The organism is Streptomyces sp. NPDC042638 (assembly GCF_040647235.1).
GTDB lineage: Bacteria > Actinomycetota > Actinomycetes > Streptomycetales > Streptomycetaceae > Streptomyces > Streptomyces rameus.
The window spans coordinates 1-57,671 of sequence record NZ_JBEZBT010000003.1; the positions used below are offsets into that span (position 1 = coordinate 1).

General features: G+C 71.7%; 39 protein-coding genes and 1 pseudogene (1 of these 40 running past the window's edge). 19 read left to right on the forward strand and 21 right to left on the reverse strand.

Translation table 11 applies throughout. The features are described from left to right. Nucleotides 1–148: 148 nt before the first annotated feature. Nucleotides 149–1,966 (reverse strand): glutamine--fructose-6-phosphate transaminase (isomerizing), encoded by a 1,818-nt coding sequence (glmS, locus tag AB0B40_RS03215; protein WP_345047552.1) that lies wholly within the window; start codon nt 1,964–1,966, stop codon nt 149–151. Nucleotides 1,967–2,011: 45 nt separating this feature from the next. Then, on the reverse strand, nt 2,012–2,269 hold the full coding sequence (locus AB0B40_RS03220; protein ID WP_345047553.1) for a hypothetical protein: 258 nt from the start codon (nt 2,267–2,269) through the stop codon (nt 2,012–2,014). A 165-nt stretch (nt 2,270–2,434) separates the two neighbouring features. On the opposite strand from AB0B40_RS03220, the gene AB0B40_RS03225 reads away from it, so the two are divergent. Together AB0B40_RS03225 and AB0B40_RS03230 are read left to right on the forward strand one after the other, a co-directional pair. Continuing rightward, a complete protein-coding gene (locus AB0B40_RS03225) occupies nt 2,435–4,000 on the forward strand; it encodes a metallophosphoesterase family protein (protein ID WP_345047554.1) in 1,566 nt (521 codons plus the stop codon). 274 nt (nt 4,001–4,274) lie between these two features. After that, complete coding sequence (locus tag AB0B40_RS03230) at nt 4,275–5,876, forward strand: beta-N-acetylhexosaminidase (protein ID WP_362262471.1); 1,602 nt, start codon at nt 4,275–4,277, stop codon at nt 5,874–5,876. 61 nt (nt 5,877–5,937) lie between these two features. Here AB0B40_RS03230 and AB0B40_RS03235 read toward each other — a convergent pair whose 3' ends face one another. From AB0B40_RS03235 to AB0B40_RS03260, 6 genes are all read right to left on the reverse strand, one after another. Next, a complete protein-coding gene (locus AB0B40_RS03235) occupies nt 5,938–7,707 on the reverse strand; it encodes an IucA/IucC family siderophore biosynthesis protein (RefSeq protein ID WP_362262474.1) in 1,770 nt (589 codons plus the stop codon). Further along, complete coding sequence (locus AB0B40_RS03240) at nt 7,704–8,228, reverse strand: GNAT family N-acetyltransferase (protein WP_345047559.1); 525 nt, start codon at nt 8,226–8,228, stop codon at nt 7,704–7,706. The genes AB0B40_RS03235 and AB0B40_RS03240 overlap by 4 nt, the downstream gene beginning before the upstream one ends. Next, nucleotides 8,225–9,511 carry a lysine N(6)-hydroxylase/L-ornithine N(5)-oxygenase family protein gene (locus tag AB0B40_RS03245; RefSeq protein WP_362262478.1) on the reverse strand — a complete coding sequence of 429 codons (1,287 nt, stop codon included), beginning with the start codon at nt 9,509–9,511 and terminating at the stop codon, nt 8,225–8,227. Before AB0B40_RS03245 ends, AB0B40_RS03240 begins: the two co-directional genes overlap by 4 nt. After that, a complete protein-coding gene (gene desA / locus AB0B40_RS03250; RefSeq protein ID WP_345047562.1) occupies nt 9,495–10,937 on the reverse strand; it encodes a lysine decarboxylase DesA in 1,443 nt (480 codons plus the stop codon). The genes AB0B40_RS03245 and desA overlap by 17 nt, the downstream gene beginning before the upstream one ends. A 115-nt stretch (nt 10,938–11,052) precedes the next feature. Beyond that, nucleotides 11,053–11,910, reverse strand: a complete 858-nt coding sequence (locus AB0B40_RS03255) for a siderophore-interacting protein (RefSeq protein ID WP_362262481.1) — start codon at nt 11,908–11,910, stop codon at nt 11,053–11,055. Between the two features lie 41 nt (nt 11,911–11,951). Next, nucleotides 11,952–12,998 carry an ABC transporter substrate-binding protein gene (locus AB0B40_RS03260; RefSeq protein ID WP_362262484.1) on the reverse strand — a complete coding sequence of 349 codons (1,047 nt, stop codon included), beginning with the start codon at nt 12,996–12,998 and terminating at the stop codon, nt 11,952–11,954. 304 nt (nt 12,999–13,302) lie between these two features. Between AB0B40_RS03260 and AB0B40_RS03265 the strand changes: the two genes are divergently transcribed. The 3 genes from AB0B40_RS03265 (at nt 13,303) to AB0B40_RS03275 (ending at nt 24,292) form a co-directional block, all read left to right on the forward strand. Further along, nucleotides 13,303–17,010, forward strand: a complete 3,708-nt coding sequence (locus AB0B40_RS03265; RefSeq protein WP_362262775.1) for a LamG domain-containing protein — start codon at nt 13,303–13,305, stop codon at nt 17,008–17,010. Between the two features lie 157 nt (nt 17,011–17,167). Continuing rightward, nucleotides 17,168–23,764: an RHS repeat-associated core domain-containing protein gene (locus tag AB0B40_RS03270; protein WP_362262487.1), complete on the forward strand. Its 6,597-nt coding sequence runs from the start codon at nt 17,168–17,170 to the stop codon at nt 23,762–23,764. Between the two features lie 93 nt (nt 23,765–23,857). Then, nucleotides 23,858–24,292 (forward strand): hypothetical protein, encoded by a 435-nt coding sequence (locus AB0B40_RS03275; RefSeq protein ID WP_362262778.1) that lies wholly within the window; start codon nt 23,858–23,860, stop codon nt 24,290–24,292. A 95-nt stretch (nt 24,293–24,387) separates the two neighbouring features. Here AB0B40_RS03275 and AB0B40_RS03280 read toward each other — a convergent pair whose 3' ends face one another. The 4 genes from AB0B40_RS03280 to AB0B40_RS03295 are packed head-to-tail and all read right to left on the reverse strand — an operon-like array spanning nt 24,388 to nt 30,033. Next, nucleotides 24,388–25,548, reverse strand: a complete 1,161-nt coding sequence (locus tag AB0B40_RS03280; RefSeq protein WP_362262490.1) for an acyl-CoA dehydrogenase family protein — start codon at nt 25,546–25,548, stop codon at nt 24,388–24,390. Between the two features lie 5 nt (nt 25,549–25,553). Continuing rightward, nucleotides 25,554–26,495 carry a hydroxymethylglutaryl-CoA lyase gene (locus tag AB0B40_RS03285; protein ID WP_345047569.1) on the reverse strand — a complete coding sequence of 314 codons (942 nt, stop codon included), beginning with the start codon at nt 26,493–26,495 and terminating at the stop codon, nt 25,554–25,556. After that, entirely contained in the window at nt 26,492–28,405 is a 1,914-nt protein-coding gene (locus tag AB0B40_RS03290; protein ID WP_362262493.1) for an acetyl/propionyl/methylcrotonyl-CoA carboxylase subunit alpha, read from the reverse strand. The genes AB0B40_RS03285 and AB0B40_RS03290 overlap by 4 nt, the downstream gene beginning before the upstream one ends. Nucleotides 28,406–28,416: 11 nt before the next feature. Continuing rightward, on the reverse strand, nt 28,417–30,033 hold the full coding sequence (locus AB0B40_RS03295) for a carboxyl transferase domain-containing protein (RefSeq protein WP_345047571.1): 1,617 nt from the start codon (nt 30,031–30,033) through the stop codon (nt 28,417–28,419). Between the two features lie 97 nt (nt 30,034–30,130). On the opposite strand from AB0B40_RS03295, the gene AB0B40_RS03300 reads away from it, so the two are divergent. Next, complete coding sequence (locus AB0B40_RS03300) at nt 30,131–30,742, forward strand: TetR/AcrR family transcriptional regulator (protein WP_345047572.1); 612 nt, start codon at nt 30,131–30,133, stop codon at nt 30,740–30,742. 241 nt (nt 30,743–30,983) lie between these two features. On the opposite strand, the gene AB0B40_RS03305 is transcribed toward AB0B40_RS03300, so the two are convergent. Then, nucleotides 30,984–31,409, reverse strand: a complete 426-nt coding sequence (locus AB0B40_RS03305) for a DUF3592 domain-containing protein (protein WP_345047574.1) — start codon at nt 31,407–31,409, stop codon at nt 30,984–30,986. Between the two features lie 146 nt (nt 31,410–31,555). Between AB0B40_RS03305 and AB0B40_RS03310 the strand changes: the two genes are divergently transcribed. Both AB0B40_RS03310 and AB0B40_RS03315 read left to right on the forward strand, forming a co-directional pair. Next, a complete protein-coding gene (locus tag AB0B40_RS03310) occupies nt 31,556–32,713 on the forward strand; it encodes an acyl-CoA dehydrogenase family protein (protein WP_228622002.1) in 1,158 nt (385 codons plus the stop codon). 36 nt (nt 32,714–32,749) lie between these two features. Beyond that, a complete protein-coding gene (locus tag AB0B40_RS03315; RefSeq protein ID WP_345047575.1) occupies nt 32,750–33,631 on the forward strand; it encodes an acyl-CoA thioesterase II in 882 nt (293 codons plus the stop codon). A gap of 348 nt (nt 33,632–33,979) precedes the next feature. On the opposite strand, the gene AB0B40_RS03320 is transcribed toward AB0B40_RS03315, so the two are convergent. The 3 genes from AB0B40_RS03320 to AB0B40_RS03330 all read right to left on the reverse strand — a co-directional run bounded on the left by AB0B40_RS03320 (nt 33,980) and on the right by AB0B40_RS03330 (nt 36,784). Then, the gene (locus AB0B40_RS03320; RefSeq protein ID WP_362262498.1) at nt 33,980–34,321 is read right to left on the reverse strand and encodes a hypothetical protein; all 342 of its coding nucleotides are present in this window, start codon (nt 34,319–34,321) and stop codon (nt 33,980–33,982) included. Nucleotides 34,322–34,408: 87 nt separating this feature from the next. Beyond that, entirely contained in the window at nt 34,409–35,197 is a 789-nt protein-coding gene (locus AB0B40_RS03325; protein WP_362262501.1) for a phosphatase, read from the reverse strand. 78 nt (nt 35,198–35,275) lie between these two features. Further along, a complete protein-coding gene (locus tag AB0B40_RS03330) occupies nt 35,276–36,784 on the reverse strand; it encodes a PucR family transcriptional regulator ligand-binding domain-containing protein (protein WP_345047580.1) in 1,509 nt (502 codons plus the stop codon). A 206-nt stretch (nt 36,785–36,990) separates the two neighbouring features. On the opposite strand from AB0B40_RS03330, the gene AB0B40_RS03335 reads away from it, so the two are divergent. Genes AB0B40_RS03335 through AB0B40_RS03345 form a run of 3 tightly spaced genes read left to right on the forward strand, consistent with a single transcriptional unit; the run spans nt 36,991 to nt 41,188 of the window. Beyond that, nucleotides 36,991–38,451, forward strand: a complete 1,461-nt coding sequence (locus AB0B40_RS03335; protein ID WP_345047581.1) for a sodium:solute symporter — start codon at nt 36,991–36,993, stop codon at nt 38,449–38,451. A gap of 56 nt (nt 38,452–38,507) precedes the next feature. Next, nucleotides 38,508–39,476, forward strand: a complete 969-nt coding sequence (speB, locus tag AB0B40_RS03340; protein ID WP_345047583.1) for an agmatinase — start codon at nt 38,508–38,510, stop codon at nt 39,474–39,476. 23 nt (nt 39,477–39,499) lie between these two features. After that, the gene (locus AB0B40_RS03345) at nt 39,500–41,188 is read left to right on the forward strand and encodes a thiamine pyrophosphate-binding protein (RefSeq protein WP_362262506.1); all 1,689 of its coding nucleotides are present in this window, start codon (nt 39,500–39,502) and stop codon (nt 41,186–41,188) included. Between the two features lie 9 nt (nt 41,189–41,197). Here the strand turns inward: AB0B40_RS03345 and AB0B40_RS03350 are convergent, their stop codons facing one another. Further along, a complete protein-coding gene (locus tag AB0B40_RS03350) occupies nt 41,198–41,632 on the reverse strand; it encodes an ATP-binding protein (protein ID WP_362262509.1) in 435 nt (144 codons plus the stop codon). A 24-nt stretch (nt 41,633–41,656) separates the two neighbouring features. Here AB0B40_RS03350 and AB0B40_RS03355 point away from each other — a divergent pair. The 6 genes and pseudogenes from AB0B40_RS03355 to AB0B40_RS03380 form a co-directional block, all read left to right on the forward strand. After that, a pseudogene (locus AB0B40_RS03355) lies at nt 41,657–42,226 on the forward strand (UTRA domain-containing protein); the annotation flags it as partial. Nucleotides 42,227–42,343: 117 nt separating this feature from the next. After that, a complete protein-coding gene (locus AB0B40_RS03360) occupies nt 42,344–43,690 on the forward strand; it encodes a VanZ family protein (RefSeq protein ID WP_362262512.1) in 1,347 nt (448 codons plus the stop codon). A 199-nt stretch (nt 43,691–43,889) separates the two neighbouring features. After that, on the forward strand, nt 43,890–44,783 hold the full coding sequence (locus tag AB0B40_RS03365) for a serine hydrolase (RefSeq protein WP_345047719.1): 894 nt from the start codon (nt 43,890–43,892) through the stop codon (nt 44,781–44,783). Nucleotides 44,784–44,934: 151 nt separating this feature from the next. Continuing rightward, nucleotides 44,935–45,861, forward strand: coding sequence for a serine hydrolase (locus AB0B40_RS03370; protein WP_362262782.1), 927 nt, complete (start codon nt 44,935–44,937; stop codon nt 45,859–45,861). Nucleotides 45,862–46,099: 238 nt separating this feature from the next. Next, nucleotides 46,100–49,819, forward strand: coding sequence for an ABC transporter ATP-binding protein (locus AB0B40_RS03375; RefSeq protein WP_345047588.1), 3,720 nt, complete (start codon nt 46,100–46,102; stop codon nt 49,817–49,819). A 143-nt stretch (nt 49,820–49,962) separates the two neighbouring features. Continuing rightward, nucleotides 49,963–50,355 (forward strand): hypothetical protein, encoded by a 393-nt coding sequence (locus tag AB0B40_RS03380; RefSeq protein WP_345047590.1) that lies wholly within the window; start codon nt 49,963–49,965, stop codon nt 50,353–50,355. A 69-nt stretch (nt 50,356–50,424) separates the two neighbouring features. Here the strand turns inward: AB0B40_RS03380 and AB0B40_RS03385 are convergent, their stop codons facing one another. Beyond that, on the reverse strand, nt 50,425–52,275 hold the full coding sequence (locus AB0B40_RS03385) for a glycoside hydrolase family 3 protein (protein WP_362262516.1): 1,851 nt from the start codon (nt 52,273–52,275) through the stop codon (nt 50,425–50,427). Between the two features lie 184 nt (nt 52,276–52,459). Between AB0B40_RS03385 and AB0B40_RS03390 the strand changes: the two genes are divergently transcribed. Next, on the forward strand, nt 52,460–53,050 hold the full coding sequence (locus AB0B40_RS03390; RefSeq protein WP_345047594.1) for an alpha/beta hydrolase: 591 nt from the start codon (nt 52,460–52,462) through the stop codon (nt 53,048–53,050). Between the two features lie 84 nt (nt 53,051–53,134). Here AB0B40_RS03390 and AB0B40_RS03395 read toward each other — a convergent pair whose 3' ends face one another. From AB0B40_RS03395 to AB0B40_RS03405, 3 genes are all read right to left on the reverse strand, one after another. Further along, complete coding sequence (locus AB0B40_RS03395) at nt 53,135–54,400, reverse strand: MFS transporter (RefSeq protein ID WP_345047596.1); 1,266 nt, start codon at nt 54,398–54,400, stop codon at nt 53,135–53,137. Nucleotides 54,401–54,519: 119 nt separating this feature from the next. Continuing rightward, nucleotides 54,520–55,320 carry a sugar phosphate isomerase/epimerase family protein gene (locus AB0B40_RS03400; protein WP_345047597.1) on the reverse strand — a complete coding sequence of 267 codons (801 nt, stop codon included), beginning with the start codon at nt 55,318–55,320 and terminating at the stop codon, nt 54,520–54,522. A 370-nt stretch (nt 55,321–55,690) separates the two neighbouring features. Continuing rightward, on the reverse strand, nt 55,691–56,740 hold the full coding sequence (locus AB0B40_RS03405) for a LacI family DNA-binding transcriptional regulator (protein WP_345047599.1): 1,050 nt from the start codon (nt 56,738–56,740) through the stop codon (nt 55,691–55,693). Nucleotides 56,741–57,018: 278 nt separating this feature from the next. On the opposite strand from AB0B40_RS03405, the gene AB0B40_RS03410 reads away from it, so the two are divergent. Then, nucleotides 57,019–57,671 carry the 5' portion of a Gfo/Idh/MocA family oxidoreductase gene (locus AB0B40_RS03410; RefSeq protein WP_362262521.1) on the forward strand. 499 nt of this gene lie beyond the right edge of the window, so 653 of the gene's 1,152 nt are visible here — the first part of the coding sequence; it begins with the start codon at nt 57,019–57,021; its stop codon lies off the right edge, out of view.

Genomic DNA, 57,671 nt, shown 5'->3' on the forward strand with positions numbered 1-57,671 from the left:
CGGCGAGAGTGCGTGCATGGCGTCGCGAGGCAGACGGGAATTGTCAGACAGGCCCCAGCGGCATGGGAAGGACCCCCACGTGTCCGGTGGCACACGTGGGGGTCCGTTCCGTCGTCGCGCCTGTCCGGGCGCGTGGAGGCCGGGCGGGCTACTCCACCGTCACCGACTTCGCCAGGTTCCTCGGCTTGTCGATGTCACGGCCCAGGGCCTTCGCCGTGTGGTAGGCGAGGAGCTGGAGCGGGATGCCCATGAGGATCGGGTCCAGTTCGTCCTCGTTCTTCGGGACGATGATCGTCTGGTCCGCCTTCTCCTGGTCGCGGTGGGCGACGGCCAGGATCTTGCCCTCGCGGGCCTTGATCTCCTCCAGGGCGGCGCGGTTCTTCTCCAGCAGGTCATCATCGGGGACGATCGCGACCGTGGGCAGGGCCGGCTCGATGAGGGCCAGCGGGCCGTGCTTCAGCTCGGAGGCGGGGTAGGCCTCGGCGTGGATGTAGGAGACCTCCTTGAGCTTCAGGGAGGCCTCGCGGGCCACCGGGTAGCCCCGGACGCGGCCGATGAAGAGCATCGAGCGGGCGTCGGCGTAGGCCTTCGCCAGCTGCTCGATCTCCTCTTCCTGCTTGAGGATCTCGGTGATCTGGTCCGGCAGCTTGCGCAGCCCCTCGATGATCCGCTTGCCGTCGCGCACGGACAGGTCGCGGGTGCGGCCGAGGTGCAGGGCGAGCAGGGCGAAGGCGACCGTGGTGTTGGTGAAGCACTTGGTGGAGACCACGCAGACCTCCGGGCCCGCGTGCACGTAGATGCCGCCGTCCGCCTCACGGGCGATCGCCGAGCCGACCACGTTGACCACGCCGAGCACCCGGGCGCCCTTGCGCTTCAGCTCCTGCACGGCCGCGAGGACGTCGTAGGTCTCACCGGACTGGGAGACGGCGATGTACAGGGTGTCGGGGTCGACCACCGCGTTGCGGTAGCGGAACTCGGAGGCCGGCTCGGCGTCGGCGGGGATGCGGGCCAGCTCCTCGATCATCTGGGCGCCGATCATGCCCGCGTGGTACGAGGTGCCGCAGCCGAGGATCTTCACGCGGCGGATCTGCCGGGCCTCGCGGGCGTCCAGGTTGAGGCCGCCGAGGTGCACGGTGGAGAACCGGTCGTCGATGCGCCCGCGCAGCACGCGGTCCACGGCCTCGGCCTGCTCGTGGATCTCCTTGTGCATGTAGGTGTCGTGGCCGCCCATGTCGTAGGAGGCCGCCTCCCACTCCACGGTGGTCGGCTCGGCGGTGGTACGGGTGCCCTCGGTGGTGTACGTACGGAAGTCGTCGGCCTTGAGGGTGGCCATCTCGCCGTCGTCGAGGGTCACTATCTGCCGGGTGTGGGCGACCAGGGCGGCGATGTCGGATGCGACGAACATCTCCTTCTCGCCGATGCCGAGGACGACCGGGGAACCGTTGCGGGCCACCACGATGCGGTCGGAGAAGTCGGCGTGCATCACCGCGATGCCGTACGTGCCCTCGACCACGCGGAGGGTCTCGCGGACCTTGTCCTCCAGCTTCTCGGCGCCGGAGCGGGCGATGAGGTGGACGAGGACCTCGGTGTCGGTCTCGGAGAGGAACTCGACACCGTCCGCCTCCAGCTTGCGGCGCAGGTCGGCGGCGTTGTCGATGATGCCGTTGTGGACGACCGCGACCTTGCTGTCGGCCGACATGTGCGGGTGGGCGTTCATGTCGGAGGGGGCGCCGTGGGTGGCCCAGCGGGTGTGGGCGATGCCGGTGGTGCCCTTGAAGCGCGCCGGGACCTTGGCCTCCAGGTCGCGCACCCGGCCCTTGGCCTTGACCATCTTCAGGCCGGGCGTCTTCGGGGAGGTGACGACGATGCCCGCGGAGTCGTAGCCGCGGTACTCCAGCCGCTGCAGGCCCTCCAGGAGGAGAGGGGCGACGTCACGCTTCCCGATGTATCCGACGATTCCGCACATATATAGAGGTATCCCTTGGGTGTCGCTGGTCCGGTCCGACTGTTCTCAGCCGTAGACCATGCGGCGCAGCTGCCTGAGCGTCAGCTCCGGCGGCGCCACCGCCCGGTATTTCAGGTCCGCCTCGATCCGTTCGAAGATCTCCGCGTTCACCAGGCCCTGGGCCTGCAGTTCACGGTGGCGGCGACGGACGAACTCCTGGGTCGTCTCGTCGAAGTAGGCGAGCACGTCCTGGACCACCCGCAGCGCCTCGCCCCGGTTCAGGGCCGTGGACCGCGTCAGATGATCGAGAAGTTCGTCGTGCACCCGGTAGATCCTGGAGCACCGGCGGTCGTTTCGCAAGAATCGTGCCCGATTTCGGGCAGAGGGTTGTTGAAACTCTTATGGATCTTTGTTCGCAGACAGTCCATCCTGTGTCTTGCGTCTCGTTGCCCTGGCCCGCGAGTTTCAGACGCCATGGACATTCCTCGTATGGGCGTACCCGAGAAGCTGGCCGAGCGCATGAGCATGGCCGAGCGGCACGAGTACCTGCACACCAGATTCTCGCGGCGCACCATGATCAGGGGCGGTGCCGTCACCCTGGGCGCCGTCGCCGGCGGTGCGTTCGTCCCGGGCGGCACCGCCCAGGCCGCCGTGCCGGCACAGCGCACCCCCTCCGCCGCCGACCAGGTCGACGGCGCCCTCGTCGCGCCCTTCGGCCGCCACCTGGCCTGGGGCAACGACCCACGCACCGAGATCACCGTCTCCTGGCAGGTCCCGGTCGCCGTCAAGAAGCCGTTCATCCGCATCGGCGCCCACCCGTGGGACCTCTCGCGCAAGATCGAGGCCGAGGTCCGCACCCTCTACACCCCGGCCGGCGTCGGCGCCAGCGGCGACCACACCCAGTACTACCTGCACGCCAAGCTCACCCACCTGCGCCCCGGCAGGACCTACTACTACGGCGTCGGCCACCAGGGCTTCGACCCGGCCGAGCGGCACCTGGCGGGCACCCTGGGCACCTTCACCACCGCCCCGGCCCACAAGGCGCCGTTCACCTTCACCGCCTTCGGCGACGAGGGCGTCGGCTACCACGGCCTGGCCAACAACGCCCTGATCCTCGGCCAGAACCCGGCCTTCCACCTGCACGCCGGTGACATCGCCTACGGCGACCCGTCCGGCGCGGGCAAGACCACCGACACCGGGTTCGACTCGCGCACCTGGGACCAGTTCCTCTACCAGACCGAGTCGGTCGCCAAGCAGGTCCCGTGGATGCCGGCGTACGGCAACCACGACATGGAGGCCTGGTACTCGCCCAACGGCTACGGCGGCGAGGAAGCCCGCTGGACCCTCCCGGACAACGGCCCGGACAAGAAGAACCTGCCGGGCGTCTACTCCTTCGTCTACGGCAACACGGCGGTCATCTCGCTCGACGCCAACGACATCTCCTTCGAGATCCCCGCGAACCTGGGCATCTCCGGAGGAACGCAGACGAAGTGGCTGGAAACCCAGCTGAAGAAGTACCGGGCGGCGAAGGACGTCGACTTCATCGTCATCTTCTTCCACCACTGCGCCTACTGCACCTCCACCGCGCACGCCTCGGAAGGCGGCGTGCGCCAGGAGTGGGTCCCGCTGTTCGAGAAGTACACGGTGGACCTGGTCATCAACGGCCACAACCACCAGTACGAGCGCACCGACGTCATCAAGGGCGACAAGGTCACCAAGAAGCTGCCGATCGGCGGCACGGCCTACCCCGAGACCGAGGGCGTGGTCTACGTCACCGCGGGCGCCGCCGGCCGCAGCCTGTACGCCTTCTCCGCCCCGGACTCCTACGAGGGCCACGAGAACGAGACCGACTCCGTGGCCTCGTTCATCAACACCAAGGACGGCAAGGTCAACGAGACCGTCGCCTGGTCCCGGGTGCGCTACCTCAACTACTCCTTCCTGCGCGTGGACGTCACGCCCGCGCCCAGGGGCCACCAGACCACGCTGAGGGTGTCGGGCATCGCCGAGACCGGCAACCGCATCGACCACTTCACCGTGTCCCGCAGGGCCAAGTAGGCAACCGCCGAGCGGGTGGTCCTCACCTGCGCCTGAGGACCACCCGCCCGGCCAGGGCGGACTTCTCGTCCGCCAGGGCCGCGACCAGCGCCGTCAGCGGGTCCCCGCGGAAAGCCCCACAGCCCGACGGCGTTCGCGTCCCTCTGGATGATTTCCGCCACGCGGGGATTGTTTCACCCGATCTGCGGGACAGTGGTCTCGACCATGTCTGCCGGCCGGCCACATCCGAGACGCCATCACATCCCGTGGCCGGCCGCGCCCGAAGGGAGCGCATGTGAGACGGAACCACGGCACGACTCCCCGAACCCCCCGCGTCCTCGGATCCCTGCTGCTGCTCGCGGCGGCCGGCGTCCTCACCCTCGGCGCGGCCCCCGAGGCACGGGCCGCCGCCCCGGTCCCGCTGGGCCGGGTGGTCCCGGCACCCGCCTCGGTCTCGCCGGGCGGGCCGCCGTACCGCATCACCCGTGCGACCGGCATCCACGTCGACGGCTCCGCCGAGGTCCGCCGCGTCGGCGCCTACCTGGCCGCCCTCCTGCGGCCCTCCACCGGCTACCCGCTCGCGGTCACCGACCACGGCGGCGGTGGCATCCGACTCCACCTGCAACAGGGCGACTTCGGTGCCGAGGGGTACCGGCTGCACAGCGGCCCCGGCGGCGTGACCCTCACCGCGAGGACCCCCGCCGGGCTCTTCCACGGCGTCCAGACCCTGCGCCAGCTCCTCCCGGCGGCCGTGGAGAGGAGGACCGTCCAGCCCGGCCCCTGGCAGATCGCCGGCGGCACCGTGCAGGACCGCCCCCGCTACGCCTACCGGGGCGCCATGCTGGACGTCTCCCGGCACTTCTTCACGGTCGCCCAGGTCAAGCGGTACATCGACCAGCTGGCCCTGTACAAGGTCAACGAGCTGCATCTGCACCTCAGCGACGACCAGGGCTGGCGCATCGCGATCGACTCCTGGCCGCGGCTGGCCTCCTACGGCGGCTCCACCCAGGTCGGCGGCGGCAGGGGCGGCCACTACACCAAGGCCGACTACCGGGAGATCGTCCGGTACGCGGCCTCCCGCTACCTGGAGGTCGTGCCCGAGATCGACATGCCCGGCCACACCAACGCGGCCCTCGCCTCCTACGCCGGGCTCAACTGCGACGGCACCGCGCCCCCGCTCTACACCGGCACCCAGGTCGGCTTCAGCTCGCTGTGCGTGTCCAAGGCGGTCACCTACGATTTCGTGGACGACGTGATCCGGGAACTGGCCGCGCTCACCCCCGGCCGCTACCTCCACATCGGCGGCGACGAGGCGCACTCCACCGGCCACGCCGACTACGTGAGGTTCATGGACCGCGTGCAGCCGGTCGTCGCCCGGTACGGCAAGACGGTCATCGGCTGGCACCAGCTCACCGGCGCCCACCCGGCCAGGGGCGCCCTCGTCCAGTACTGGGGTCTGGACGGCACCGCCGCGGCGGAGAAGGCACAGGTGGCCGCGGCGGCCCGTGGCGGCACCGGGCTGATCCTCTCCCCGGCCGACCGGCTCTATCTCGACATGAAGTACACGCGGACCACCGGACTCGGCACGGACTGGGCGGGCCGGGTGGAGGTGAAACGGTCCTACGACTGGAATCCGGGCGCCTACCTCGCCGGGGTCCCCGCCCCGGCGGTCAGGGGAGTCGAGGCGCCCCTGTGGACGGAGACCGTGAAGACGTCCGCCGACATCGAGTACCTGGCGTTCCCGCGGCTCGCCGGAGCGGCGGAACTGGGCTGGTCACCGGCGGCGAGCCACGACTGGAACGGCTACCGGGTACGCCTGGCCGCGCAGGGCCCCCGCTGGACCGCCCTCGGCATCCACTACTACCGCTCCCCGCAGGTGCCCTGGCCGGCGCACTGAACCCAGCCCGACGGGCACCCCGGAGGACCGTCTCCGGGGTGCCCGCCCGCCCGTGGGGGGATCAGAACCCGGCGATGGGGTTCCTCAGGGTTCCGGCCAGCTGGAGGGCGCCGGACGGGTCGGCGAGGTCCACCATCTGCCGGTTGTTGCGCAGCTGGAGCCGGTTGAGGCAGGACAGCGCGAACTCGGGGGCGAACATGTCGTACTGGCGGAACCTGTCGTCCAGTTCGGGGTGCGCCTTCTGGTACTCGCGGGTGACCTCGGCGACCGTGCGCCAGAAGCCGTCCTCCTCCAGGACGCCCTCGGCGGCGAGATGGGCGGCGAGGAAGCGGAAGAAGCAGTCGAAGACGTCCGTGAAGACCGACAGCAGCTTCCTGTCCTCCGGGACCTCGACCCGGATCCGCCGCACCTCCGGCGGCAGGGCCGCGTCCGGGTCCATGACGGCGATCTCCTCGGCTATGTCTTTGTAGACCGCCCGCTGCACCACGCCGTCCCTCAGCACCAGGACGACGTTCTCACCGTGCGGCATGAAGACCAGGTCGTAGGCGTAGAAGCTGTGCAGCAGCGGGACGTAGTAGGCCCGCAGGTACCCGCGCAGCCACTCGGCGGGCGTCAGGCCCGAGCGGGCGATCAGCGCACCGGCGAAGGAGGCGTCCCGGTGGTCCACGTGCAGCAGGGAGGCCATGGTCGCCAGGGACTCGCCCTCCTGGAGCGAGGGCACCGGGCTCTCCCGCCACAGGGCGGCCAGCATCTTGCGGTACGGCGAGTAGCGGTCGGTGGCCCGCTCGTACTCCAGGTGCCGGTAGCCGACGGCGGCCCGCTCGCGGATGATCGTCAGACGGGCCGACCTCAGCACCGGGTCGTTCTCGATGAGCTGGGCCAGCCAGTCGTTGATCGCCGGGGTCGCCTCCATGTAGGCGGCCGACAGACCGCGCATGAAGCCCATGTTGAGGACCGACAGGGCGGTCTTCACATAGTGCTTGTGCGGGGCGCTGGTGTTGAAGAACGTCCGGATCGACTGCTGGGCCAGGTACTCGTCGTCGCCCTCGCCGAGGCAGACGAGGTGGCCGCGGGCCACCTCGGCGGCGAAGGTGACGCTGAGCTTGTTCCACCACTGCCAGGGGTGGACGGGGATGAACAGGTAGTCGGCGGGGTCGAGCCCCCGGCCGGTGAGGACGGCGCGGAACCGCTCCACCGTCTCCTCGCCCAGCTCCTGGCGCAGGAAGGACTCGTACTCGATCCCGGCGCCCGCGGTGAACGCGGCCCGCGAGCGGTGCGCGGCCAGCCACACCAGCCGGACCGGGTTCGCCGTCTCGGGCGCGTACGACAGGTACTCGTGGACGCCGAAGCCGAGCCGGCCGTTGTTGGCGACGAAGCACGGGTGGCCCTCGGTCATCCCGGTCTCGATCGCCTGGAAGCCGCTCACCGCCAGCTCCGCGGAGGTGACGCGGGGCTTGGCGAGCTTGTAGCAGGTGCTCGAGAGGGTGGAGGAGATCTCCTCCAGGTAGACCGGCAGGATCTCGTCGCTCAGGCCCAGGGACTCCCTCAGCTCGATGAAGAAGTCCAGCGCGGCCAGCGGGAGTTCCCGGCCCTCGCGGTGCCTGGTGATCGAGCCGGGGTCGATCTGCCAGTGGTCCAGGGCCCGGCGCACGGCGCTGAACCGGTAGGAGGTGAGCCCGTCGTCGCTGCGGACGACGTACTGCCCGCCGTCCTCCTCGGGCGTGATCAGGCGCTCGTGGGCGAACTCGGCGAGCGCCTTGCGCAGCAGCAGCCGGCCGGCGGTCGCCCAGCGCTCGGGGGACAGGTGGGCCACGGCGTCGGCGAGGGTCATGCGGTCACCGCCTTCTCGAACTGTTCGCGGGTGCAGAAACTCAGCAGGGCCCGCTTCTCCGGCTTGTCGATCTCCCGCTCGGCCACGAAGCCGACGGCCTCGTTCAGGGCGTGCACGGCCCTGTTGCGGACGTCCGGCTCGACGACGACGCGCCGCACGGCCGGGTCCTCGAAGAGGTGGGCCATGACGGCGGTGATGACGGCCTTGGTGAACCCGTGTTCGGGGGTGTCGGTGGCCGGGGTCAGGAAGTGCATGCCGACGTCACCGGGCCGCGGCTCGTACAGCCCGGCCAGCTCCCGGTGCGCGGGGTCGTACCTCTCCATCAGGAAGGCGGGTTCGCCCTCGCGCAGCCCGAGCAGCGCGTGGTGGTGCTCGTCCGCCGCGATCTCCATGTAGGCGCGCTCGACGTCCTGGAGTCTCGCGTCCCGCATCATCCAGAAGGCCGCCTTGGGGTGGGTGACCCAGGAGTGCAGCAGCTCGCCGTCCTTCAGCGGATCGACGGCACGGAAGGTGAAAGTCATACGGCGAACTCCTGGAAGGCGATGGTCTTCTCGACCGGGTAGTACTCGGTGCCGAGCAGCTCGCGGATGATGTACGAGTTGCGGTACGCCCCCATGCCCAGGTCGGGACTGGTGATGCTGTGGGTGTGGACGCCGGCGTTCTGGAGGAAGACGCCACGGCCGGTGACGTCGATGGCGTAGTTGCGGGCGACGTCGAAGCGGCCCCGGCCGTCGAAGCGGAGGCGGTCGCGCACCGGGGCGAGGAAGGCCGGCGGTGTGTAGTGGTAACCGGTGGCCAGGACCAGGCCCTCCGTGTCGATCTCGAAGTCCTTGCCCTGCTCGTCCTGGTGGAAGCCCAGGGAGTACGTGCCGTCCCGGTACTCCGCCGTGTGCAGGGTGGAGTTGGTGAGCAGCCGGGTCGGGACCGGCCGGTCGCCGCTCTCCACGTGCTTCTGGTAGAGCAGGTCGAAGATCGAGTCGATCAGGTCCGCGTTGATGCCCTTGAACAGGCCCTTCTGCTGCTTCTCCAGCCGGTAACGCGTCTCCTCGGGCAGCGCGCGGAAGTAGTCGATGTAGTCCGGGGAGGTCATCTCCAGGGTCAGCTTGGTGTACTCCAGCGGGAAGAACCGCGGGGAGCGTGTGACCCAGTTGAGCTGGTAGCCGTGGACGTCGATCTCGGCGAGCAGTTCGTAGTAGATCTCGGCCGCGCTCTGGCCGCTGCCGACGACCGTGACGGACTTCTTCCGGCGCAGCTCCGCCTTGCGGTGCGTGTACTTGGAGTTGTGCAGGAAGTCCCCGCCCAGCCCCTGGCAGGCCGGCGGGACGTAGGGGGCCGTGCCCGTGCCGAGGACCAGGCGGCGGGCGCGGTAGGCGTCCCCGGCCTCGGTACGGACGACGTACAGCTCGTCCTCGTACGTCACCTCGGTGACGGTGGTGCCGAAGCGGACGCTGCTGAGCTTGGCGGCCGCCCAGCGGCAGTAGTCGTCGTACTCGACCCGCAGCGGGTAGAAGTTCTCGCGGATGTAGAACGAGTACAGTCTGCCCCTCTCCTTCAGGTAGTTCAGGAAGGAGTACGGCGAGGTCGGGTCGGCCAGGGTGACCAGGTCCGACATGAACGGGGTCTGGAGGTGGGCGCCGTCCAGGAACATGCCGGCGTGCCACTCGAAGTCCGGCTTGGACTCAAGGAAGACGCCGTCCAGTCCGGCGATCGGCTCGGTCAGGCAGGCGAGGCCGAGGTTGAAGGGGCCCAGCCCGATGCCCACGAAGTCGTAGGTGCGGGTCGGGCTGTCAGGACGCGCGGTCAAGGGACACTCCCAGGTACTGCTCGGCATGGCCGGCGATCAGATCGAGGACGGCGGCGATGTCGGCCGTCGTGGTCTCGGGGTTGAGCAGGGTGAACTTCAGGTACTGGCGGCCGGCCACCTTGGTGCCCGCGACCACGGCGTCACCGGAGGCGAACAGGGCCTTGCGGGCGTGGAGGTTGGCCCGGTCGATCTCGGCCGGGGCGGTGACGGCCGCCGGGATGTAGCGGAAGACGAGGGTGGACAGGCTGGGTTCGACGACGACGTCGTAGCGGGGGTCGGCCGCCAGCAGCTTCCAGCCCTCCCGGGCCAGGTCGCAGACCTCGTCGAAGAGCTGTCCGATGCCGTCGGCGCCCATCGTGCGCAGGGTGAGCCACAGCTTGAGCGCGTCGAAGCGGCGGGTGGTCTGGAGGGACTTGTCCACCTGGTTGGGAATACGTTCCTGCACCATGCGGCGCGGGTTGAGGTACTCGGCGTGGTAGGTGGCGTGCCGCAGGGTGGCCGCGTCGCGGACCAGCACGGCGGACGAACTGACCGGCTGGAAGAAGGACTTGTGGTAGTCGACGGTGACTGAGTCGGCGCGCTCGATGCCGTCGATGCGGTCCCGGTACCTCAGTGAGGCGAGCAGCCCGCAGCCGTAGGCCGCGTCCACGTGCAGCCAGACGCCGTGCCGGGCGCACAGCTCGGCGATCTCCGGCAGCGGGTCGATGGAGCCGAAGTCGGTGCTGCCGGCGGTGGCGACGACGGCCATGGGAACCAGGCCGTCCTTCGTGCAGCGTTCCAGCTCGTGGGCGAGGGCGACGGTCTGCATGCGCTTGTCGTGGTCGACGGGGATCGCGACGACGGCGTCCGGGCCGAGGCCGAGCAGTTTCGCGGACTTCTGCACGCTGAAGTGGCTGACCTCGGAGGTGAGGATGCGGAGTTCGGCGAGGCTGTCGCTCTTGGCCTCCTCCCGTGCGAGGAGGAGCGCCTGGAGGTTGGACTGGGTGCCGCCGGAGGTGAAGACGCCGTCGGCGGCCGGCCCGAGGCCGATGCGGGCGGCCGTCCAGTCGACGAGCCTGCGCTCGATGAGGGTGCCGCCGGCGGACTGGTCCCAGGTGTCCAGCGAGGAGTTGACCGCGGAGAGCACGGCCTCGCCGAGCACCGCCGGTATGACGACCGGGCAGTTGAGGTGGGCGAGATAGCGGGGGTGGTGGAAGTAGACGGCGTCCCGCAGGTAGACGTCCTCCAGTTCGTCCAGCACGGCGGCGGTGTCGCCCAGGGGACGGTCGAGGTCGATCGCGTCGATGCGGGGCGAGAGGGCGTCCACGGTGACGCCGGTGAACGGACGGTCGGTGGTGGCGAGTTTGGCCGCCACCCGCTCGACTCCTTCGGTCACGGAGCGGCGGTAGTGCTCCGCGGTGAGGCCATTGAGCAGGTGCGAGCGCATGTGGGGGTCCTCCGGGGACGGTCCGTAGGGGGATCGACTTAGGTAAGGCTAACCTAAGGTGAAAATCTCGAAGCATGCCTCTCCGGTGACCGGCATCACTTCGGGACGGGGCGGGTTACTCCGCGGCCCGCAGTTGCTCCTCCGTCATTCCCTGCCGCCAGTAGCCGACGAAGGTGACACTCCGCCTGTCCACCGCGCACTCCCCGACGAAGTACCGCCGCAACGCCTTGACCTGGCCGGACTCGCCGGCGATCCACACATACGGCCGTTCGGCCTCCGGCAGCCGGGCGGCCCGTACGGCGTCGACGGCCATGGGGGACCCGTCGTGCCGTACGAGCCATGTGATCCGCGCGTCCGCCTCCGTGCGCACGTCCTGGATGTCACCGGCGTGCGGCACCTCCAGCCAGGCCCGCACCCGGGTGCCGGCGGGGAGGGACTCGAGGATCGCGGTCGCGGCAGGTACGGCCGTCTCGTCACCGCACAGGACCACGAGGTCGGTGCCCTGGGGCGGACGGAAGCGGATCGCGCGGTTGTCGGCGACGGCCGGTCCGAGCAGCAGGACCCGGTCGCCGGCGGCGGCGCGCGAGGCCCAGCGGGAGGCCGGGCCGGCGGGCGCGGGGGAGGCGCCGGGCGTGACGCCGTGCAGGGCGAAGTCGATGTCGATCTCGGCCGTACGGCCCAGGGCGTCCCGCCGCAGGGCCCGCAGGGTGTACGAGCGCATCACCGCCCGTACGTCGTCCGGCAGTTCACGCCAGCCCTGCCACCAGTCGTCGCCCAGCTCCAGCGGTACGGCCGGCTCGCGCTGGCCCGGGTGCGGCAGGAACAGCGAGAGCGACTGGTCGTGGCCGTCGGAGTGGAAGCCGTGCAGATCGGCACCGGCGAAGGTGACCCGGACCAGGGACGGGCCGAGCCGCCTCGTCCGTACGACCTGGAGGGAGAAGAAACGGAACGGGGCGGCTACGGCCGTCGTCATCTGTGGCTCCTGAGGGTGGGGTTCAGGGCTTTGTCAGGGGGTCAGCTGACCTTCTTGGCCTTCTCCAGCGCCTCGGCCAGGTTCGTCAGCAGCGGCACGCACTTGTCGTAGGAGAGGATCGGTTCCGGGGAACGGGCGATGACCTGGTCCGCCTTGACCGCGGGCAGCTTCTTCCAGGTGGCCTTGGTGATGTCGGCGGGCTGGATCGCCGAGGTGCGGTCGTCCATCATGATGATGTCGGCCCGGTACTTGTCGACGTTCTCCCAGCTGAGCGACTCGTACCAGCCGCCGCCCTGCTTCTTGGCGCTCTCCGGCGGCTCCACGAAGTTCACGCCGAGCGCCTTGAAGTACTCCAGGTCGACGGAGAGGTCGGTGCCGGAGACGTAGAACAGCTGGTCACTGGCGCTGCCTGCCATCACCTTGACGTCGGGCTTGGCCTTGGCGGCGGCACGCAGCCGGGCCGCCGCGGCCTCGAACCGCTTCCTGGCGTCCGTCACCTTGGCGGCCTTCATGTCCGCGCCGAGCGAACCGGCGAGGTCCCACACGCGCTGCAGCGGCCGGGTGAGCTGGCGGTCGTAGACGGAGATGCCGACGCTGGGGGCCAGTTGGGCGATCTTCTTCTTCGACTCGTCGGGGACGTACCAGAGCGTGCCGGCGTCGTCGAACATCGTCGAGATCAGCACGTCCGGCGCGAGCGAGGCGTACTTCTCGACGCTGAACTGGCCCCAGGTGTTGCCGAGGACCGTCACCTTGCTGAGGTCCATGTCGCCGGCCTGGACGTCGGGCTTGCCGGCGGCGGTCTTCGTCGGGCCGAAGACGCCCTTGACCTGGATGCCGTAGTCGTACAGGGCGGCGCCCACGCCGGTGAACGCGACGATGTTCGCGGGGACCCTGTCCAGCTTCACGGCCGTGCCGCGGTCGTCCTCGAAGGCCCACGGGCCGGACGCGCCGTTCCCGGCATCCGCACCGGAGCCGCCGTCCTTGCCTTTGCCGTCCCCGCAGGCGGCGAGCGCGGCACCGAGTCCGAGGACGCCGCCCGCGGCGAGGAGGCCGCGGCGAGTGAGGTGGGTGGCACGGGCTTGGGGCATGGGCATGACTGCTTTCGACCGGGGCGGAGCGCCCGCCGGACACGTTCAGAGGTCAGGTTAGCCTAACCTCACCAGCTGTCCAGGGGCCGGGTCGAGCCCCAAGTCGTCGCCCCCTGTACTGATTGCGACTGTGATCGCAACCCCTTGTTCTTCGTGATCACACCGGTGTTGAATGTTCCGGCCTTTATGAAGATCACATGAGAATGTGGGGGAGACACGCGAAATGCGGTTGCACATAGGTGAGGGAGCAGCGCGGCGAAGACGCAGTCGAGCCGTGCTCGCCCTGACGACGGGTGTCACCTCGATGGCCCTGCTCGCGTCCCTGGCGCCGTTCACAGCGAGCGCCGCGGCGCTCACCGGCCCCGGCGGCACTACCGGCTCGGCCGGAATCGACCACCGCACCGCCGCCGCACGCGCGGCCGCCACCGGTAAGCAGGTCGAGGTCACCGCCGAGCGGACCGAGTACTCGACGACGATGGCGAACGCGGACGGTACGTTCACGCTGACGCAGTCGGCGGTGCCGCAGCGGGTGCACGACGACGACGGCTCGTGGGACCCGGTGGACACGACGCTGGTGCGGCACTCGGACGGCACGGTGGGGCCGAGGTCCGCCGTGGTGGACCTCTCCTTCTCCGGGGGCGGCGACGAGAGCATGGTCCGCCTGGGCGACGAGCGGGGCTCGCTGCGGCTGAACTGGCCGGGCAAGCTGCCCGATCCGCGCCTGGAGGGCGCGAAGGCCGTGTACCCGGAGGTGCTCAACGGTGTCGACCTGGAGCTGACGGCCACGGCGGAGGGCTACCGGGAGGTACTCGTCGTCAAGTCCGCGCAGGCGGCGGCGAACCCCGCGCTGGAACAGATCCGGCTGTCGGCCTCGACGACCGACCTGGAACTGGCGCCGGGGGCCGGCGGCGGTCTGCGGGCGGTCGACGCGGACGGCAACACCGTCTTCAAGGGACCGGCCGGCCAGATGTGGGACTCCGCGGGCCAGGCCGAGGACACCGCCGCCGGTGCGCACACGCAGCTGGCGCGGGTCGCCGTGGCCGGCGCGGACGCCACGAAGGCCGCGACGGCCGGTGACACCGCCGCACAGACGGTCCCCGACCCGGTCGAGGAGGGCACCCAGCCGCGTGCCGGCGACGCCAGCGCGGTGATGCCGGTGAAGGTCACCGGTGACTCGGTCAGCGTCAAGCCCGACCTGGGCCTGCTGCGGGGCGACGACACCGTGTACCCGGTGCGGATCGACCCCTCGGTCGGACTGGGGGTGTCGGAGCGGACCGTGCTGTCCTCGGACGGCGACAAGTTCTGGCAGTTCGACGGTGACTACGGCGTCGGCCGGTGCAGCGTGTCGGGCCCGTACTACTGCGGCAGCAACTACACCAACCGCATGTACTTCGAGTTCTCGCCCTCGAAGCTGGCCGGCAAGTACATCCTGGACGCCACCTTCCGTGCCCACGAGACGTGGTCCTTCAGCTGTGACCCCAAGTGGGTCGACCTGGAGCGCACGGACAACATCTCCGAGGGCACCCGGTGGCCGGGGCCGTCGCAGCTGGACCAGATGGGCGACCGGCTGGTCTCGGCGGGCCGGGGCACGCAGTGCAGCCCCGACCAGCCCGACGAGTGGATCGAGTTCAACGACAACCCGGACGAGCCCGACGAGAACCTCGCCTCCACGGTGCGCAGTTTCGCCGACGGCAAGATCTCGCGGCTGACGCTGATGCTGCGGGCGAAGGACGAGTCGGACCCCGAGGCGTGGAAGCGGTTCGACGACAACGCCGAACTCAAGGTCAACTACGCCTTCAAGCCGGGCGTGCCCAGCAGCGTCGGAGTGATCCCGGGCGACGGCACGACCGCGTACTGCAAGACGTCCTCCTCCGACCCGCTGATCGTCACGCGGGTCGACCCGATGGTCCAGGCCCGGGTGCAGACCCAGGTCGAGGCGCACCTCGGCGACGAGGAGGGCTCGCTCCAGGCGGAGTTCGTCGTGGAACGCGGGGACGACTCGGCCTGGCACCAGGTCTGGACGGGGTACCGCCCGGACAGCGGCTGGGACCCGGACGAGACCCTGGAGAAGCTGCGCACCTCTGACCGGGCCGACGGCGGCCTGTACCGGCTGCGCTCGCGCACCCAGTCGCACTGGTCCTACGGCGGCAAGTCCGGTGACCTGTTCTCGTCGTACTCCTCCTGGTGCTACTTCAAGATCGACTCGACGGCGCCGAAGGCCCCCACCGTCACCACGGGCACCCCGTACACCCAGTGCACGGCCAACCTCTGCGACGGCAAGGGCGGTCCGGGCGTACCGGGCAGCTTCACCTTCGCCCCCAACGCCGCGGACAAGGACATCAGCGGCTACCGCTGGCGGCTGCTGACCACGTCGGCCAAGGACACCAAGGAGGTCACCGGGTCCAAGGTCACCGTCGGCAACGTGACACCGTCGCTGTCGGGCACGCAGGTGCTGTCGGTCGAGGCCAAGGACGTGCGCAACCGCTGGGGCACACCGGCCGAGTTCACCTTCAAGGTCGCCCCGGCGGCCGGGCCGACCGGCACCTGGCACTTCGACGACGCCCAGGCCGGCTCCACCGCGACCCTCGCCAAGGACACCGCGACCGAGGGCACCCGGCACGACGCCACCCTCTACACCGCCGGCGCCGGCTGGTCCTCGCTGGCCCGCCGCGGCGACGCCGACTCCTCCCTGTGGCTGGACAGCACCGACCCGGCCAAGCAGCAGGGCTACGCGGCCACCGCCGCACCGGCGGTGAACACGAAGGACTCCTTCACCGTCTCCAGCTGGGTCTACCTCACGGACGCCTCACAGACCCGGGTGGTGATGACCGCCCCGGGCACCTACGGATCCGCGTTCACCCTGTACTACTCGGCGAGCTACAAGAAGTGGGTGTTCAACCGGACAGCGGGTGACGTCAAGGACAGCCCCGTCTACCTGCGCTCGCTCGGCGACGCCACCAACCCGCCGCTGAAGGTGTGGACGCACCTGTCCGCGGTCTTCGACACCAAGAACGACACCGACAAGACCAACGACACCATCCAGCTCTTCGTCAACGGCCGCCCGCAGGGCAAGCCGGTGGTGCTCAACACCCTGTCGACCGCCTACCAGCCCTGGGTCGCCACCGGCGGTCTCCAGATCGGCCGTTCGCTGGTCGGCGGCACGTGGGGCGAGTACTTCCGCGGCCGCATCGACGAGGTCAACGTCTGGCAGCGGGTGCTGACCCCGGACGAGATCGCCCAGCAGGCGGAGCTGCTGGAGGACGGCGTTCCCGCCAACGAACTCGTCGCCGGCTGGGACGCGGGGTCCTCCACCGGGACCCAGGTGAAGGAGATCTCCTCCTACGGCGTCGCGAACATGACGCTCTCGGGCGCCGGTGCCACCCTGGACGGCGAGAACAACGCCCTGGTCCTGGACGGCACCGCCGGCTACGCGTCCATGACCGGGCCGGTCGTGGACGAGAGCGGTTCCTTCACCGTCTCCGCCCGGGTCAGGATCGACGCCGCCAAGCTGGCCGGCAAGCCGGTCGGCTACCAGGCTCAGGTCGCCGCGCAGCAGGCGAGCGCGGGCGAGTCCTCCTGGGCGCTGTGGGTGGTCAAGCCCGCCGACGGCGTCTACCAGTGGAAGTTCAGCCGCACCGCCGTCGGCACGGACGGGAAGGTCGTCCAGAGCGCCGAGGTGCCCGCGGGTGACGTCGCCGAGACCGACACCTGGGTCCAGGTCACCGGCGTCTTCGACGCCCAGGAGCCCTGGGAGTGGACCGACCCGAACGACGCCGCCAAGACGGAGACCCGCTACGGCAAGCTCCACCTGTACGTCGGCGAGTTCGACCAGCCCTCCGAAGGCGCGGCCGGCTTCACCGCCCCGCAGTACGGCTCCGGCTCGCTCTCCGTGGGCCGCGGCAGCCAGGGCGGCTCCACCGGGCACTACCTGCCCGGCGCGCTGGAGACCCTGCGGGTGTGGACCGGCGCGATGACCGCCGACCAGATCCGCTCGCGAGTCCTCGACGGCTGACCCGTCACCGGCCGGCCCGGACGGAGAACCTCCGCCCGGGCCGGCCGGACGCGTCCGCGCGCCGACGAGCGTCCCGATTCCACGCGGGCCCTGCGCACACCGTCACGCCGGGGCCCCGCTCTGCCATCCCATGTGACCTTCTCAGACGAGGAATTCCATGCCATATCGACCACCGGTGCGTCCCGCACCGGATCACACCGGGGCCGCCCGGGTGCCCTGGCTGCGCCGCGTCAGCGCGATCGTCAGCCTGAGCATGCTGCCCGGTCTGCTCGCGCCCGCCGCGGCGATGGCCGCCGACCGTGACCCGCTGGGCCGCCCCGAGCTGTCGGCGCCGCACGCCCAGAACGTGGTGCGGTTCAAGGCCAGGAACGACGCCAGGTCCGCGGCGACCGTGAAGTCCGCCGCGGAGGCGGACCGCAAGGCCGCCGCACGCGCCGCAAAGGACCGGGCCCGCGAGACCTCCTGGCCCGCCCACGGCACCACGCGGCTGACGCTGCCCGCCTCCGGCGCCGCGAACGCCGAAGCCGGCGGACTGCCCGTCACCCTGACCCCGCCCGCCGGCCACGGCAAGCCGCGCGCCGCCTCCGTCTCCGTCGAGGTGCTGGACCAGAAGACCGCCAGGGCTCTCGGCGTCAAGGGCGTCGTGCTCAAGGTGACCGGTCCCCGGGGTGGTGGCCGGGCGAGACTCGGCATCGACTACTCGGACTTCGCCTCCGCCTACGGCGGCGACTGGGCCGGCCGGCTCTCGGTGCTCCGCCTGCCCGACTGTGCCGCCGATCCGGCCTCGGTGAAGGCGGGCAAGTGCCGCTCCGCGACGCCCGTCCGCTCCGTCAACGCGCGCGACAAGGAACGCCTCACCGCGGACCTGGCGTTCACCGCGGGTGCCTCCGCCAAGCCCGCCGCGAAGTCCACCGGGTCCGCGCCGGCCGCCCTGGCCGCCGGGCAGACGATGATGCTGGCCGTGGCCGCCGGCAGCGCCTCCGCCGACGGCGACTACAAGGCGACCCCGCTGTCCGCGTCCTCCACCTGGGAGGCCGGCAACAGCTCCGGCACCTTCACCTGGAGCTACCCGCTGAAGGCGCCTCAGGCCGCCGCCGGCCCGACCCCGCAGCTGGAGATCTCCTACGACTCCGGCAGCGTGGACGGCCGTACCGCGACCACGAACAACCAGGGCACCGAGGTCGGCGAGGGCTTCGACATCACCTCGTCGTACGTCGAGCGCAAGTACGGCTCCTGCGACGACGACGGCCAGGACGGCAAGTACGACCTGTGCTGGAAGTACGACAACGCCTCGCTGGTGCTGAACGGCAAGGCCACCGAGCTGGTCAAGGACGACACGACCGGCGAGTGGCGGCTGAAGAACGACGACGCCTCGAAGGTCACGCACTCCACCGGCGCCTCCAACGGCGACGACGACGGCGAGTACTGGACCGTCGTCACCGGAGACGGCACGAAGTACGTCTTCGGCCTGGACAAGCTCGACGGCGCGGGCACCGACGACCGCACCAAGTCGGTCTGGACCGTCCCCGTGTTCGGTGACGACGAGGGCGAACCGGGCTACTCCGACGGCACGTCGTTCTCGGGCCGCGACAAGAAGCAGGCCTGGCGCTGGAACCTCGACTACGTCGAGGACACCCACGGCAACGCCATGTCGTACTGGTACGAGGACGAGACCAACAACTACGACAAGCTCGGCGACGACAACACCGGTACCCAGTACACCCGTGGCGGCTACCTGAAGGAGATCCGCTACGGCCAGCGCGCCGGTGCCCTGTTCTCCGCCGCGCCCGCCGCCTCGCACAAGGTCGTCCTCTCCTACGCCGAGCGCTGCGTCGCCTCCGGCACGGGCTGCGACTCGCTGACCGAGGACACCCGGGACAACTGGCCCGACGTGCCGTTCGACCGGATCTGCAAGGACGGCGACAAGTGCCCGTACCTGGACAGCCCGACGTTCTTCACCCGCAAGCGGCTCACCGGTGTCAGCACCTACGCCTGGGACGCGGCGGCGGCCACCCCCGCCTTCGCGCCCGTGGACAGCTGGGCACTCAAGCAGCTCTACCTGGACCCGGGCGACACGGGTGACTCCACCGACCAGTCGCTGTGGCTGGACGAGATCAGGCACACCGGCAAGCACGGCACCGACATCGCCCTCGACCCGGTCAAGTTCTCGCACGTCTTCCTGCCCAACCGGGTGGACAGCCCGAGCGACGACATCCTGTCCTTCGAACGGCCGCGGCTGAAGACGATCGTGTCCGAGACCGGCGCGCAGACGATCGTCGACTACATGCCGGCCGACTGCGTGGCCGGACAGACCATGCCGCAGCCCGACGAGAACACCAAGCGCTGCTACCCGGTCTACTGGTCGCCCAACGGCGAGCAGACCCCGATCCTCGACTGGTTCCAGAAGTACCCCGTCAGCGCGGTGCGCACCACGGACCCGCTCGGCGGCTCCGAGGCCGTGCAGCACACCTACCAGTACTCCGGCGGCGGCGCCTGGCACTACAACGACGACCCGCTGACCCCCGCCAAGGAGCGCACCTGGTCCCAGTGGCGCGGCTTCAGCCGGGTCACCCACCTCACCGGCCCGTCCGACGGCGTCCAGTCCAAGACGGTGTCGGTGTTCCTGCGGGGCATGGACGGCGACCGCGTGCTCGGCTCCGACGGCAAGACCGTCGACCCGGACAAGCGCAAGACCGTCACGGTCACCGGCGTCAAGGCGGCCGAGATCACCGACTCCGACCAGTACGCCGGCTTCACCCGGGAGACCGTCTCCTACGACGGCGCCGACGAGGTGTCCGGCACCGTCAACGACCCCTGGTCCAAGCGCACGGCCACGCAGCACAAGTCGTACGCCGACACCGAGGCGTACTACCTGCGCGTCGCCGCGTCCCACGCCCGCAACCGCATCACCAGCAAGCTGACGCCGTACGACCGGGTGCGCACCACGGCCACCACGTACGACGACCACGGCATGCCCGTCACCGTCGAGGACCGCGGCGACGACTCCGTGACCGGCGACGAGAAGTGCACTCGCACCTGGTACGCCCGCAACGACGACACCGGCCTGACCTCGCTGGTGGCGCGGACCCGCATCGTGGCCAAGGCGTGCTCGGTCGCCGACTCGGCGCTGGACCTGCCCGCCGACCACACCCGCCCCGGTGACGTGGTGTCCGACACGGCCACCGCGTACGACTCCCTCACCTGGTCGGCCGGCCAGAAGCCCACCAAGGGCGACGCCCGCTGGGCCGGACGCGCCCAGGGATACGGCAGCGACGACCAGCCGCAGTGGCAGCAGACGGCCGTCACCGAGTACGACACGCTCGGCCGGCCCACCCTGGTCAAGAACGCCGACGACGTGACCGTCTCCACCACGGCCTACGACCCGCCGGCCGCCGGCCCGCTGACCAGGACGACGGTCGGCAACGCCAAGAAGTTCCAGACGGTCACCGCCAAGGACTTCGCCACCGGCGCGGACCTGAAGGTCACCGACGCCAACGGCAAGGTCACCGAGACGGAGTACGACAGCCTGGGCCGGGTCACCGGCGTGTGGCTGCCCAACCGCTCCCGGGCCCTGAACAAGTCCGCCAACTACGTCTACGGCTACAGCGTCAAGTCGACCTCGCTGCCCTGGGTGTCCAGCGCCTCGATCAAGGGCGACGGCTCCGGCTACAACACCACCTACGAGATCTACGACTCCCTGCTGCGCACCCGCCAGGTGCAGGCGCCGTCCGGCGTGGGCGGCCGGATCATCGCCCAGACCCTGTACGACGGACGCGGCCTGGCCGTGACCGCCCAGTCGGACATCTGGGACGACAAGTCCGCCCCCTCCGGCACACTGGTCCAGATCGACGGCGGCCAGGCGCCCAAGCAGACCGACACGGTCTACGACGGCATGGGGCGCGCGGTCAAGGCGACCACCAGGACCTACGGGGTCGCCAAGTGGTCGGTCGACACCACCTACCTGGGCGACACGGTCCTCACCAGCGCCCCGGCGGGCGGCTCGGCCGGTGCCGTCGTCACCAACGCGCTCGGCAAGACCGTCGAGCGCCGCGACTACGCCGGACCCAAGCCGACCGGTACCGACTTCATGACCACGCTCTACGGCTACGACGGCGCGGACCGGCAGAAGACGATCACCGCGCAGGACAAATCCGCGTGGACGTACAAGTACGACCTCTTCGGCCGGCAGGTGTCGGTCACCGACCCCGACAAGGGCGAGACCGTCACCGAGTACGACGAGCTGGACCAGGCGGTGAAGTCCACCGACAGCCGCGGCAAGTCGCTGCTGTTCGAGTACGACGTCCTCGGCCGCAAGACCGGCATGTGGCAGACGTCCAAGACCGACGGCAACAAGCTGGCGGCCTGGACCTTCGACCAGCTCGCCAAGGGCCAGCAGGACACGGCCGTGCGCTACGACGGCGGAGTCGCCGGCAAGGCGTACACCCAGCAGGTCACGGCCTTCGACGCCCTCTACAAGGTGACCGGGAACAAGCTGGTCCTGCCCTCCGGTGACCCGCTGGTCGCCGCGGGTGTGCCCAGCACCCTTTCCTTCTCCACCGGCTACAACCTCGACGGCACCGTGAAGCAGGCCGCCGCGCCCGCCGTGGCCGGGCTGCCCGCCGAGACCGTGTCGTACACCTACGACGCCCTCGGCCAGGTACAGACCGCCAAGGGCACCACGGGCTACCTCCAGGGGGTCGCCTACTCGCCGCTCGGTGACGCGCGCCAGCTGACGCTGGCCACCGACCCCACCAACGCGAAGAAGGTCTATCTCAACAACGACTACGAGGCCGGCACCCGCCGTCTGACCCGGTCCTACGTCACCGACGACGTGCACGGCTTCATGCTCCAGGAGCTGAAGTACGGCCAGGACGACGCGGGCAACGTCACGTCCGTGTTCGACGGCACCACGCTGGGCGGGGCGGGCAAGGAGGACTACCAGTGCTTCGCCTACGACGGCTACCGCCGGCTGAGCGAGGCATGGACGCCGAAGACCGCCGACTGCGCCGCCTCCGGCCGCAGCACGGCCAACCTCGGCGGGGCCGCCCCGTACTGGACGAGCTACCAGTACAACGACTCCGGACTGCGCTCCCAGCAGGTGGAGCACAGTGCCTCGGGTGACGTCACCACCGACTACAAGTACGGCACGGCCAAGGGACAGCCGCACGCCCTCTCCTCGACGGTGAGCGGCTCGAAGACGGTGCCGTACACCTACGACAACACCGGCAACACCGAGACGAGGCCCGGTACGCAGGGCACCCAGACCCTGGTCTGGAACGCCGAGGGCGCCGTGGCATCCGCGAGCGAGCCCGCCGCCGGCGGCAAGCCCGCGACCGGCACCGGCTACCTGTACGACGCCGGCGGGGAGCTGCTCGTCCGGCGGCCCACCACCACGGACGGCGAGACCGTCCTCTACCTCGGCACGACCGAGGTCCGGCTCAAGGTCAGCGGCAACGGCGCCACCAAGGCGCTGTCCGGCGCCCGCAGCTACAAGGCGGGCGAGACCGTCATCGGTGTCCGCACCTCGACCCCGGGGCAGACCGGCACGAAGCTCTGCTTCCTCGCCGGCGACAACCACGGCACGTCGAGCCTCGCGATCGCCTCGGACACGCTGGCCTATGTCAAGCGCTACACGGCGCCCTTCGGCGCACCGCGCGGCACGGCGTCCGGCAGCTGGCCCGACGACAAGGGCTTCCTCGGCAAACCCGCGGACACGACGACCGGGCTCACCCAGCTCGGCGCCCGGCAGTACGACCCGGCCACCGGCCGGTTCCTCAGCGTCGACCCGCTGCTGGAACCGGACAAGCCGCAGACGCTTAACGGGTACGCCTACGCCAGCAACACTCCGGTGACCAACTCCGACCCGAGCGGCACCTCGGACGGCCTCGGCGGCATCCTCGGGGCCGTCGGCGCCGCGCTCGGCGGCGTCCTCGGCGGTGTGCTCGGTGTGCTCGGCGCCGTGATCGACACGATCGGTTCCGGGGGCGGAGGCGGCTACGGCACCGCGCCGACCGGCTCCAGCGGCTGGGTCGGCAGCGGTCAGCGCTGGCAGCCGGGAGCGACGTACAACTACTTCACCAAGTCGTGGGACCTGCCGTTCAATCCGATCGGCAAGCCCGTCGACCTCTTCGCCGGCATCCCCGACTGGGGCATCGTCTCGGATCCGAAGGCCGCCAACCAGTGGGAGCACTCGCGCTCGCTGTTCCTCGGCTGGCTGTGGGGCGGCGGCTACCCGCTCAGCGACCACCAGGACTTCCGCGGCGGCGACGCCTTCACGGCGATCCTGGCGGTCGACCCGACGGTCTCCGACCTGCGGGCGAAGCTCGTGGGACAGGCCCGGGACAAGGGGATGAAGGCTCCCTTCGCCAAGGAGGCCGCGCCGCTGGTGTACCAGGACAAGGGCCCTGATCCGGGCAGCCCCTGGTACCACTTCAACTCGATGCGCGGAGCGGCGAACGACGTCCTCGGCGTGCTGACCAACGGCGGTCTGGGGACGGAGAACCAGGCGGACGCCTTCCTCGGCTCCTACAGCGGATCCGCCCAGATCAAGTCGATCAACAAGAAGGACAAGTCCGTCACGCTGAGTTTCCATGTGAACAACACATCCGACTGGCGGTCGGCGACCCACGTCATCCCCCGGTCCTGGAACCCCGCGTTCACCGACACCTTCGGCGCCGCGGTGAAGGAGGACTTCTCCTGGGAGGAGAAGTGGCCGCTCAACAGTTGCGTCAACTATTCCGACTGGCTCGAATGACCGGCGCACCCCGGTGACCCGGGGGGCCGGGGTCCCGACGGACCCCGGCCCCCCGGGTCCCGCCCCACCTCTAGGATGAAAAACGTGCTCAGAATGCTGACCCGTCCGCGCCGCGCCGCCGTCCTCGCCGTACCGCTCCTGCTCCTCGCCGCGTGTGCGTCCGAGGAGACCGCGACGGTACCGCTGGACCGGATCGTCGGCCGGTGGCAGGGGGCCGACGGCGAGGCGCTGTCCTTCTCGTCCGACCGGACGTTCACGTCGTCCGGTCTCGACTCCGGAAAGCTCGCGGACAGCAAGTGCCCGGGCGGTCCTTCCAAGGGCAGCTGGGGCTTCTTCACGGACGGCGACTCCGGCACCCAGGTCTCGAAGACGACGAAGTCCGGTTCATGGATCGGTCTCGGCTTCGAGCGGAAGTTCTGGCAGTGTGGCCTGCTCCTCGCGGTCGTCGACGACGGCAGGACCCTGTGCGCCACCGACGACCCCGACACCCCCTGCGGCCTCGACGTCCGCTTCACCCGGCGCAAGTGACCCCGGCGACCGCACGGTCCCTGACCCGGTGAGCCCCGGGCACGCCGACGGCCCGGACGCCCCTTCGCGGGTGTCCGGGCCGTCGGCCGTCGCCCTCAGCCCGCCAGCCCCAGCTCCCGGGCGATCAGCAGCCGCTGGACCTCGCTCGTGCCCTCGCCGATCTCCAGGATCTTGGAGTCGCGCCACATGCGGGCCACCGGGTACTCGTTCATGAAGCCGTAGCCGCCGTGGATCTGGGTGGCCTCGCGGGCGTTGTCGACGGCGACCGTGGAGGAGTAGAGCTTGGCCAGCGCCGCCTCCTTCTTGAACGGCTCGCCCGCCACCAGGCGCGAGGCCGCGTCGCGCCAGGCCAGGCGGGCCGTGTGTGCCTTCATCTCCATGTCGGCGATCTTGAACTGGATGGCCTGGTTGGCGCCGATCGGGCGGCCGAAGGCCTGACGTTCCTTGGCGTACTTCACCGACTCGTCCACGCAGCCCTGGGCCAGGCCCGTCCCGAGCGCCGCGATCGCGATCCGGCCCTCGTCCAGGATGCGCAGGAACTGGGCGTACCCGCGGCCCTCTTCGCCGAGCAGGTTGGCGGCGGGCACGCGGACGTCCTGGAAGGAGAGTTCGCGGGTGTCGGAGGCGTTCCAGCCCACCTTCGAGTAGGGCGCCGCCACCGTGAAGCCCGGTGTGCCGGACGGGACGATGATCGCCGAGATCTCCGGGCGGCCGTCCGGCTTGCGGCCGGTGACAGCGGTGACCGTGACCAGGCCCGTGATGTCCGTGCCCGAGTTGGTGATGAAGCACTTCGTGCCGTTGATCACCCATTCGTCCGTGTCCGGGTCCAGGCGGGCCGTGGTGCGGGTGGCCCCGGCGTCGCTGCCGCCGTCCGGCTCGGTCAGGCCGAACGCGCCGAGGATCTCGCCGGCGCAGAGCCGGGGGAGCCACTCGCGCTTCTGCTCCTGCGTGCCGAACAGGTGCAGGGGCATCGCGCCCAGCGAGACGCCCGCCTCCAGGGTGATGGCCACCGAGGAGTCCACCCGGGCCAGCTCCTCCAGGGCGATGCCGAGCGCCAGATAGTCACCGCCCATCCCGCCGTACTCCTCCGGGAACGGCAGCCCGAACAGGCCCATGCGGCCCATCTCGCGGACGATCTCGTACGGGAACTCGTGCCGCTCGTAGAAATCGCCGATCTTCGGCGCCACGACGTCGTGCGCGAAGTCCTCCACCGTACGGCGGAGTTCCTCCAGCTCGGGGCTGAGACGGTGGTCCATGCTGATCACTGGTCCTTGTGGGAGAGAGCGCGGACGGTACGGGACGGGCTGGGCCGGTCCAGATGGGCGGCCATCCACACGCTGGTGGCGGTCAGACGGCCGAGATCGACCCCGGTCTCGATGCCGAGGCCGTGCAGCATCCACACGAGGTCTTCGGTGGCGAGGTTGCCGGTGGCGGACTTGGCGTACGGGCAGCCGCCCAGGCCGCCCGCGGAGGCGTCCACCGTGGTCACCCCGTGCTGGAGGGCCGCCAGGGTGTTGGCGAGCGCCTGGCCGTAGGTGTCGTGGAAGTGCACGCCGATCACGTTCGTCGGCACGCCCGCCTCGTTCAGCACGGAGAGCAGTTCGAGGACGTGCCCCGGGGTGGCCACCCCGATCGTGTCGCCGAGGCTCAGCTCGTCGCAGCCCATGTCCCGCAGGGCCGTGCAGACGCGGGCCACCTGGTGCAGCGGCACCGCGCCCTCCCACGGGTCGCCGAAGCACATCGACACATAGCCGCGCACATGGACGCCCTCGTCCTTGGCGTGCCGCACCACCGGCTCGAACACCGCGAGGGACTCGTCCAGCGTGCGGTTGAGGTTGGCCTTGGCGAAGGACTCGGTGGCGCTGGCGAAGACGGCGACGCGCTCGGCGCCGAGGGCCAGCGCACGGTCCAGGCCGCGCTGGTTGGGGACCAGCACCGGAAGGTCGACGCCCAGGTCACGGACGAGGGGGAACAGGTCCTCGGCGTCAGCGAGTTGCGGCACCCACTTCGGGTGCACGAAGCTCGTCGCCTCGATCGTCGTCAGCCCCGCGCCGGCCAGCCGGCGGATGAACTCCGCCTTGATCTGCGTCGGTACGGCCGACTTCTCGTTCTGCAGCCCGTCGCGCGCGCCGACCTCGTGGATCCGCACGCGCGCGGGCAGGTCCTGGGCCGGTACGACCATGGGCAGTCCTTCGGCGCTCACTCGGCCTCCTCCTTGGGCGCGATGACGGCCAGCACCTGGTCCATGGCGACCGTGGCGCCCGGGGTCACGTCGAGCTCGGCGACGGTGCCGGCGTGCGGGGCGGAGATGACGTGCTCCATCTTCATGGCCTCGACGACCAGCAGGCTCTGGCCCGCGGCCACCTCGTCGCCGACGGCGACCTTCACGACGGTCACCGTGCCGGGCATGGGCGCGGTGAGCGAGTCGGCGCCCGCGTGCGCGGAGCGGGTGAGGGAGGCGGCCACCGGGTCGTGGTCGCGCACCTGCCAGGCGTCGCCGTCCCGGCCGAGCCAGTCACCGGCCCGGTCGAAGGTGTGCCGGACGCCGTCGAGGGTGACGCGGACCGCGGTGCCGGTGACGGTCGCGGTGCCACGCGGGGTGTACGTCACCGGCTCCTGCGCCCGCAGGGGGAAGGCGGGCGGCTTCGGGGTCCCGCCCAGCCGCCAGCCGTTCGGCACCGAGAAGGGGTCGGTCCAGCCCTCGTCCCGGGGCCGCAGCGCCTCCAGCCGCACGGCCGCCGCCGCCTCGTACACCTCCTCGGGGACGTCGGTGGAGACCAGCTCGTCCACCACCCGCTCCACCAGCCCGGTGTCCAGCTCGCCCGCCACCACCGCCGGATGCGCCAGCAGCCGCCGCAGGAAGCCCGCGTTGGTCTGCACGCCCAGCGTGACCGTCTCCGCCAGAGCCCCCCGGAGCCTGCGCAGCGCGGTCTCGCGGTCGGGGCCGTAGGCGATCACCTTGGACAGCATCGGGTCGTACAGGCTGCCGACCTCGGTGCCCTCGCTGAGCCCGGAGTCGGTGCGCACGCCGTCGCCCTGCGGCTCCTTCAGCAGCAGCACCGTGCCGCCGGACGGCAGGAAGCCGCGTGCGGGATCCTCCGCGCAGATCCGCGCCTCGACCGCGTGCCCGGTCAGCCGGACGTCCTCCTGCCCGAAGCCCAGCCGCTCACCGGCCGCCACCCGCAGCTGCCACTCCACCAGGTCCAGCCCGGTGACGAGTTCGGTGACCGGATGCTCCACCTGCAGACGGGTGTTCATCTCCATGAAGTAGTACGAGGACGGGTCCGTGCCCGGCACGATGAACTCCACCGTGCCCGCGCCCCGGTAGCCGCAGGAGCGGGCCGCCTGCACGGCCGCCTCGCCCATCGCGGTGCGGGTCTCCTCGTCGAGGAGCACGCTCGGCGCCTCCTCGATGATCTTCTGGTGGCGCCGCTGGAGCGAGCACTCGCGCTCCCCGAGGTGCACCACGTTGCCGTGACCGTCGGCCAGCACCTGGATCTCGATGTGCCGGGGCCGGTCCACCCACCGCTCCACCAGCAGGGTGTCGTCCCCGAAGGAGGCGCGGGCCTCGCGGCGGGCGGCGGCGATCTCCTCCTCCAGCAGCGTCATGTCCCGCACCAGCCGCATGCCCTTGCCGCCACCGCCGGCGGACGGCTTCAGCAGCACGGGCGCGCCCAGCTCGCGGGCCGCGCGCGCGAGGTCGGGGTCCCGTCCGCCCGGCACCACCGGCACCCCGGCCGCCTGCACCGTCTCCTTGGCCCGGATCTTGTCGCCCATGAGCGCGATGGCGTCGGCCGGCGGGCCGATGAAGACCAGCCCCGCCTCCTCGCACGCGCGCGCGAAGCCGGCGTTCTCGGCGAGGAAGCCGTACCCCGGGTGGACGGCCTGGGCGCCGGTGCGGGCGGCGGCGTCGAGCAGCCGTTCCACCGACAGATAGCTCTCGGCGGCCGGCGCCGGGCCGATCCGCACCGCCGTGTCGGCCTCCCGGACGTGCCGCGCGTCGGCGTCGGCGTCGGAGAAGACCGCCACCGAGCGCACGCCCAGCGAGCGCAGCGTACGGATCACGCGGACGGCGATCTCGCCCCGGTTGGCCACCAGCACTGTGTCGAACACGGTTCCCCTCCTCACATCCGGAAGACGCCGAACTGGGGCTCTCCCAGTGGCGCGCTGGCGCAGGCGGTCAGGGCGAGGCCCAGCACCTGGCGGGTCTCCAGCGGGTCGATCACGCCGTCGTCCCAGAGGCGGGCGGTGGCGTAGTAGGCGTTGCCCTGGCGCTCGTACTGCGCGCGGATGGGTGCCTTGAAGGCGTCCTCGTCGTCCGCGGGCCACTCCTCCCCGCGGGCTTCGAGCTGGTCGCGCTTGACGGTGGCGAGGACCGAGGCGGCCTGCTCGCCGCCCATCACGGAGATCTTGGCGTTGGGCCACATCCACAGGAAGCGGGGCGAGTAGGCCCGGCCGCACATCGAGTAGTTGCCCGCGCCGTACGAGCCGCCGACCACGACGGTCAGCTTCGGCACGCGCGTGCAGGCGACCGCCGTCACCATCTTGGCGCCGTGCTTGGCGATGCCGCCGGCCTCGTAGTCCTTGCCGACCATGAAGCCGGAGATGTTCTGCAGGAACACCAGCGGGATGCCGCGCTGGTCGCACAGCTCGATGAAGTGGGCGCCCTTCTGGGCGGACTCGGAGAACAGGATGCCGTTGTTGGCGACGATCCCGACCGGGTGGCCGTGGACGCGGGCGAAGCCGGTGACCAGGGTCTGCCCGAACTCGGCCTTGAACTCGGCGAACCGCGAGCCGTCGACCACGCGCGCGATGATCTCGCGGACGTCGTAGGGGGTGCGGGAGTCGACCGGGACCGCGCCGTAGAGCCCGTACGGGTCCACCTTCGGCTCGACGGACGCCCGTACCTCCCAGGGCAGCGGCCGCCGCGCCGGGAGCGTGGCCACGATGTTCCGGACGATCCTGAGCGCGTGCGCGTCGTCCTCGGCGAGGTGGTCGGTGACGCCCGAGATCCGGGAGTGGACCTCGCCGCCGCCCAGCTCCTCGGCGGTGACCACCTCGCCGGTCGCGGCCTTCACCAGCGGGGGCCCGCCGAGGAAGATCGTGCCCTGGCCGCGGACGATCACGGCCTCGTCGCTCATCGCCGGCACGTACGCGCCGCCGGCCGTGCACGAGCCGAGCACGGCGGCGATCTGCGGGATGCCGGCGCCGGACATCCGGGCCTGGTTGTAGAAGATCCGCCCGAAGTGCTCGCGGTCCGGGAACACCTCGTCCTGCATCGGCAGGAAGGCGCCGCCGGAGTCCACGAGGTAGACGCAGGGCAGCCGGTTCTCCAGGGCCACCTCCTGCGCGCGCAGGTGCTTCTTCACGGTCATCGGGTAGTACGTGCCGCCCTTGACCGTGGCGTCGTTCGCGACGACCACGCACTCGCGCCCGCTGACCCGCCCGATCCCGGCGATCACCCCGGCGGCCGGGGCCTGCCCGTCGTACATCCCGTCGGCCGCCAGCGGGGCCAGTTCCAGGAAGGGCGAGCCCGGGTCGAGCAGGGTGTCCACCCTGTCCCTGGGCAGCAGCTTGCCGCGCGCCGTGTGCCGGGCCCGGGCCTTCTCGCCGCCGCCGAGGGCCGCCGCGGCCAGCTTGGCGCGCAGCTCCTCCACGAGTGCGAGATGGGCCTGTTCATTGGCCCGCCAGGCCTCCGACGCGGGGTCTGCCGCGCTGTGAAGCTCCGGTGCCTCCTGCATCCTGCGGTTCCCCTCACCGGTCATCGATCCTGTTAATGAGCGTTAACCATTGCCTCCAGGTTAACGACCGCTAACCTCGCTGTCTAGAATTGTCGGCATGGCCAGCAGAACCGACGCCCCCACCCGCCGCGAGCAGATCCTGAAGGAGGCCGCCCGGCTCTTCGCCGAGCGCGGTTTCCACGGCGTCGGCGTGGACGAGATAGGCGCCGCGGTCGGCATCAGCGGCCCCGGCCTGTACCGGCACTTCCCGGGCAAGGACGCGATGCTCGCCGAGTTGCTGGTCGGCATCAGCGGGCAGCTGCTCACCGGGGCCAGGCGCCGCCTCGCGGAGGCCGACGGGGCCACCGGCGCCTCGGCGGTCCTGGACTCCCTCATCGAGGGTCACATCGACTTCGCCCTGGACGACCGCCCCCTGATCACCCTCCACGACCGGGAGCTGGACCGCCTGCGCGACAGCGACCGCAAGCTGGTCCGCCAGCTCCAGCGGCAGTACGTCGAGCTGTGGGTGGAGGTGGTCCGCGAGGTGTACCCGGCACTGACCGAGCCCGCCGCCCGCTCGGCCGTCCACTCGGTCTTCGGCCTGCTCAACTCCACGCCGCACCTGGGCCGCGCGGGCACGCTGCCGAGCCGGGGGGTGACCGCGGAACTGCTGCACCGGATGGCTCGGGGGGCGTTCGCGGCGGCGGAGCCGGGAGGGGCGGGCGACTGAGGGGGACGCCTCGCGGCGGCCCCCGAGGGGGACGGTGACCGCACCACAGGGCGACCTGAACGAACTGCCGGTGACCGCCGTGACCGCGGGGGACGCCCGCGCGGTACGGGCGTGGCTCCATGACGGCGCCGATCCGGACGCGCCGGGCCTCGACGGCCTGCCGGCGCTCCGCACGGCCGTGAACGGGTTCGACCACGAGACCGCCGCCGCCCGGAGTCGCCCCCACCAGCGCCGATCGCTGTCAGAGGGTGACGAGCAGGACGAGGACCACCGCCACCGTGCCCGCCGTCAGCACCGTCCCGAGCACCGTGAACACCTTGTCGACCGCCGGCGTGTCCCAGTCCTGGATGAGGAAGCGCCGGGGCTTCGCCGGGTCGTAGCGGATCACCACCGACGCGCCTACGGCGAAGCGCGGGGCGATGGTGTCCCGGCCGAAGCGGGACGCGTGCGTGCACTCGCGGCCGTCCTGGGTCGTCCAGGTCGCGACCGGGTGGCGGTACGTCGCGCCTTCGTCGCTTCGCGTGACGTCGTGGCGGACGATCCTGCCCCGCGCGGTGACACCGGTGCGGCGCAGGGCTTCCGCCCGGCGGCGTCCGGAGAGGCCGAAGCCGAGGAAGCCCGCGCCGGCGGTCAGTGGGACGAGCGAGAAAAGCCATTCGGGGCGCATGTCCTGTGCGACGCGCGACAGAGGGTGGCGGTTGCCGCGGGCGTGACCAGCGTTACCCCCCGCCGTCTCTGGACGCAGTCCCTACTCGCCGGTACCGTTGATCTGAGCAAGCGCTTAGACAGTCGACGTACGTGGAGGTGGCGGCCGTGCGCCGTACGGTGTTCAACGAGGATCACGAGGCGTTCCGGGAGACCCTCCGCGCCTTCATCGAGGCCGAGGTCGTCCCCGTCTACGACGAGTGGTTCGCCGCCGGCCAGGCCCCGCGCGACTTCTACTACAAGCTCGGTGAGCTGGGCATCTTCGGCATCAACGTGCCCGAGGAGTTCGGCGGCGCCGGCCTGGACAGCCACAAGTTCGAGGCCGTCCTCTACGAGGAGACCGCGCGCGCGGGCGTCCAGTTCGGCGGCTCCGGCGTGCACGTGCTGCTCGCGCTGCCCTACATCAAGATGCTCGCCACCGACGAGCAGAAGAAGCGCTACCTGCCGAAGTTCGTCACCGGCGAGGAGATGTGGGCCATCGCGATGACGGAGCCGGGCACCGGTTCCGACCTCGCGGGCATGAAGTCCACCGCCAAGCTCTCCGAGGACGGCACGCACTACGTCCTCAACGGCGCCAAGACCTTCATCACCGGCGGTGTGCACGCCGACAAGGTCATCGTCTGCGCCCGCACCGCCGCGCCCACCGCCGAGGACCGCCGCCACGGCATCTCCCTGTTCGCCGTGGACACCAAGTCCGAGGGCTACTCCGTCGGCCGCAAGCTCGACAAGCTGGGCCTGAAGACCTCCGACACCGCCGAGCTGGCCTTCGTCGACGTCAAGGTGCCCGTCGAGGACCTGCTCGGCGAGGAGAACAAGGGCTTCTACTACCTCGGCCACAACCTGGCCTCCGAGCGCTGGGGCATCGCCTTCGGCGCCTACGCGCAGGCCAAGGCCGCCGTCCGGTTCGCCAAGCAGTACGTGCAGGAGCGCACCGTCTTCGGCAAGCCGGTCGCCCACTTCCAGAACACCAAGTTCGAGCTGGCCGCCTGCCAGGCCGAGGTGGACGCCGCCGAGGCGGTCGCCGACCGGGCCACGGAGGCCCTGGACGCCGGCGAGCTGACCCCCGCCGAGGCCGCCTCCGCGAAGCTGTTCTGCACCGAGGTCGCCCACCGCGTGATCGACCGCTGCCTCCAGCTGCACGGCGGCTACGGCTACATGAACGAGTACCCGATCGCCCGCCTGTACGCGGACAACCGGGTCAACCGCATCTACGGCGGCACCAGCGAGATCATGAAGACGATCATCGCCAAGGACATGGGTCTGTAAGGTCCCCGCAATCACTGGCCGGTACAACCACAAGCCATGAGCCAGGCACTTCAGGATCTCCTCGATCTGCTCGACCTGGAGCAGATCGAGGAGAACATCTTCCGCGGCCGGTCCCGCTCCGCCGTCGTCCCCCGCGTCTTCGGCGGGCAGGTCGCGGCGCAGGCGCTGGTCGCCGCCGGGCGGACGGTCCCCGCGGACCGGCCCGCCCACTCGCTGCACGCGTACTTCCTGCGCCCCGGCGACCCCGGCGCGCCGATCGTCTACACCGTGGACCGCATCCGCGACGGCCGGTCCTTCACCACCCGCCGGGTGGTCGCCGTCCAGCACGGCAAGCCGATCTTCCACCTCTCGGCGTCCTTCCAGGCGCACGAGGAGGGGCTGGAGCACCAGCAGCCGATGCCCGCCTCGCCCGACCCGGCGACCCTGCCCACCTCCCAGGAGCGGCTGCGCGGCTACGGCCACCTCGCCCCCGAGGTCGTCGAGAGGTTCCTGGAGGCCCGCGAGGCGATCGACCTCAGGTACGTGGACGAGCCGCCGTACGGGCAGTACGGCGAGCCGCGCGAGCCGCACTCCCAGGTGTGGTTCCGCACCAACGGCAAGCTCCAGGGCGCCATAGACGAACCCCTGCTGCACGTCGTCCTCGCCACCTACGTCTCCGACATGACCCTGCTCGACTCCGTGCTGCTCGCGCACGGGCGCGGCGGCTGGGCCGTCGGTGACGTCGTGGGCGCCTCCCTGGACCACGCGATGTGGTTCCACCGGCCCTTCCGCGCCGACGAATGGCTGCTGTACGACCAGGAGTCGCCGTCCGCGCACGGCGGTCGCGGCCTGGGTCAGGCGCGCATCTACACCCAGGACGGACGGCTCGCCATCACGGTCATCCAGGAGGGCGTGGTCCGGGTTCCCAGACAGCTGTGAACGGGGGTGCGTTCGAGATGACGCGTGACGCGAGCGGGACTAGGCTCTCTGAGTGAAAGCCGCAGCGAACGGCATGCCCCGTACGAGGGATTCCGCAGGCTCGGGGATCCCCGGCCGCAGCACCCGACGACGCGATGGCGCGCGGGGGCTGTGAGGGTATCGGTGAATGCGCCGTTTCGTTCAATCCTTGCTGCGGTGACGTAGGAGACCGCGCCGCATCTTCCCCAACAGCCGCGGCGACGGCCATCCACCTCGCGCCTTCCTCCCGGGGAAACCGCGAGAGACGATGGAGATGGAAGGTATCCCATGCGATCACAGCGCACCAGGCGTCTTGTCGCGTTGTCCGCCTCAGGGCTGCTGCTCGCGGGCGGAGCCGCGTTCGGCACGGCCGGAAGCGCGTTCGCCTCGGACCACGGCAGCGACAGTTCCTACAGCAGGGACCACGGGGACCACAGCTGGTGGGGCGACGACGATGACGACGGCGGCTATGGCGGCTACGGCGACCATGGCGGCGACTACGGCGACCACGGCGGTGGCGGCGACTACGGCGGTGGTGGCGACCACGGCGGCGGTGGCGACCACGGCGGCGGTGGCGACCACGGCGGCGGTGGCGGCGGCGACCACGGTGGTGGCGGCGGCGGTCACGGTGGTGGTGGCGGCGGCGGTCACGGCGGCGGAGGAGGCGGCCACTGACCGATCAGGAGCTGATCACGAGGTGCGGCCCCGGCGACGGGGTCGCACCTCACGCCTGTCACCGTGTCAGGCCCTGTCACCGTGTCAGGCGAGGTTCGCCGCGGCGAGCAGATAGGCCGTCATCGGGTCGTAGTGGCGCGGGCTGACCACGTGGTCGTCGAGCGGGACGACCACCTGGACGGTGCCCTCGGCCTCGGCGAGGAACAGCGCCGGGTCGTTGCAGTCGGCGTACCCGACGGAGTCGACACCGTGCTGTCCCGCGTACCCGGCCCAGCCGTGGTCGGCGACCACCAGGTCCGGCAGCGGTCGCCCCGCGCGCTCAAGTCCGGTCAGCACGGCCCGCATCGGCTCCCCGGAGTGGGTGTGCCACAGCGTCGCCCCGTGTTCCAGCACGGCCACGTCCGCGAACTGCATCACGTAACCCTCGTCCGTCTGCAGCCCCTCCGGGATGACCACGATGTCGCAGCCGGCGGCGCGCAAAGCGGCGGCCGTGGCCCGGTGCACGTCCAGCAGGCCGCCCGGGTGGCCGGTCGCGAACAGCACCCGCTGGCGTCCCTCGGCCGCCTTGCGCAGCCGTGCCGCCATCCGCTCCAGCGCGTCCACCGTCAGCTCGGGGTCGATGGTGTCCTGCCCGTACCGGTACTCCGGGTCGTCGTTGACGCCCACCCGCTCGGCCATCACCGCGAGCACGTCCTGTTCGTCCGCCCAGCGGTCGCCCAGTTCCAGGCCGAGCCAGAAGTTGCGGACACCGTTGGCGAGCTGACGGTAGTGGGAGAGGTTGTTCTCGCGGGGCGTGGCGACGTCCCCCGCGATACGGGTTCGCGCCAGGTGTTCGACGAGCTGGGTGCGGCTGGGTGTCCCGGATATCGGCATGCCTTCCATTGTGGGGCAGTGCGCCGCCGGAGTCTTCGGCATATCGCCCGCTGGGACGGGTCTCACCCGCCCCTGCCGTCAGCCCCGCCGCAGCGCGAACCACAGCTCCATGCGTACGTCCGGGTCGTCCAGATCGGCGGCCAACAGCCCCGCGCAGCGGGCGATCCGCTGCCGCACGGTGTTGCGGTGCACGCCCAGCGCCACCGCCGTCCGGTCCCAACTGCCGTGCAGCGACAGCCAGGTCCGCAGGGTCTCGGCGAGCGCGGGCTGCCCCCCGAGGGGTGCGAGCAGGGTGCGGGCGTGCGTCTCGGCGTCCGCCGTCGGCACCAGGTCCGCCAGCGCCGGCCGGGCGGCGTGCCTGACCAGCGGAGTGCGGGTGGCGCGGGCGCGGGCGAGGGCGCGGGCGGCCTGGGTGTCGGCGGCCGGCCAGTCCCGCGGCTCGGCCGGTGCGCTCACGCCGACCGTCCAGCCGGGCTGCGGCGCCGGTTCCCGGTCCGCGGGCACCAGCACCCGTACGGCCTCACGGCCGAGGTCGACCAGGGGGGACCCCAGGGCGGCGCCGAGCGCGGAGGCGGTGACCGGGTCCGGCACCTGGGTCTCCGGCCGGGCGTGCACGACGAGCCACCGGCCGGTGCCGAGCAGCGGGGCCACCTCGCCCGGCGGAGCGCCCAGCAGCAGCCGCACGAGCGCGGAGGACCGGGCCGCGCCGGCCCCGCTGTGGCGCTCCCCGGTCAGCAGGGACAGCAGTACGGAGGCGACGGAGGCGATGGTGTGGTCGCCGGGCTCACGCCGGGAGGTGGCCACCCCGAGCACGAACCCCTCACCGGCGCCGAGGGCGTACACGGAGAGATGGGTGTCGCCGGAGGCGTCGGTGGCGGAGGTGGGCTGCGGACCGGCCGGGGCGGGGGCCGGCGTGGGGCGGTCGGGGCGGGCCGCCGGGCCGACCACGCCGGCCAGTTGCGCCAGTGCCCTCCCCACGCCCTCCGGTGCCTGCCGGCCCGCCGCCGCGACCTCCGAGCCGTCCGGGCCGTACAGCACCGCGCGCCCACCCAGGCGCTGGGCCAGCTGGCGCAGTACCGCGGGCACCGGATCCGGCCGGGAGGCGGCCGCCGCGAGGCTCTGCTGGGCCTCGGTGACGCGGCGCAGCTCGGCCAGCCGCGCCTGCGCCATCAGCTGCCAGACCGCGCGGGCCACGCCGGAGAACGTGGTCTGCGGCGGGACCTCCAACAGCGGCAGGCCGAGGCGGTCGCAGGCGGCGACCAGGGCGGGCGGGACCGTGTCGTGCACCGGGGCCACCCCGAACCCGAGGGCCGCGCCGCCGGCCGCGACGATCCGCGAGACGTAGTCGTCGAAGTACGTGCCGGTGCCCGCCGTCCCCGGGATGTGCACCCCGGCGGTGAGCAGCAGCTCACCGCCCAGCAGGTACGGGTAGGGGTCGGCCATCTCCGAGGTGTGCGCCCAGTGGACGACGGTGTCCGGGTCCGTGGGACCGGCGATCTGCCGCAGGCCCAGGTCCTCCCGGGCCAGCAGGGCCGTCAGCGGGACCGGCGGGGTCGGTGGGACGGCTGGGGTGATCGTCTCCGGCATGATGTGCGTTTCCTCCATCCCGCCCCGTTCATATGGATGAAACGTACTCTTCGCAGTCGCTTTCCGGCCACCTAGTGTCAACACGGAACGGCAGCCGCGGGTACGGGCGGATGTCCCCGCGATCCGCTGCCGTCGAGCCTCTTCGGAGGACCCCCCACGTCTTCGCACGACACGCCACCGACCGTGGAACGAAGGAGGGCCGCCCCATGGCCGTCGACTACACAGTGATCGTCGTCTATCTCGCCGGCATGCTGGCCATGGGCTGGTGGGGCATGCGCCGGGCCAGGTCCAAGAGCGAGTTCCTGGTGGCCGGCCGGCGCCTCGGCCCCGCCATGTACTCCGGGACCATGGCGGCGATCGTCCTCGGCGGCGCGTCCACCATCGGCGGGGTGGGTCTCGGCTACCAGTACGGCCTCTCCGGCGCCTGGATGGTCTTCACCATCGGCCTCGGTCTGCTCGCCCTGTCCGTCTTCTTCTCCGCGCGCATCGCCCGCCTGAAGGTCTACACCGTCTCCGAGATGCTCGACCTGCGCTACGGCGGCCGGGCCGGGGTGATCTCGGGCGTGGTCATGTGGGCGTACACCCTCATGCTCGCGGTGACCTCCACCATCGCCTACGCCACGATCTTCGACGTCCTGTTCGACGTGAACCGCACGGTCGCCATCGTCCTCGGCGGCTCGATCGTCGTCGCGTACTCGACCCTCGGCGGCATGTGGTCCATCACGCTCACCGACATGGTCCAGTTCGTCGTCAAGACCATCGGCGTGCTGCTGCTCCTGCTGCCGATCGCGGTCGTCAAGGCGGGCGGCTTCGCCGAGATGAAGGCCAAGCTGCCGACCGAGTACTTCGACCCGCTGGGCATCGGCGGCGAGACGATCTTCACCTATGTCCTGATCTACACCTTCGGCATGCTGATCGGCCAGGACATCTGGCAGCGCGTGTTCACCGCCCGCAGCGACAGGACCGCCCGGTGGGGCGGCACGGTGGCCGGGACCTACTGCCTGGTCTACGCGGTCGCCGGCGCGGTGATCGGCACGGCCGCCAAGGTGCTCTACCCCAAGCTGGGCTCCCCCGACGAGGCCTTCGCCACGATCGTGAAGGAAGAACTCCCCGTCGGCGTGCGCGGTCTGGTGCTGGCCGCCGCCCTGGCCGCCGTGATGTCGACCTCCTCCGGCGCCCTGATCGCCTGCGCCACGGTCGCCAACAACGACATCTGGTCGCGGCTGCGCGGCGCTGCACGGCGGGACGGCGAGGAGCACGACGAGGTCGCCGGCAACCGCGTCTTCATCCTGGTCATGGGCCTGGCCGTGATCGGCACGGCGATCGCGCTCAACAACGTGGTCGAGGCACTGACCCTGGCCTACGACCTCCTCGTCGGCGGCCTGCTCGTCCCCATCCTCGGCGGCCTGCTGTGGAAGCGGGGCACCGTCCAGGGCGCGCTGGCCGCCGTCGCCGTCGGCGGCCTCGCCGTCATCGGCCTGATGGCCGGCTACGGCATCCTCGCCAACGAACCCGTCTACTACGGCCTCCTCGCCTCCCTCGCGGCCTACGTCGCCGTCTCCCTGGCGACGCGGCCCACCGACGAGACGGTCCTCGCCGCCTGGCGTGAGCGCCTCGCCGGACGGTCCCCCGAACTCGTGTCCGAACCGGTCCCGACTCCCCAGTAGAGTCATAGGGAAAGCAGTACATGCGCGACGAAGCGCAGGAAAGAAGGCATTTCATCATGAGCAGCAACGAGACGCCCCGCGGCCCCGTCGACTCCTCCCGCGTCCCGCGGTACGCCGGCCCCGCGACCTTCGCCCGGCTGCCCCGGCTGGACGAGGTCGGCACCGCCGACGTCGCCGTCGTGGGCGTACCGTTCGACTCCGGTGTCTCGTACCGGCCGGGCGCCCGCTTCGGCGGCAACGCCATCCGCGAGGCGTCTCGGCTGCTGCGCCCCTACAACCCCGCCCAGGACGCCTCCCCCTTCGCCCTCGCCCAGGTCGCGGACGGCGGCGACATCGCCGTGAACCCGTTCAACATCAACGAGGCCGTCGACACCATCGAGGCCGCCGCCGACGACCTGCTCGGCACCGGCGCCCGTCTGATGACCCTCGGCGGCGACCACACCATCGCCCTGCCGCTGCTGCGCTCGGTGGCGAAGAAGCACGGCCCGGTCGCCCTGCTCCACTTCGACGCCCACCTGGACACCTGGGACACCTACTTCGGCGCCGAGTACACGCACGGCACCCCGTTCCGCCGCGCGGTCGAGGAGGGCATCCTCGACACCGAGGCGCTCTCCCACGTCGGTACCCGCGGCCCCCTCTACGGCAAGCAGGACCTCACCGACGACGAGAAGATGGGCTTCGGCATCGTCACCTCCGCGGACGTCTACCGCCGCGGCGCCGACGAGGTCGCCGACCAGCTGCGCCAGCGCATCGGCGACCGCCCGCTGTACATCTCCATCGACATCGACTGCCTCGACCCGGCCCACGCCCCCGGCACCGGCACCCCGGAGGCGGGCGGCATGACCTCCCGCGAGCTGCTGGAGATCCTGCGCGGCCTGGCGTCCTGCAACCTGGTCTCGGCGGACGTCGTCGAGGTGGCGCCCGCGTACGACCACGCCGAGATCACCTCGGTCGCGGCCTCCCACACCGCCTACGAACTGACCACCATCATGAGCCGCCAGATCGCGGCGGCCCGCAACGCCTGACGCACCCTAGGGGACCGAGAGCAGTGACCCACGACCACGACCTGGTACTCCGCCCGACGCCCGCGCAGACGGAGGCCGCGCTGAACCCGCCCCCGGGCCGCAACGGCGGAGACCTGGTCGTGGAGACCCTGGCCGGGCTGGGCGCGACCACCGTCTTCGGCCTGCCCGGCCAGCATGCCCTCGGCATGTTCGACGCCCTGCGCCGCTCCTCGCTGCGCTACGTCGGCCTGCGGGTCGAGAACAACGCGGGCTTCGCGGCCGACGCGTACGGCAGGATCACCGGCGAGGCCGCCCCGCTGCTCCTGTCGACCGGTCCCGGCGCCCTGACCTCGCTCGCCGCCCTCCAGGAGGCGGCGGCCGCCTCCGCCCCCGTCCTGGCGATCAGCAGCCAGATCCCCACGGCGGGCCTCGGCGGAGGCCGGCACGGCTACCTCCATGAACTCCCCGACCAGGCGGCCTCGTTCCGGGGCGTGGTCAAGTCCGTCCACACCGTCCGCACCCAGTCCCAGATCCCCTCCGCCATCGCGGCGGCCTGGCGGTCGGCGCTGACGGTCCCGCACGGCCCGGTCTGGGTGGAGATTGCCCAGGACGTACTCCTGGCGGAGACGCCCCTGCCGGTGGTGACGGCGATGGACGCGACCCCCGAGGACGTGGTCCCGCGCCCCGAACTGACGGCGGTGGCCGCCGACCTGCTGTCGAACGCGTCCCGCCCGGCGGTCATCGCGGGCGGCGGTGTCGTACGCTCCGACGCCTCCGGCAAGCTCCGGGCGCTGGCCGAGAAGCTGAACGCCCCCGTCGTCACGACCTTCGGCGGCAAGGGCGCCTTCCCCTGGGAGCACCCGCTGTCCCTCCAGTCCTGGCTGGAGGACCGGCACACGACGGACTTCCTGGAGGACGCGGACGTCCTCCTGGTGGTCGGCTCGGGCCTCGGCGAACTCTCCTCCAACTACCACACGTTCAAGCCCCGGGGCCGGGTGATCCAGATCGAGGCCGACCCCGGCAAGCTGGAGTCCAACCACCCCGCCCTCGGTATCCACGCCGACGCCCGCCTGGCGCTCCAGGCCCTGCTGGAGACGGTGACGGACCGGCCCGACGAGTCGGCGCCGCGGCGGGTGCGGCAGCTTCTCGCGAAGGTCGCCGACCGCATCGCCTCCCAGGAACTCACCCTGGAACAGGAGGTGCTGGCATCCGTCCGCCGGGCGCTCCCCGCCACCTCCCCGTCCTTCTGGGACATGACGATCCTGGCGTACTGGGCCTGGTCGGCGTTCGACCCCAAGGGCGCCAACACCATGCACTCGGCCCAGGGCGCCGGCGGCCTCGGCTACGGCTTCCCGGCGGCCCTGGGCGCGGCGGCGGCCGACCCCTCCCGCCCGGTGCTGGCGGTGTCGGGCGACGGCGGCGCCCTGTACTCGATCGCCGAGCTGGCGACGGCGAGGCAGTACGGCCTGAACGTCACCTGGCTGATCGTCGACGACGGCGGCTACGGCATCCTCCGCGAGTACATGACGGACACCTTCGGCCAGGCCACGGCCACGGAACTGACCCGCCCGGACTACGTGGCCCTGGCGGAGTCATTCGGCGTACCGGGGGTGCGGACGACTCCGGAGACCCTGGAGACCGACCTGACGAAAGCCCTGGCGACCCCGGGCCCGTCGGTGGTCGTACTCCCGGCGGTACTGCGGATGTTCGCGCCGACGCATCTGGGTCAGTGACGCCGCGGATCAGGCAGAGGGAGGCAGCTCCAACTCTGCCCAGGTCGCTTCGCCGATGCCGTACCGACGGGGACAGCAGCCCCAGCTGACCGCGAGCGCGATGACGATGGCGAGGCCGCGACCGTGCTCGTCCTCGGTTGTGGCCGTCCTCGCCTGCGGCAGGGCGCAGTTGGCGTCGGCGACCTCTACACGCAGCCGGCCGTCGTACCGGGCGACCCGCACACCGATCTCCCGGCCCGATGGTCTCCGGGCGTGCTGGATGGCGTTGCTCATCAGCTCCGGCAGCAACAACTCCGCGGTTTCGGCGATTTCCGTAGCGACCTTCCACTCGGCGAGCTGCGCGCGGACAAGCGCGCGTGCGCGTCCGGCACTGCGAGGACTGTGGGGTAACCGCCAGTTCCTCTCGGCCCGCACCGGGAAGCTGGGACGGCCGGGGTGCGACACCGTCTGGCATGGGGACCTCCGAACGCCGAGGCTCGCAGGGGGGTCGGTGTGTTCGTACGGGACTTCAGGCCTGTCCGGCGTCGCGGCATCGAGCGGCTGGCGCGGTCGCGGTGGGGCGAGGGGCGCTCCGTCTGGTCGGCGGACATCGCAAACCGTGAACTGACCGTCGACTCGGTCGAGGTGACATATGAGCCCGCGCCGGCCGTCATCGCGGCCGTCATGGATCTGGACGAGGAGACGAACGTCTGCGTCCGGCGCCGTCGCTTCGTACTCGACGGCAAACCGGTGCTGCTGTCCACGCCCTACCTGCCGGCGGAACTCGTCGCCGGTACCCCGATCACCCAGCCGGACACGGGGCCGGGCGGTACCTATGCGCGGTTGGCGGATCTCGGACACGGGCCGGTCCGTTTCCGGGAGGAGATCCGCTCCCGCATGCCCGCGCACGACGAGGTCGAGTGGCTGGCCTTGTCCGCGGGAGTGCCCGTGGTCCTGCTCGCGCGAACCGCCTTCGATACGGAGGGCCGGGTCGTGGAGGTGAACGAGATGACGCTCGACTCCGCCGCCTACGTCCTGGAGTACGAGTTCGAGGCGTGATCCGCACCGCGCGCGGATGAGGGAACTGCTCCGGCCCGCACGCCGTCCTTCGAAGTGATCAAGGTCGTATGGCCCTGACAAGGCCGTGCGAGTCGGCACTACGGGGGAGTGCAAGGCGTGTTCGAGGCTGTGTTCCGGGACGACTACGGGTTTCTGGGCGGCCTCACCGTCGTCGCTGCCGTGCTCGGTGGGGCGGCGTGGTGGGGGGCCCGGCGGTGGCGGGCGGAGCATGCCTTCTGGTGGCTGCCGTTCGTCTTCTGCCTCACCGGCGTGCTCGGGGTCACCCTCGCGCTGCGGTCCGGTGAGGGCGGCGGCGCTGCCGAGTGTGTGATCGACCATCAGCTCACCGAGCCGCTGCACACCACCCAGGGACAGTGGAACCTGGCCATGTTCGTGCCGGTGGGACTGTTCGGCGTACTGGCCCTGCGGCGGCCCCTGCCCGTGCTGGCCGGGGTGCTCGCGCTGCCCTGCCTCATCGAACTCACCCAGGCGGTCGCCCCGTTCGCCGGCGGCATCTGCGACAGCGCCGACGTCGAGATGAACGTGGGCGGCGGACTGACCGGTCTGGCCGTGGGGCTCCTGGCGGTGCGCGGGCGGGTCGCCTGGCGGGCCGGGGCCAGGTCCGCCCTGGTGCTCCTCGGGGTGCTCGGCCTGCTCGGGGCGGTCACGGTCCGGACCGCGGTCACCCTGAACCATGTCGACGGCTCCAGTGTCCGGGACGCGGACGGCGACGAGCGGACGGCCGCCGAGCGGGCGGTACGGCAGGCCTTCGGCGACCGGTACCGGGTCGGGCGCGTACAGATCAGCCCGGGTCTGGACGGCTACAACGGCTGGATGCACATCCATTTCGCGGGCGGCTTCACCGGCGACCTGATGTGGCCCGGAGGACGCCGGCTGACCGTGTTCACGAACACCGTCCACCCCTCGGAGGCCGGCTTCCCGGTGCCGGGCGCGAGCAGGCCCCGGACCACCGAGGACGCCTACCGCATCGCCCGCACCTACATGCGCGCCCAGTACCCCTGGGCCGCATCGGCGTCCTGGCACGCCACACGGGTGGTCCACGACAGCGAGGGCGCCGGGTGGGTCACCTCCTGGCGGTTCAAGGAGCGCGGTGTGGAGATGCCCCGCAGCCTCGACGTCCGTCTCAACAGCGCCGGACGCGTCTTCGGCCTGTCGGTGGACCTCGGACCCAGGCACCTCGACCTTCCCGCCCGCCTGATCTCGGCGCGGCGGGCCGAGGAGATCGTCCGCGAGGACCAGAACAAGGGCCGCACCGACGCCTCCGGGCCGCGCGTGCACGCGGGGCCGCTCATGACCGAACGCACCAGGGGCAACACCGGGCCCTGGCGCGCGATCTGGTCGGTGGCTGTCACCGACACCGGGTGCGTTCCCGACGCGGACGGCAACGGCTGCGAGCCCTCGACGGTGGAGGTGGACGCGCGTACCGGCGCGCTCTTGGGGTGAGCCGCCTGCTCCTCGGCAACGGCCCCCGCCCCGGTCGTGAACCCCGACTCCCCCTCTGCGAACATGCGTACAACTTTCGACCGCCCTGGCGAGTCGAACCACGCAGCGCACGGGTGCGCTCAACGGCGTTCAGGGGGACGCCCGTACGACGTTCGAGGGGGAACCTTTCATGACTCACCGGATACCCGGCCGTGCCGGCATGCTCGCGGCCGCCGTCAGTGCCGCGCTGCTCATACCGGCCGTCACCGCTGCCACCCCGGCCGCGGCGGTCACACCCGCAGTGACCTGCACGTCCGCCAAGGCCGGCCTGGCCGCCAAGCTGAAGACCGACATCACCGCCGCCCTGAGGAACCGCAAGGGCACCGTCGCCGTCGGCCTGTACGACCGCTCCACCAAGACCACCTGCACCCTGCGGGCCACCAGCGCCTACGACTCGGCCAGCACCGTCAAGGTCACCGTGCTCGCCACGCTGCTGTGGGACGCCAAGAAGCACAACCGGTATCTGACGAGCACCGAGCAGTCGCTCGCCACGGCCATGATCACCAGGTCCGACAACGACGCGACCAGCAAGCTGTGGAAGCAGCTGGGCCTGACGAAGATCAAGGGCTTCCTGTCCGCCGCGGGCATGACCAAGACCGTGCCGGGCGCGAACGGTTACTGGGGGCTGACCCGGGAGAACGTCACCGACGAGCAGAAGCTGCTGAAGCTCGTCACCGCCAAGAACACGGTGCTGAGCGACAGTTCGCGGGCCTACATCCTGAAGCTGATGGGCCAGGTCGTCTCCTCGCAGCGCTGGGGCACCCCGGCCGGTGCGCCCTCCTCCGTCTCCAAGCACGTCAAGAACGGCTGGCTGCAGCGCTCCACGCACGGCTGGCGGGTGCACAGCCTGGGCACCTTCAACGGCGCCGGCCACGACTACGTGATCACGGTGCTGACGCAGGACAACAGCACGATGGACTACGGCGTGACCACGATCCAGAACGTCGCCAGGGCCATCCACAGGGACCTCGTGCCGACGCAGTCCGCCAGCAGCCTCTACGCCCCGACGAGCCGGCCCAGCGAGGCGCTCGTCCCGGTGCCGCCGCAGGGCTGACACGGACCCCGCGGAGGCACGGCGGGTCCGTGCCTCCGCGGGACGTTTCCGCAGCTGTACTCGGCGGACTCCAACGCCCGCCGCGAAAAGAAGTGTTCAGGGATACGTCCGTACGACGTTCAGGGGGAACCTCTTCATGACCCACCGACTGATGCCCCGTCGGATATCCGGCCGATCCGGCGCGCTGGCGGCCGCCATCGGCGCCGCGCTGCTCGTACCGGCCGTCACGGCCGCCACCCCGGCCGCGGCGGCGCCCGCGCCCGACGTCAGCTGCACGTCCGCCAAGGCGGGCCTGGCCGCCAAGCTGCAGGCGGACATCACCGCCGCCCTGAAGGACCGCACCGGCACCGTCGCCGTCGGCCTGTACGACCGGTCCACCGACACCACCTGCACGCTGAACGCCGCCACCGCCTTCGACTCGGCCAGCACCGTCAAGGTCACCGTGCTCGCCACGCTGCTGTGGGACGCCAAGAACACCGGCCGGTACCTGACCGACACCGAGGCCGACCTGGCCACGGCCATGATCACCCAGTCCGACAACGACGCGACCAGCAAGCTGTGGAAGCAGCTGGGTCTGGCGAAGATCAAGGGCTTCCTGGCCGCCGCCGGGATGACGAAGACCGTGCCGGACGCGGAGGGCTACTGGGGGCTGACCCAGGAGAACGTCACCGACGAGCAGAAGCTGCTCAAGCTCGTCACCGCCAAGAACACGGTGCTGAGCGACAACTCGCGGGCCTACATCCTGAAGCTGATGGGCCAGGTCGTCTCCGACCAGCGCTGGGGCACGCCCGCCGGTGCGCCGTCCTCCGTCGCCGTGCACGTCAAGAACGGGTGGCTGGAGCGCTCCGCGCACGGCTGGCGGGTGCACAGCCTGGGCACCTTCAACGGAGCCGGCCACGACTACGTGATCAGCGTGCTGACGCAGGACAACAGCACGATGGACTACGGCGTGGCCACGATCCAGAACGTCGCCAGGGCCATCCACAGGGACCTCGTGCCGACCACCGCGTCCACCAGGCTCTACACCCCGACGAACCGGCCCGGCGAGGCGCTCGTCCCGGTACCGCCGCGGGGCTGACGCGAAGGCGCCCGCGCGGCGGAGGCCGCACGGGACGGTGTCCCGCCGGACACCGTCCCGCGACGGCTGCCAGAAGGCGGCGCGGACCATGCGCTCCTCTTTTCCTGCGGGTGCGTGTCCGAACGTTCTCCTGCGGTACGCGTCCGGTAATCAACGTCGTTTTGTTGCGGAGGGATGAAATCCGCTTCCCTGGGCGTTGGTGTGTTCCGGACGAGCAGGCCGACAGGAAGGCACCCGAGTGGCACCGCGACGGGGATGGGCAGGACGGCTGGCGGGCTACGCCTGGCGGTACCGCAAGGACGTGATCCTGGCCCTCGGCTCCTCCCTGGCCGGCATGGCCGTACTGGCCGTCGTGCCGCTGATCACCAAGGTGATCATCGATGACGTGATCGGCGGCCACAGCCGCGCCATGGCCCCCTGGGCGGGCGCCCTGACAGGCGCGGCCGTCCTCGTCTACGCCTGCGCCTACGTCCGCCGCTACTACGGCGGCCGGCTCGCCCTGGACGTCCAGCACGACCTGCGGACCGAGATGTACGGCACGATCACCCGGCTGGACGGCCGCCGCCAGGACGAGCTGTCCACCGGGCAGGTCGTCGGCCGGGCCACCAGCGACCTCCAGCTGATCCAGGGCCTGCTCTTCATGCTCCCGATGACCATCGGGAACGTCCTGCTCTTCCTGATCTCCCTGGTGATCATGGCGTGGCTGTCGCTGCCGCTGACCCTGATCGCCGTGGCCGTCGCACCCGCCCTGGGCTGGATCGCCCGGCGCAGCCGCACCCGGCTGCACCCCGCCACCTGGTACGCCCAGGCCCAGGCCGCCGCGGTCGCCGGAGTGGTCGACGGCGCGGTGAGCGGCGTACGCGTGGTGAAGGGCTTCGGGCAGGAGGAGCAGGAGACCGGCAAGCTGCGCGAGGTCAGCCGCCGCCTCTTCGCGGGCCGCCTGCGCACGATCCGCCTGAACAGCAAGTTCACCCCGGCCCTGCAGGCCGTCCCGGCGCTCGGCCAGGTCGCCATGCTGGCCCTCGGCGGCTGGCTCGCCGTCCGCGGTCACATCACGCTCGGCACCTTCGTGGCCTTCTCCACCTACCTGTCCCAGCTGGTCGGCCCGGTCCGGATGCTCGCGATGGTCCTCACCGTCGGCCAGCAGGCCCGCGCGGGCACCGAGCGCGTCCTGGAGCTGATCGACACCGAGCCGACCCTGAGGGACGGCACCAAGGAGCTGCCCGCGGACGCGCCCGCGACGGTCGAGTTCGACGACGTCTCCTTCGGGTACGACCCCGAGCGCCCCGTCCTCCAAGGGCTCAGCCTGGAGATCCGGCCCGGCGAGACCCTGGCCGTCGTCGGCTCCTCCGGCTCCGGCAAGTCCACCCTCTCCCTGCTCCTGCCGCGCTTCTACGACGTCAGCCGCGGCGCCGTCCTGATCGGCGGCCACGACGTCCGCGAGCTGACCCTGGAGTCGCTCAGGGCCGCGATCGGCCTGGTCCCGGAAGATTCGTTTCTCTTCTCCGACACCGTCCGCAACAACATCGCCTACGGCCGCCCGGACGCCACGCAGGAGGAGATCGAGGCCGCGGCCCGCGCAGCCCAGGCGCACCGCTTCATCGCCGAGCTGCCCGACGGCTACGACACCACGGTCGGCGAGCAGGGCCTGACCCTCTCCGGCGGCCAGCGCCAGCGGGTCGCGCTCGCCCGCGCCCTGCTCACCGACCCGCGCCTGCTGGTCCTGGACGACGCCACCTCGGCCGTGGACGCCCGGGTCGAGCACGAGATCCACGAGGCGCTGAAGCAGGTGATGGAGGGCCGCACCACCCTGCTCATCGCCCACCGCCGCTCCACCCTGAACCTCGCCGACCGCATCGCCGTCCTGGACGGCGGCCGGCTCGCCGACCTCGGCACCCACGAGGAACTCCAGGAGCGCTCGCCCCTCTACCGCCGCCTGCTCACCGACCCGGACGAGCTGGGCGGCGTCTCCCCGGGCCACGCCCGCCCGGCCGGGCCGCCGGAGGACACCTCCGTCCGCGAGGAGCTGGACGCCGAGTTCGACGCCGAGCGCGGCGTGACCCCCCGGCTGTGGACCGGTGACCGCGAGCCGAGGGACCCGGCGCTCGCCGGCACCCCGGCCACCCCGCAGCTCCTCGCCCAGGTCGAGGCGCTGCCGCCCGCCACCGACACCCCGGGCGTCGACGAGGACCGCGCGGTCCTGCCCGAGGACTCCTACGGCCTGCGCCGGCTGCTGCGCGGCTTCGGGCCGCCCCTGCTCGTCAGCCTGCTGCTGGTCGCCGTGGACGCCGGTTCCGGCCTGCTGCTGCCGGTGCTGATCCGGCACGGCATCGACTCCGGTGTCACCAGGATGGCGGTCGGCGCGGTGTGGTCGGCCTCCCTGCTCGCCCTGCTGACCGTGCTCGTGCAGTGGGCCGCGCAGACCGGCGAGACCCGGATGACCGGCCGTACCGGCGAACGCGTGCTGTACACGCTGCGGCTGAAGATCTTCGCCCAGCTGCAGCGGCTCGGCCTGGACTACTACGAGCGCGAGCTGACCGGCCGGATCATGACCCGCATGACGACCGACGTCGACGCCCTGTCGACGTTCCTCCAGACGGGCCTGGTCACGGCGTTCGTCTCGGTCGTCACCTTCTTCGGCATCATGGTCGCCCTGCTGGTGCTCGACGTACAGCTCGCCCTCGTCGTCTTCGCCACCCTGCCCCCGCTGGCCGTGGCCACGTTCTTCTTCCGCCGGGCGAGCGTGAAGGCGTACGAACTCGCCCGCGAGCGGGTCTCCGCGGTGAACGCCGACCTCCAGGAGACCGTGGCCGGCCTGCGGATCGTGCAGGCCTTCCGGCGGGAGCGGGACGGCGGGCGGCGGTTCGCCGAACGCAGCGAGGACTACCGGAGCGCCCGCATCCGCGGCCAGTGGCTGATATCGGTCTACTTCCCGTTCGTGCAGCTGCTGTCCTCGGTCGCCGCGGCGGCCGTGCTGGTCGCGGGCGCGAGCCGGGTGGAGGCGGCCACCCTCACGACGGGCGCCCTGGTGGCCTACCTGCTCTACATCGACCTGTTCTTCGCGCCCGTCCAGCAGCTCTCCCAGGTCTTCGACGGCTACCAGCAGGCCACGGTGTCGCTGGGCCGCATCCAGCAGCTGCTGCGCGAGCCGACGTCCACGAAACCCGCCGACGAACCCCTCGCCGTGCCGTCCCTCCGGGGCGACATCGCCTTCGAGGACGTGCGGTTCGCGTACGGCGACGAGGAAGAGGCGCTGTCGGGCATCGACCTGCGGATACCGGCCGGGCAGACGGTGGCCTTCGTCGGCGAGACGGGCGCCGGCAAGTCCACCCTCGTCAAGCTGGTGGCGCGGTTCTACGACCCGACCGCCGGGCGGGTCACGGCCGACGGCGCGGATCTGCGCGGCCTGGACCTCACCTCCTACCGGCACCGGCTCGGGGTCGTCCCGCAGGAGGCCTACCTCTTCCCGGGCACCGTCCGCGACGCCATCGCCTACGGCCGCCCCGACGCCACGGACGCCGAGGTGGAGGCGGCTGCCCGGGCGGTCGGCGCGCACGAGATGATCGCCACGCTGGAGGGCGGCTATCTGCACGAGGTCGCCGAACGCGGCCGCAACCTCTCGGCGGGCCAGCGCCAGCTGATCGCCCTCGCCCGCGCCGAACTGGTCGACCCGGACATCCTGCTCCTGGACGAGGCCACGGCCGCCCTGGACCTGGCCACGGAGGCACAGGTCAACCAGGCCACCGACCGCCTGGCGGGCCGCCGTACGACGCTGGTGGTGGCCCACCGCCTGACCACCGCGGCCCGCGCGGACCGGGTGGTGGTGATGGACCACGGCCGGGTCGCCGAGGACGGCACCCACGAGGAACTGCTGGCCCTCGGCGGCCGGTACGCCGAGCTGTGGCGGACCTTCGTCGGCCAGGGCGAGCCGGAGGAGCCGGTCGGCGTGTCCCGCTGAGCCCCGGGGCAGGATTCAGGCCGGGTCCGCGCCGGGACCCGGCCGCCGCGCCGCGCTGACGGTCGTGCAACCATCCGACACACCCGTGCGTCCGTACATCAGTACGGACGCAGGGGAGTGTGACCGTGACGGGGAGGACGAGAATGGGCAGTGGTGGAATACGCCGGCGACTGGCACTCGGAGCGGCCGTCCTGGCCGCGTCCGGCGCGCTCGCCTTCACGGCGACGGCAACCGCGCAGGCCGCCTCGGCCGACGGCTGCGCCGGGCGCGAGGTGCGGACCCTGCCGTTCAGAACCGGCGTCATCCACGTCTACAAGCGCGGCGACTACGTCTGCGCCGTCACCGTCGCCCGGAACGCCGGCTCCGTCCAGTCCATGTCGGTCAGCGTGCAGGCGCGCGGCAACCGGCCGGTCGTCGACAAGGGCCGCTACAAGCACCTCGCCGGGCCGGTGACCGTGAACGCCGGTCACCGGTGCGTCTGGATCAGGGGCGCGGTGGGCGCGTACTCGCGCAGCTCCGGCTGGATCCTGTGCTGAGAGCAGACCCCGCGAGGCGCTCGGTCGGCTGCCCGCGCGCACGGCACGCGTAGCGCTCCCGCCCGGCCCTCAGTACCTCAGCCCGTGTCCGATCGGGTACAGCACCTGGGCCGGGTCGTCCGCGCGCTGCACCGGCACCGGCAGCCTCCCGCGCGGTGCCACCCGGCCGGCGATCACCCGCGCGGCGGCGCGCAGTTCGACGTCCGTCCAGCAGTACGTGGCCAGGCAGGCCCGGACGGAGGGGAGTTGTGCGACGTCGTACGGGTTGCGGATCGCCACCACGGCCACCGGGCGGCCCGTCGCCACGAGGCGGTCCACCAGAGTCCGCTGGGAGCTGCCCGCCGTCACGTTGTAGGTGGCGACGATCACCGCGTCCGCGTCCCGCGCGGCCGTGACCGCCTTGTCGACCGTCCCGGCCGAGGGCGCGGTGCCGGTGGACAGGGCCGTGGCGGTGAAGCCCAGTTCGGTGAGGGCGGCGGCCAGGACGCCGGTGGGCGGGCCGGTGGTGCCCGACGGGGAGGCCGGGTCGGCGCCGACGACCAGCAGCCGGTGCTCACGGCGGCGGTCGAAGGGCAGGACGCCGCCTTCGTTGACCAGCAGGGTGGTGGTGCGTTCGGCGATGCGGGCGGCGCTGGCCAGGTGGGACGCGGTGCCCACGGTGCGGTCCACGCCTTCCGGGCTGGCCCAGGGCCGGTCGAGGACTCCGCGCCGGGCCTTCAGGCGCAGGATGCGCAGGATCGATTCGTCCAGCCGGGCCTCGGTCAGCTCGCCCTCCCGGACGGCCTTCAGCACCGCGTTCCAGGCGACGTCCAGCGAGGGCGGGTTGAGCAGCTGGTCCACGCCGGCCTTGAGGGCGAGCACCGGCACCCGGTCGTCGCCGTACTTCGTGCGCACGCCCTGCATGCCCAGGGAGTCGGTGATGACGACCCCGTCGTAGCCCAGTTCGCCGCGCAGGATGCCGGTGAGGATCGGGTGGGAGAGGGTGGCCGGGTCGCCGGAGTCGTCCAGCGCCGGGAACTGGATGTGCGCGGTCATGACCGAGTCGATGCCCGCCCGGATCGCGGCCCGGAACGGCACCGCGTCCAGCTTTTCCCACAGGTCCCGGCTGTGGGTGATGACCGGGAAGCCGTAGTGGCTGTCGACGGCGGTGTCCCCGTGGCCGGGGAAGTGCTTGGCGGTCGCCGCGACCCCCGCCGCCTGGTACCCCTTCACCTCGGCGGCCACCAGTCCGGCGACCGCCTCCGGGTCGGCGCCGAAGGACCGTACGCCGATCACCGGGTTGGCCGGGTTGACGTTCACGTCGGCGTCGGGTGAGTAGTCCTGGTTGACGCCCATCGCGCGCAGTTCGGCACCGGAGATCCGGCCGAGGGTGCGGGCGTCGGAGCGGGAGCGGCCGGCGCCGATCGCCATCGCGCCGGGGAAGAGCGTGGCGGGCGCGCCGACCCGGCACACCGCGCCGTGCTCCTGGTCGGTGGCGATGAGCACCGGCAGACCGCGCGGCTGGTCCAGCGAGGCCCGCTGGATGCCGTTGGACAGGTCGGCGATCTGGTGCGGGTCGCGGGTGTTGTGCGCCCAGGTGAAGTAGATGATCCCGCCGACCCGGTACTTCGCGATCAGCTCGGCGGCGGTGCGGACGCCGATCTCCTTGAGGTTGGCGTCGATGTCCGCCTGGTCGGGGGCGGTGGCGGAGTGGCCGTAGACCCGCATCACGAAGAGCTGGCCGACCTTCTCCTCCAGCGTCATACGGGAGATCAGGGCGCGCAGCCGGCGGTCGTCGTGGGGGGCGGCGTGGGCGGCCGTCGGTACGCTCAGCGCGGCGGTGAGGCCCGCGGTCGCGGCGAGGACGGCGCGTCTGGACGGCCGTGCGGTGTGTCCCGTGCTTCCCGTGCCGGTGTCGCTTCCCGTGCTGGTGTCGTGCACGTGCGCTCCTTCCAGAGGAGAACCGCTGAAGGAAACTTCCGAGGAGTCACCAATATCCGGGAAGTTTCTTTCCGTCAAGGGAATGCACAGTAACCAGGAAGCGGCCGTCGGCGGGGTATTCACGGGGGCGCGTCCAGCCTGGGGGCACTGGACCGCGGCGGACGGGCCGTACAGGATCACCGGCATGACCACACGTTCGTACCTCGTGCTGCACGGCTGGCAGAACCACCGCCCGGAGGGGCACTGGCAGCACTGGCTCGCAGACCGGCTCGGCGCACTGGGCCACCGGGTCGGCTACCCGCAGCTGCCCGACGCGGACGACCCCGACCTGGAGGTCTGGCTCGGCGAACTCGCCCGCCACCTGGAGGAGTCGGCCGGAACCGGCGAGCGGGTCGTGGTGGCCCACAGCCTGTCCGCCGTGCTGTGGCTGCACGCCGCGGCCCGGGGCATGGAGCAGCAGCGGCTCGCGGACCGGGTACTGCTCGTCGCCCCGCCGTCCGGATCCGTCCTCGCCCGGTACCCCGAGGTGGCCGCGTTCGCCCCGCCCGCGCCGGACTTCACGCTGCCCGGACCGACGCGGCTGGTCGCGGGCGACGACGACCCGTACTGCCCCGAGGGCGCCGGCACGCACTTCGCCGAACCGCTCGGCATCCCCGCCGACATCCTGCCCGGCGCCGGACACCTCGACCTGAACGCCGGGTACGGGCCCTGGCCGGCCGTGCTCGACTGGTGCCTGGCGGATTCGGCGCCGCTCACGGCCCGGCCGGCTCGGTGACGGACACGCCTCCCGGCTGCGTCCGCGGGTCGTCAGCCGGCTGGCGCGCGCCCGCGGGCCGTTCCCCGGCTACGGTGCCGCCGGTCACCCGCCGCCCGGCTCGGTGGCGGGTGCGCCGGGTGCGCGGGGTGTGCCGGGTGCCCGCAGCTCGGGCGTCGTCGCGGCCACCCCGGCGACCGCCAGCACGCACAGCACACCGCCGGTGACCAGGGCGGTCGCCCCGGAGGTCCAGCCGGCCAGCAGACCGCCGCGCACATTGCCGAGGCTCGGGCCCGCCTGGCCGACGATCTGCTCGGCCGCGGTGACCCGGCCGAGCAGCGCGTCCGGGGTGCGGGTCTGCACGAGCGTGGTGCGGGAGACCACCGCCGTCGCGTCCGCCGCCCCGGCGACCACCAGCAGGGCCAGACCGGCCCAGGCGCTGGTGGAGAGGCCGAAGAGGAGCAGGGCCGCGCCCCAGGCGGCGGACGCGCACAGCATCACCGCCCCCGGCCGGGCGAGCCTGGTCAGCGCGCCGGACAGTCCGGTCGCCGCGACCCCGCCCACCGCCAGAGCCGACAGGAACAGGCCGAGGGTGCGGGGGTCGCCGCCGAACCGCTCGGCGTTGACCAGCGGGAACAGGCTCACCGGGAACGACAGCACGGTGGCGGCGAGGTCGGTGAGCAGCGCGCCCCGCACCACCCGGTGCCCGGCCAGGAACCGCAGCCCGTCCAGCACCCCGTGCATCCCCGCCCGGGACGGTTCGCCCTCGGGCGGCAGCGCGGGCAGCCCGAAGGCGCCGTAGAAGGCGACGCCGAAGCTGAGGGCGTCCAGCAGGTAGCAGACACCGATACCGAACCAGCCCAGCAGCACACCGGCCAGCGCGGGCCCGAGCAGCATCATCGACTGGCCCGCCACCTGTTGCAGCGCCAGCGCGGCGGCCACCTGCTCCCTGGGCAGCAGACGCGGCAGGAACACCCCGGCGGCCGGACCGCCGAGCGCGCCGAAGGCCGACTGCGCGGCGACGAGCAGCAGCACCGCGGCCACCGGCACGTGTCCGGTGAAGCCCTGCACCGCGAGCAGCAGGGAACAGGCGGCCTGGCCGACGGTGGCCGTGAGGTAGACCCGCCGCCGGTCGGCCCGGTCCGCCCACGCCCCGGCGAACAGCCCGAACACCACCAGCGGCAAGGCCTGTGCGAGCCCGACCGCGCCGGTCCAGGCGGTGCTGTGGGTCATGTCCCACACCTGGAACATGACCGTCACCATGGTCATGAACCCGCCGAGCACGGACACGGTCCGCCCGATCAGCAGCCGCCGGAACAGGGGCGAGATGCGCAGCGGCGTCACGTCGACGAGCGAGCGCGTGAGGCTCATGAGCGGAGGCGGGCGCACGGCCCCGGTGGCTGGAACACCGGGGGAGACTAACCGCGCACCGTCACCCCGGCCAGCGAATTGAACACCCGGGACCGGCTACGGCGCCCCGCCCGGGCACGCTACGCCACTTCGCCCAGCACCTTCAGCAGGTGTTCCCGGCCCCCGTCCAGCAGCTCCGGGAGCGGCGCCGCCGACTCGTACCAGCGCTTCTCGTACTCCCAGCACAGCCAGCCGTCCCAGTGGTGCCGGGACAGCACGTCCAGGCACTCGGTGAGCGGCAGCACCCCGGTACCGAGCGGCAGCGGGGTGGTGTCCTCGGCGGAGGCGATGTCCTTGACCTGGACGTAGCCCAGGTGCGGGGCGAGGGCCGCGTAGCTGTCCGACGGCTGCTCGCCGCCCAGCCAGGTGTGCATGACGTCCCACAGCGCGCCGATCTGCCGGTGTCCGACCGGGCCGAGGATCCGGATCGCGTCGGCGCCGGTGCGGTGCGAGTCGTGGGTCTCCAGCAGGATCCGGACGCCGAGCGCGGAGGCGTCCTCGGCCGCGGTGCCGAGCCGCCGGGCGGCGATCGCTTCCGACTCCTCGCGGGGCCGGTCGGGGTCGGCGCCCGGGAACACGCGGACGAAGGGCGCGCCCAGGTCGTGGGCGAGCCGCAGCAGGTCCCGCAGCTCCGCCAGCACGGGCGCGTCCTCGCCCGGGGCGGCGACGCGCGTGTACCCGGCGAGGCCGAGCACCTCGATGCCCGCGCTCCGGAACAGGGCCGCGACCTCCGCGCGGTCGGCGGGGGACAGCCCCGGGTGCACGGGCTCCTCGGGATGGGCGCGCAGCTCGACCCCGTGATAGCCGTGCGCGGTCGCGAGGGCCAGGACGTCGGGGACGGGCAGGCCAGGGACACCGAGAGTGGAGAACGCCAGCTTCATGGGCACGGAACGTACCCCCCAGCCGCCGGGTCCATGCATCTCCGGCCGCCGCCCGGCCCCTTCCCCGGGAAGCGGCCACGCCGGCCGCTCACCGCCGCCGCACCCGACCCCGGTGCGCGTCCCGCGCCCCGGCCGGCCGAGACGCCGGCCGCTCACTGACGCCGCACCCGCGCGCCTCGGCCGGTCCCACGCCCGCTGCGCGTCCCGGCACCGATGCCCCGTCCCCCGGCCGACGGCCCCGGCCGCTTCAGCCGACGCCCCGAACCGAGGCGCCCAGCCGGTGGCCGGTGTCGGGCAGCGCCTGTACGCCGTGTCACCCCGTGGACCGCCGCGCGGAACGGGCAGGGCCGGGGGGCGTGGGTGGGCCCGCTCAGGACGACCGCGGCACTCCCGTGGAACCCCGCACCATCAACTCCCCCCGCACGGTAGCGATCCCGCCGGGCGGGGGTTCCTCGCGGCCCATCACGACGCGCCCGGCCCGTGCCCCCGCCTCCGCCAGCGGCAGCCGGACCGTCGTCAGGGAGGGCACCGCGTCGACGCTGAAGGGCAGGTCGTCGAAGCCGGCGACCGAGATGTCCTCGGGGATGCGCAGGCCGGACTCGCGCAGGGCGGCGCAGGCGCCGAGGGCGACGGAGTCGTTCGCGGCCACGATCGCCGTCAGCGAGGGGTCGCGGCGCAGCAGTTCGAGCGTGGCCTCGTACCCGGACCGCCGGTCGTAGCGGCCGTGCACGGTCCAGCCGGGGTGTTCCTCGATGCCGGCCGCGGCCAGGGCCGCGCGGTGACCCTCCAGCCGGTGCCGGGTGGTCGTCCGTTCCGCGGGGCCGGCGATGTAGCCGAGCCGGCGGTGGCCGAGGCCGGTCAGATGGCCGGTCAGAGCGCGGGCGCCGCCCCGGTTCTCGAAGGTCAGCGCGATGGCCTCGGTGTCCGGCACCGGCGGGCGCCCGCACAGCACCACCCGCGTCCCGGCCTCCGACAGCTTCCGCAGCTTCGCCGCGACCGCCGCGGCGTGCGGTGCGTGCTCCACGGCTCCGCCGGTCAGCACCACGGCCGCGGCCCGCTGCCGCTGCAGGAGGGTGAGATACGTCAGCTCGCGCTCGGGAGAGCCGCCGGTGTTGCAGACGACCGCCAGGCGTTCCCCGCCGGCCCGCCCGCCCGGACCGCAGATCTCGGCCTGGATCGCGCCGGCCATGATCCCGAAGAACGGGTCGGCGATGTCGTTGACGAGAATGCCGACCAGGTCGGAGGTGGCCGCGGCGAGCGCGCTGGCGGGGCCGTTGAGGACGTAGTCCAGTTCGTCCACGGCCCGCAGCACCCGCTCGCGGGTGGCGGCGGCGACCGGGTAGTTGCCGCTCAGCACGCGCGACACCGTCGCGGGGGAGACCTGGGCGCGGGCCGCCACGTCCGCCAGGGTCACCGTCATCGTCGTCCTCCGGTCGCGCGTTTCGTCGTACGTCCTCGTAGCCGGCCGGTGCCTGTCGGGATCAGCCGGTACGCCCTCGTAGACAGCCAGGCAGGGGTCCTGGTTCCGAGCAGACCCTAAGGCCACGGACCCCCGTTGTTCGCCCCCTCGAACAACTCGAAGCGGACACGGTGTTGTGCGGACCCCGGCCAGGGGCTAGCTTCACCGGCAGCAAGCGCTTGCTGCATGGCCGGTGCGGCGACGGTACAGGGCGTCCGGCGCCCACGAAGGGGACTGACGTGACACGCAGGACGGTGCGTATCGCCATGAACGGCGTGACCGGGCGCATGGGCTACCGCCAGCACCTCGTCCGGTCCATCCTCGCCCTGCGCGACCAGGGCGGCCTCGACCTCGGCGACGGCACCGTGCTCCGGCCCGAGCCGGTTCTGGTCGGCCGCCGCGAGCACGCCCTGAGGGAGATCGCCGAACGGCACGGCCTGGAGCACGTCTCCACCGACGTCGACGCCGTCCTCGCCGACCCCACCGTCGAGATCTACTTCGACTCCCAGGTCACCGCCGCCCGGGAGGACGCCGTCACCAGGGCGATCATGGCCGGCAAGCACGTCTACACCGAGAAGCCCACCGCCACCGGCCTCGACGGCGCCCTCGCCCTCGCCCGCCTCGCCCACGACAGGGGCGTCAGGCACGGCGTCGTCCAGGACAAGATCTTCCTGCCGGGCCTGCTGAAGCTGAAGCGGCTCGTCGACGGCGGCTTCTTCGGCCGCGTCCTGTCCGTCCGCGGCGAGTTCGGCTACTGGGTCTTCGAGGGCGACTGGCAGCCCGCCCAGCGCCCGTCCTGGAACTACCGTGCCGAGGACGGCGGAGGCATCGTCGTCGACATGTTCCCGCACTGGGAGTACGTGCTCCATGAACTGTTCGGCCGCGTGACGTC

Bases quoted from the DNA above. Each gene is read 5' to 3' on its own strand.
- AB0B40_RS03315 (WP_345047575.1), top strand. From the start codon at position 32,750: ATGAGCCAGGCACTTCAGGATCTCCTCGATCTGCTCGACCTGGAGCAG.
- AB0B40_RS03280 (WP_362262490.1), bottom strand. From the start codon at position 25,548: ATGGACCACCGTCTCAGCCCCGAGCTGGAGGAACTCCGCCGTACGGTG.
- AB0B40_RS03405 (WP_345047599.1), bottom strand. From the start codon at position 56,740: ATGACGGTGACCCTGGCGGACGTGGCGGCCCGCGCCCAGGTCTCCCCC.
- AB0B40_RS03400 (WP_345047597.1), bottom strand. From the start codon at position 55,320: ATGAAGCTGGCGTTCTCCACTCTCGGTGTCCCTGGCCTGCCCGTCCCC.
- AB0B40_RS03265 (WP_362262775.1), top strand. From the start codon at position 13,303: ATGGCCCTGCTCGCGTCCCTGGCGCCGTTCACAGCGAGCGCCGCGGCG.
- glmS (WP_345047552.1), bottom strand. From the start codon at position 1,966: ATGTGCGGAATCGTCGGATACATCGGGAAGCGTGACGTCGCCCCTCTC.
- AB0B40_RS03365 (WP_345047719.1), top strand. From the start codon at position 43,890: ATGCTCGCGGCCGCCGTCAGTGCCGCGCTGCTCATACCGGCCGTCACC.
- speB (WP_345047583.1), top strand. From the start codon at position 38,508: ATGAGCAGCAACGAGACGCCCCGCGGCCCCGTCGACTCCTCCCGCGTC.
- AB0B40_RS03395 (WP_345047596.1), bottom strand. From the start codon at position 54,400: ATGAGCCTCACGCGCTCGCTCGTCGACGTGACGCCGCTGCGCATCTCG.
- AB0B40_RS03335 (WP_345047581.1), top strand. From the start codon at position 36,991: ATGGCCGTCGACTACACAGTGATCGTCGTCTATCTCGCCGGCATGCTG.
- AB0B40_RS03305 (WP_345047574.1), bottom strand. From the start codon at position 31,409: ATGCGCCCCGAATGGCTTTTCTCGCTCGTCCCACTGACCGCCGGCGCG.
- AB0B40_RS03240 (WP_345047559.1), bottom strand. From the start codon at position 8,228: ATGACTTTCACCTTCCGTGCCGTCGATCCGCTGAAGGACGGCGAGCTG.
- desA (WP_345047562.1), bottom strand. From the start codon at position 10,937: ATGCGCTCGCACCTGCTCAATGGCCTCACCGCGGAGCACTACCGCCGC.
- AB0B40_RS03325 (WP_362262501.1), bottom strand. From the start codon at position 35,197: ATGCCGATATCCGGGACACCCAGCCGCACCCAGCTCGTCGAACACCTG.
- AB0B40_RS03380 (WP_345047590.1), top strand. From the start codon at position 49,963: ATGGGCAGTGGTGGAATACGCCGGCGACTGGCACTCGGAGCGGCCGTC.
- AB0B40_RS03370 (WP_362262782.1), top strand. From the start codon at position 44,935: ATGCCCCGTCGGATATCCGGCCGATCCGGCGCGCTGGCGGCCGCCATC.
- AB0B40_RS03295 (WP_345047571.1), bottom strand. From the start codon at position 30,033: ATGCAGGAGGCACCGGAGCTTCACAGCGCGGCAGACCCCGCGTCGGAG.
- AB0B40_RS03390 (WP_345047594.1), top strand. From the start codon at position 52,460: ATGACCACACGTTCGTACCTCGTGCTGCACGGCTGGCAGAACCACCGC.
- AB0B40_RS03300 (WP_345047572.1), top strand. From the start codon at position 30,131: ATGGCCAGCAGAACCGACGCCCCCACCCGCCGCGAGCAGATCCTGAAG.
- AB0B40_RS03270 (WP_362262487.1), top strand. From the start codon at position 17,168: ATGCCATATCGACCACCGGTGCGTCCCGCACCGGATCACACCGGGGCC.
- AB0B40_RS03260 (WP_362262484.1), bottom strand. From the start codon at position 12,998: ATGCCCCAAGCCCGTGCCACCCACCTCACTCGCCGCGGCCTCCTCGCC.
- AB0B40_RS03235 (WP_362262474.1), bottom strand. From the start codon at position 7,707: ATGACCCTCGCCGACGCCGTGGCCCACCTGTCCCCCGAGCGCTGGGCG.
- AB0B40_RS03255 (WP_362262481.1), bottom strand. From the start codon at position 11,910: ATGACGACGGCCGTAGCCGCCCCGTTCCGTTTCTTCTCCCTCCAGGTC.
- AB0B40_RS03225 (WP_345047554.1), top strand. From the start codon at position 2,435: ATGGGCGTACCCGAGAAGCTGGCCGAGCGCATGAGCATGGCCGAGCGG.
- AB0B40_RS03275 (WP_362262778.1), top strand. From the start codon at position 23,858: ATGCTGACCCGTCCGCGCCGCGCCGCCGTCCTCGCCGTACCGCTCCTG.
- AB0B40_RS03330 (WP_345047580.1), bottom strand. From the start codon at position 36,784: ATGCCGGAGACGATCACCCCAGCCGTCCCACCGACCCCGCCGGTCCCG.